The following is a 54,612-nucleotide window of genomic DNA, read 5'->3' as shown; positions in this document are numbered from 1 at the left end:
AAGGAGAAGCAACGAAACCAAAAACCCGTAAATGGTAGGGGACTGGGAAACGCTGGCTCCCACGAGCATGATCGTCGTAATGGGTCCCGAGGCTGTCGGCTGACGCCCAATCCCTCGACAGGCACCGCCTGCGGGAAATCCCGATCCAACCCCGGATCCCACTCCAGCCAGGCCCATAGACAGTCCCGCGGCCAGGTATGCCCAGCCGGCCAGGGTGGGCTGGCCCTCCCCCGAAGTGAACAACAAAACGACGGCAATCACCAGACCGAAGATACCTGACGTCTCGGCCACCGCTTGGCCCACAAGCATCGTCTTGAGGATATCTCCTGCCAGTTTCGGCCTATAGGAAACTGTCTGATTGGCAATGCCTGCAGCGTAGCCTTCCCCGATCGCCGATCCGATGGCTGCAAAGCCGACCGATACACCTGCACCGAGACCCGCAGCCGCCCTTATCCAATCCAACTGTTCCCATGCCATGGTTATTTCACCTGAACCGAGATGTAGACGAGGGTAAGCATCGTGAACACGAAGGCTTGCACCGTCCCCACAAACAGCCCAAAGAAAGCATTCAACGCGGGGGGCAAAATAAGGTTGTAAACGAGATGACTGACGACAAGGATTATGATCGATCCTCCCATGATGTTGCCATACAAACGGAAGGAGATCGAAACCACCTTCGCCAGCTCCCCAATCACATTGAGCGGCATCATAAAAAAGATCGGCTGAAAGTATTCCTTAAGGTACGTCCCCAGCCCCTTGTGCTTGATCCCTGCGTAGTGGGCGATAAAAAAGCCCATGACCCCGAGTCCCAATGTTGTATTGAGATCCTTCGTCGGTTCTTCCATGTGGGGAACCACCCCGATCCAATTGCACAGCAGGAGAAACATAAAGAGCGTACAAATGAGCGGGTGGTAGGTTTTGGCCATGTGCTCGTCCAAGGCGTCTCGGGTGAGATTCCAGAAGGTCCCCACGAAAAGTTCGGCAACCATCTGGCACGGATTGGGAACCAAACCCTTTTGCTTCGTCGCCAGCCAACCGAACAGGATCAAAAGTCCCCCGATGACCAGCGTCATGGTGATGGTCGTGGCATTCAACACCACACGATACCCCATGACTTGGAACGTCCACGTTGCGATGTGAGCCAAATTTTCCATATCCGCCTCGCCTCTTCACCCCCATCGCCGGGGCGGTCGAGTCACTTGCACCACAGGCTGCACTCGAATTTCCCTCTCAACCTAGGGCACCGCGCCTCTTCCCGGCCAAAGCAGCCACCACATTCCCGCACAAAATCCCTATCGGGACGGCAAACAACCCCACGACGACAGCCCAGAAGGAAAACATTTCGGATTTCCATCCCACCACCAGGGGTATGCACAAAAGGATCATACGTACCGCCATGGACCCCAGGGCGACCAATGTTGCCTTGCGCCGGTTGGTTCCACAGGCCAGTTGGAGCGGGAGTACCTGCCCCATAGCCATGAAATTGATGACGCTGAAAAGAGCTCCCAACGCCAGTCCTTTGGCTTCGGGCACGAGTCCAAGGAGATACGCCCCCACAGCGACCGCCACCGAGCCGTTGAAGATCCTTTTTGCCAGTCTGCGTTGAAACACGTAGTACTGTTGGTAGTCCGCACCGGATTCCATTCCGGCTCAATCCTTTGTCTGCCCGTCTTCCAGCTTGCGAATCTGGCGATACACGGTGACGGCCCCTCCGATGATCCCGAACAAGATGAACACGACCAGGAGGACACCTCCTGTTTTGAGCCATTTTTCCAGGGTATATCCAATGAACAAGCAAAACGCGATGCTCCCTGCCATGGTCAACCCCACCTGGGTGACCAAAGCCAGGTATTCAATCGTGTCCCGCTTTTTTTTGAAATCCTTCACGGTGTCGACTTTTCCCTTCTTCGGGCACGCTGCCCTTTCGCAGGCTTTTTGTTATCAGAAGGCGCGGCTTTTGTGAAATATTTTTTTTTCGACGGCAGCCCCTTTTTTTCTCTCAAGGTGTGGTTGTCTCTTGGCACAATGCCGTGGGATATGTCAAATAGGCCGGACCGGCCATCAATGCCGACCTTTTCACCACATTTGGACACAGGAGAACGTCTAAGGTGATCGCGGTATTTCGCTTCATTCCAACGTTTGTTGTTTCCGTAGGTCTCTTCTTGTGGACCCCGGCCATCATCCCTTCCTTAGCCGCATCCGAGGCCGCTGCCCAGGTGGCATCCGTCCAAGAGGCGCTGCGCCACCTTCTGTCCCAGCCCGGCGCAGAGGAGGACCTTTTTGTCGCCTGCCAAAGGCTCTATTCGGCTCAGGAAATTGCCAATTTCTATCGGGACCGATCCTACGCGCCGGCCTGGCTCGACGCGTCCGAGCCGTCCGCAGCGGCACGAGACTTGGTGCACTTTGTCCAACAAGAAGCCGCCAACCACGGCCTCAACCCCGAAGACTATCACCTGTCATGTTTGACGGCGCTTTTCCAGGTCATCGACACGGCCCGCAGGCAACAGCGCGACATCTCGGTAAATCTTTTGGCGAACCTCGATCTTGTCTTGACCGACGCTTTTTTCGTCCTTTTTTCACATTTGTCTACGGGCCGTGTGGACCCTTCAGCCCTAGACCCCCAATGGGTAGCCCACGCCCATGAGGCTGACCTGCGTGCCGGACTCGAGGAACTTCTGGCGCATCGGGACATTCGGCGCACGGTTCGGCATTTCGCCCCGCCCGATGAGGACTACTGGAGGCTGGTGGCCGCTGTCCCCGCGCAACGCAAAATTGCCGCTCAAGGTTCTTGGCCTGTTCTTCCCGAAGGACCAAGCCTCCATCCCGGCCAGAGGGACCCCAGAGTGTCCACCTTGCGATACCAGCTTTATCAACTAGGGGATTATCCGCACTTGCCGGCCAAAACCTCTGATCTTTATGACACCGACCTAGTGAAAGCGGTCCGCCGGTTTCAAGAACGTCACGGACTTGGAACTGACGGTGTTTTAGGCAAAAAGACCGTGGAAGCCCTCAATGTCCCGCCTCGAGACCGCCTTTTGCAAATGCTGGCAAACATTGAACGACGCCGGTGGCTTCCCCGCACCTGGGGCGAACGGTACCTGGTCGTCAACACGGCGGATTTTGCGTTGACCGCCTATGAACACGGCACGAGCGTGCTGAAGATGCGGGTCATTGTGGGGGGCAGCGCCACGTCCACCCCCGTTTTCAGCGAAGTCATGCGCTACGTGGAACTCAACCCTTACTGGAACGTGCCTAAAAGTATTGCCACGGAGGAGTTGCTGCCGAAAATCCGAAGAGACCCCAGCTATTTGGAACGCCATCACTACGAACTGCTGGTCAATGTCGATGACAAGATTGTCCGTCTCGACCCCGGTTCCATTGATTGGGAACAGGTGCGCCAAGGCAACTTTCCCGGACGGCTGCGCCAAGTTCCGGGGCCTTGGAACGCCTTAGGGCGCATTAAGTTCGTGCTTCCGAATCGCTTTAACGTGTATCTGCACGACACCCCCGAACGGCATCTGTTCCAGAGGCCGCACCGGGCTCTGAGCCACGGCTGTATTCGCTTGGAAAAACCACTGGACCTGGCCTTGTTCGTTCTTCAAGACGATCCCAAATGGACCCGTGAATCCTTGGAAAAACTGATCTCCACCGGCAAGCATCACATGATTTCCTTAAGGAAACCATGCACCGTGCACCTGCTCTACATCACCGCATGGGTCAGCGAAGACGGCACCGTCCATTTTCGGCAGGACATTTACGAGCGAGACAAGCTCTTGGTGGCGGCTCTGAAGCTGGAAAGGTTCGCTTTCAACGTTACCAGTAACGAACGGGACCGACATCCAGGTGGATGAAATCGTTGTAGGTTCCCACGCCCCCGGCTCTAAAGGCAGCGGCGGCCGATCTCAAGGCATCCAGGGAAACCCCCTCGATGACCACGTCGGCCGCCATCGCCTTGACGTGATAACTCTTTTCCGCCACGGAATGTCCCTGTTGCCGGAGGTATTCGTTGTAGGCCGGAGATCGATATCCGGAAAAAAGGAGATACGGCCGCCCGCCTGCCCTCAACCGCTGTCGCACTGCGTCCAAAAGGATATAAACATGACGGTCTATGGCCCGGACGGTGTTGGTAAAATGGCACCTGAAGAGGTAGTCCAAGCGGCGTAAGGCTCGAAGGTCAAAACGGCCATTCCGGTTGATATAGCGCACGGTCAGAAATTCGTCCGTATGCAGGTTATAGAAACTGAGCACCCCGGAGCACACCCTGGCATAGGGTGCGGCCAAAGCAACGTTGCCGGCCAGAAGGGTTATTCCCGAACCAAGACCAGTTCCCACCAGTCCTTTGAAGAACTCACGCCGCGTCATTTTCCCCTCTCATGCAAGCCGACTTTACTGACCAACGCTTTTTCCCGGGTATGTCTGGTGCAAGGCCGCTTGGGTTCCCAGGCCTGCGTAACAGATGACCGGCGCTCTGTCAATCCGCAGAAAGCGAGGTCCAAAGAGTGCGTGAGCGCAGATTCGGCTTCTTGGTCAGGGGCCTTGGCGGGTGCAACAAAAGTGAATCAGGCTCTGAGCCGTGTATTCCGCCACATCGGCCAAAGCGTCCAGAGGCATAAAGGAGGTACAGTCGGCACCAAAAAGGCAGGTCACCGCGGCGGGAAACTCATCGTCCGCCTCATGGATTATGTAGTACAGTGGGACTCGTGGGAGCGGATACAAAGTGAAGGAAAAATCCCCCGACGGGGCATCGGTGTTTCGGTGGCCGGAAAAGGTCGAGAGAATGCTCTCCATATGTTTTCGAATCTGGCCGACGTAAGGCACGAGCGCCTGTTCTGCATGCACGGCAAAAGCGGCCTGGTATGGGCCGCTGTTGGGAATTTCTTTAAATGCTTTGAGGGGGTGCAGCGGGGTTGTGCGTTCCGGCACCATCGCGAGGTAAATGGCCGCAAGGACGGCTCTGGGTCCGTGATCTAAGTTCCCATCGAACAACACCCTGTCGCGGTGAACGACACAGCGAAGCCCAAAAGCCGGAAAGGCCAATGCGCCGGCCGCGTCAAAAACACCGGGGGCGGCTTTTTGCAGAACCGTTTCGGAGCGAGCCCATGCCTTGTCTAAATATCCTCGGATGATTGCTTCATAGCCGCTCATGCTCTGTGCTCTCCCTTCTATGCCATTGTGAGTGATCTCCTCGAGCCGCCCGTCTTGAGACACAGCGTCCTGAACCGATGCCTCAACAGCGCTTTCCCCCTTGACGGCTGCGGACGAAAAGTTTATACGATGAGCGTGGCAAAGTGAAGAAAGGTATGGGTTTTGCCTTCTTGCCAAGACGCCTACCTCGCGAACGGGGGCGAAATGGGTTCGACGGAGGTCGTGAAGCTTAAGAAGCATGCCGGGGGTCCTGGCCGCCCGTATTCCGGTCGGGGTTAAAGCAAACGCAGACGACTATGCGTACGCTGCAGCCGCCTAAGCCGGCTGCCGTTCCTTCGGCCTAAGCCCGTACGGCCGAAAGGGGCGTCGACTCCTCGGGCTGGTTTCCAAGGCTTTGCCCAGAGCCGCGGAAACGAGAAATCTCAGGGCTAGCTTCCAGTGGATCCGGCTCACGGGGAGCCCGCGGAAGCAAAATGAAAAACCGTGGCTAAGCATGTAGAAGCTTAAGCGGAAGGCTTTCGGACGCGGGTTCGATTCCCGCCGCCTCCACCATGAGTTTGAAGTTCTCGACCACGAAGCGAAGGACTTGACGGCCCACCCGTGGGACATTTAAGTAGGTATGGTTCATGAAAACACAACGGCATTGTGTAGCCACACTGAAGTGTGGAGGTTTTGCCATGGAGCAAAAGCGACTGACATTCCCAGACTATATCCGGCTCCAATTGCAGGAGATCCAGAAACACAAATGGATCGAAAGCGAAAAAGTCGGGAGAGACCTTGGGCAGGAGGCGGTCTTCGATTGGATTGAAAGATACGCGGAAGCTTTTCGTCGTCATTACGAGCCCATGCTTAAAGACGATTGAAGCTCCTCCATAAGATCCTCGCTGGTTCTCAGAACCGGGGCGCCGGTTCCACTCTCCTGTTCGAGGATAGCGATTCAGAGACCCCATCGCCTTCCAGCCCACAGTTTCCACGCCCACCAGCCTGAGCCAAGATTTTGACGCCGTTGGCCAAATGCCTCGGTGAAGATGACGTTTCAGCCAGGCTCTTTTGGGGGCGTCGGCCAGGGACGCTGTTTTTCTTCACCTCGTCCGTTGACACAGATCCTAAGAGACATAATGTTTTGGAATAAATTGGTTGGTTCTTGGATCGCCGACGAAAAAGGTGCATCAAATCGCAAAGGAGGGACTGAGATCATGGCCGGACCTGCGGATTGTTATCGCTGCGGAGGACCCACGTGCGGATACGTCTACGACCCCGACCGCGGGGACAAGAAAGGTAAGGTTGCCAAAGGCACACCCTTTGACGAACTTCCCGATGACTGGAAATGTCCAGTCTGTGGGGCGACAAAAAGAAGTTTTTGTTGTGTGGCAGAGACAGAAGCGGCCCGATAAGTTTTGCAGTGAAATTCTGAGAGCCGAGACAAGGAGCAGTCCATGGCAGTGTTTCAATGCACCAAATGTGGTTTTGAAAAAGACAGTCGGTGTAAGCCCCAGAAATGTCCTCAGTGTGGGGAAAAGAAAACCTTTGAGAAAAAATCAGACGGAGGGAAGGCTTGATGAGAGTGCTTATCGCTTACGTGAGTCGGACCGGACACACGGAAAAAATGGCCAACTATATTGCCGAAGGCGTGCGCTTTGCGGGCCATGAACCCGTGCTCAAAAAGATTTCGGAAATCAAAAATGCCGAGGAGATCAAGGGCTATGATGCTTATATCTTTGGGTCTCCCACATACCATCGAGACATGACCCAAAGCATGAAAACCTTTCTCTTCATGGCCCAAGAAGCCGGTTTGGAAGGCAAGGTGGGTGGCGCTTTCGGATCCTACACGCACAGCGGTGACGCTCCCAAGTACATTTACGACACCATGGAACACGTCTTCAAGATGCGCATGACAAGTTTGGGTTCGTTTAATTTGTTGGAACACAAAGTCGGCACCCCCGAAGGCATGAGGGCATGTCAGGACTACGGTCGGGTCCTTGCCGAAATGCTTAATGTTTAGTGTCGCCTTGCCTTCCGACACGCTCATGCAAAAGGGGGTTGACACGGCGAGGTGCGGCTGCTATACGAACGCCCACATGCCGCTGGGGCTGTAGCTCAGTTGGGAGAGCGCTTGAATGGCATTCAAGAGGTCAGGGGTTCGACTCCCCTCAGCTCCACCAGGAAATCGAAGGGTTAGCCGAGCGGGCTAACCTTTTGTTTTGGAAGCGGCCGCGGGATCCGACCCGTGGCGGCACATGACAGCCGAGCACTTTTTCCGTGGCGAAGGTCGAACAGGGGAGAATGCCATGCCGTCCAACACGCACAAAACGCGTCTCATTCGCAAAAAGAAAGACAAACCCAACAAGGAAAACCGCAAGGCCGACCTAAAGCGGATGCTCAAGAATTTGGAAATCCTTGCGAAAGCCGCTCAGGCCTCAGAACACTGATAGGGCTTTTCTTTGGGCTTTTCCGCCATGGAGTGTGTTTGAAAAAGGCGCGTTTCCTTGACAGGAAGGATTCGGCGCCTTTTTTGTGCCCCTCCCTGTGCCGGCGTCATGAATCTTTTTCATTCCTTCGATCCGCCGCACCTGCCGAACGCAAGACTTTCAGAGTTCGATGACTTTGACCATGTTGGTGGTGCCGCTTGTGCCCACGGGCACCCCGGCCGTAAGCACGAGTTTGTCGCCGGAGCGGGCAAGCCCTTGATCCAGGGACCATCGCCGGGCCATCGCGAACAAGGTGTCCGTTTCCGCACACCGGGGAACCAAGACAGGATAAACGCCCCAGGACAGTGACAGTTGACGGACGGTGGCTTGGGAGTGGGTGAAGCCCACAATGGGACTTTTCGGCCGGAGCCGACTGACCAGGCGGGCTGTCTCTCCAGAGGCCGTGGAAGCGATGACGGCGGCAGCTTGGAGATCGTCGGCCAACCCGATGACCGCTTGACTGATGGCTGCAGCCGTCCCGGGAAGGAAGGCCGAGGAGAAACCCATGTGGTGTAGCGTATCGAACATATACTTCTCCGCCGCCACGGCGATGCGATCCAACATGAGCACGGACTCCACCGGATAGGACCCCATAGCGGTTTCCTCCGAGAGCATGACCGCGTCGGTCCCATCGAGAACCGCATTGGCCACGTCGGTGGTTTCCGCTCGCGTGGGTCGTGGACTGGACACCATGGAGCGGAGCATCTGCGTCGCCGTAATCACCGGCTTGGCCCGGTCACGAGCCGCTTGGATGATCCTTTTCTGAATGACGGGCACCTCGTGGAGAGGCGTTTCCACGCCCAGATCTCCTCGTGCCACCATGACACCGTCCACGGCATCCAGAATAGCTTCCAGGCGTTCCAGCGCCTGAGGCTTTTCGATCTTGGCGATGACCATGGGTCTGGGATCGACGGTCTTGAGGATCTCCAGAACGGGGGTCACATCCCTTTCATGTCTGACAAAAGACAACCCGACAAAATCCACGCCGTGCTCGAGACCGAACAGCAAATCCTGCCTATCCTTTTCCGTAAAGGCGGGAATGCGCAGGCTGCTGGATGGGAGGTTGACCCCTTTATGGGAATGGATCACCCCTCCCACCATGACTTCACATCGAAGGCCATTGGCTGTTTTGTCGGCGACCAGCAGCTCCACCAATCCATCCGCCAGGAGAATGCGATCCCCGGGGGAAACGTCTTCAAGCAGGTAGGGATAATTCACTGGAAGGGCGTCCCCTTCAGCGATTTGCCCGGGAAAGAGCCGAACCCTCTCCCCGACAGCCAATACCCGCTCCCCTTGGGGGAGTTCCCCGAGGCGGATCTTCGGTCCGCCCAGATCCTGGAGAATCCCCACTTCTCTGCCTTCTTCGGCGGCCACGCGGCGCAGCGTGTGAATTGTGCGCGCGTGCGTCTGGTGATCCCCGTGGGACAGGTTCAGCCGGGCCACATCCATGCCGGCGCGCAGGAGATCGCGCAGCATGCCCTCGTCCTGGCTTGCCGGGCCGATGGTACACACGATTTTCGTCCGTCGTTGTCTGATCATTCGATGACCACCCCAATAAAGTCCATGACGTTGGTTCGTGTAGGGCCTGTGACCACGAGGTCCCCAAGAACTTCAAAAAAGGGATAAGCATTGTGGCCATCCAAAAACATGTGGGCGTCCATACCCAAGCGTCGGGATCGGCTCATGGTCCCCCCGTCCGCAAAGGCGCCGGCGGCATCCGTCGGCCCATCGGTGCCGTCCGTACCTGCACAAAGCACCGTGATGCGGTCCCACCCGTCCAAAGATACGGCGCAGGCCAAAGCCATTTCTAGATTCCGACCGCCCTTTCCCGGGGACGGCCCAAGGGTGACCGTGGTTTCCCCACCGAAAAGGAGGCAGGCGGGCGGCTCAACGGGCCTGCCCGAAGCGGCCGCTTCCTTGGCCATGGCCACGATGGCTTTGGCCGTTTCCCGGGCTTCGCCTTCCAGACGGGAAGTCAAGATCAAAGGCCGGTACCCCCTTCGGGCCGCCTCTTGCTCCGCCGCCGTCAAGGCGGCCATGTTGTTTGCCACAATGGTATGGAAAACGCGTCGGAACAAGGGATCTCCAGGTTTCGGGGTTTCGGGACGCCTTCCGTCAATCCCCTCCTGAAGCACCTGAAAGACGGCTTTGGGAATCTTGTCCTCCAGACCGTAGCGCCGGATGACTCGCACGGCGTCCTCAAAGGTTGACGAATCGGGCACGGTCGGCCCTGAGGCGATGACGTCCACGGGATCTCCGATGACGTCTGAGACGATCAGCGTCATCAGCGTTGCGGGCGCCGCTGCGCGAGCCAAACCTCCCCCCTTGAACCGCGACAGATGCTTGCGCACCGCGTTGATTTCGTGAATGGTTGCCCCGGCCGACAGAAGGAGTTCCGTCGTGCGCTGCTTGTGCTCCAAAGTCAAGGGTGGCACAGGGGCCGGTGTCAATGCACTGCCACCCCCGGAAAGTGCTGCAAACACCAGATCCGTCTCGCCAGCTTGTCGTGCCAAATCCAGAATCACCTCGGTTGCCTTCACCCCGGCTTCATCCGGCACAGGATGAGCGGCCTCACAGACCCTAACGCGCTGAAGCGGCATTCCGTGCCCGTATTTGACCACAATCACCCCGTCCGTCAGGGACGCCTCGAAGAGATCCTCCAAGGCTTTGGCCATGGGGGCTGTGCCTTTTCCGGCCCCCACCAGGAAAATCCTTTCGAAATGCCGCAGGTCTAACTCCCGTTCCCCAACGCGAAGGTGCATTCCCACACGATGGACATGAGCACGCACGGCTGATTCAGGATCTACCGCCGTCAGCGCGGCGCGATAAATGCCCATGAGGTCTTCGCGAGCTTTTGTGCACATCGCTTTTTCCTTTTCCCTTACATCGGCGCCCTATCGGAAGCCCATGCTTCCCCCGCCGGCCGACCTCGGCTCTTGCCACCCAAGTGAAAACTGATTAGGAAAAGACCTTGTCAGCGGACGATCCGAGGATGACCATGTTTTGTTCGCGCTCAAGGAGAAACCCCATGGAAATCCCTCCTGAGATGTTTAAGCGCTTTTTTCCACTCCCTGTCACGGTGATCACGACGGTGGACAACAACGGGATACCCAATGCCGCCCCATACAGCTGCGTCATGCCTATCCTGAGACCCTTGCCTTTGATTGCCGTCGCTTCGGCCCTCCCTCGAGACACACTGCGCAACATTCGACTCACGCGCCAGTTTATCGTCAATGTGATCGGCCGTCCCCAATTTCGGGAAGCCATGCGCACGGCCCGGGCTTATCCGCCTGGGGTCAACGAACTGGAAAAAGTCGGCCTGGAGACCGTGCCCGCTAAGCATGTGGCCGCGCCCCGCATTGCAGCGGCCATAGGGTGGATCGAAGCCACCTTGGAACGGGAACTGACCGAGGATCAATACTCGCTTGTCGTCGGACGCGTCGTGTGTTCAGAAATTAACGACCGTTACCTGGAAAACGGAAAGCTCGCAGAATTGCCCCTGGCACTGCTCATGCCTTACTTCCGTTCCCTAGGTGATGTGGTGCTCAGCCGTGACGCTTTGGAAGAGGATCTGAACCTTTCATGACAACCGTCACTTTCAAACCCATCGGCGTGGTTCGCACGGATGCTGCGGTGGTCCCTCGTCACTGGACCGTCTCCGACGTGGTCGGAACGCTCGTCATCGACGAAACCTACCAGGACGGTCTGAAAGACATCCGGCCGGGCCACAAAATCATTGTCCTGTTCCACTTTCACAAAAGTCAACCGTTTTCGCTTCAGGACCTCATTCAGAAGCCGCCGCATCGAAACGAGTTCTTGGGGGTCTTCAGCACATGTTCCCCCCGAAGGCCAAATCCCCTCGGGCTTTCAGTCGTCGAAGTCCTGGACGTCCACGGATCGACCCTTCGGGTCAAAGGGATCGACATGATCGACGGCACCCCCATCCTGGACCTGAAGCCATGGATAACCGAAAATTCTTGAGGCCGGCATCATGAAGGAGAAATCCGTCGGAATCAGCTTAGCCGTGGGACCGTTGCTCGACGGCGTCCCCATGCTCCCGGACACGGCCTTCAGCGTTATGGAGATGATGCACAAACCCGACACGGACCCCAAAGTCTTGGCCAAAGTCGTCGCTCAAGATCCTGGGCTGACAGTGCAAACCCTGCATCTGTGCAACTCCCCCTTCTATTCGCTCCCCGTGGAAGTCGCCTCTGTCGAGCATGCCGTGCGATTGCTGGGTTTGCCCACCGTGTGCGGGATAGTCATGGCGGCGTATGTGCATGGGTTTATCGCGCGTTTTTCCGGAGAAGGAGCCCGCATATGGCTCGCCGGAGCCCGGCGTCACGTGTTGCGGGTCGCCGACTGCGCCCAGTCCTTGGCCTCCCGATGTCCCTTAGGGATTTCCAAAAGCGAAGCGTTCACCCTTGGCCTCCTGCACGACATCGGGAAGCTTGTTTTCGCTCAATTGGATGAAGCCACCGCCCGAACCGTGGAACGAAGCGTCGGCGAAGTCCATAGCTCCATGATCGACGCCGAATGGGAAATTTTAGGGTTGGATCATGCCGAGGCGGGGTTCCTTCTCGCTCAACGCTGGGGACTCCCGGAATTGATCGCCCATGTGGTCCGATGGCATCACCGGCCTGAAAAAAGCGAAGAACCTTTGGCGATGCTCGCTTTCGTCGCCAATGAACTGGCCCACGTCCTTGAAGCTCAAGTCGCTTTGGAAGCCTTTCTGGACCGAGAACCGGTGCTGTCGCTCGTGGAGGACCGCCTTGGGCTGAGCCCTGAGGACTTTTCGGATTTCAGCCGCGCTTGGCTTGAGGGCGCCAAAGAACGTTGAAAATCTTCAAGTGATGCACTATGAGCTTGTCCGAGAAGGGTGTGGCCCCGGGACGGCGGTCGTTCCCTCCCGGCAGACGGGGCAGGAACAAAACCACGGTGTGGGCGGCTCGAAGCAGGTGTCTGGATGCCGAGCCGGCCAGTCGCAAAAAGCCGACCCAGGCGAATCGCCGTGCGGCGGATCTTGTGCCAAACCCCTCGTGATCTCAAGCTCCCGTATCCTTTTCCCCTGAAGGATAAAAGACCATGGCCAAAAGCGAACAATCGTCCAAGAAACGAAAACCACAGTCGGTTCAGGCATCACCCTCAGAACCGGATGTTGTCCAAAAAATGGGTGTGGAAAGCGAGACAGGGACCGAGCCGGTCGCGGAAGAGCAAGAAAAGCCGAAGCGGTCGTTTGAAATCGCCATTTTCACAGGCTGGTGCAAGGGATGCGGCATATGCGCCGCGTTTTGTCCGAGGGAATGCATTGCCATGGGTGAGGACGGCAGCCCGGTAGTGAAAGATGAACAACGATGCACGGGATGTGGATTTTGCGAAATTCACTGTCCTGATTTCGCCATCAGCGTGCGGCCTCGGAAGAAGGCGTCGGCCACCGAAGACTAGGGGGATAGGCATCGTGAGCGGTCCAAGTATTTCGGGAAAACAGGTGCTGCTGCAGGGCAATGAAGCGATGGTGGAAGGAGCGCTCGCGGCCGGGTGCACCTTTTTTGCGGGTTACCCCATTACGCCGGCGACGGAAATCAGCGAAGTCATGTCGGTAAAACTTCCGGCCGTGGGCGGGACGTTCATCCAAATGGAAGACGAAATCGCGAGCATGGGCGCCATCATCGGGGCGTCCCTGGCCGGCGCCAAGTCCATGACGGCCACAAGCGGCCCGGGATTTTCGTTAATGCAGGAAAACCTGGGATTCGCCTGCGTCGCCGAAGTGCCCTGTGTCATTGTGAATGTCATGCGTGGAGGGCCCAGCACGGGCCTTCCCACCAACGTGGCCCAAGGCGACGTTATGCAAGCCCGGTGGGGTACCCATGGGGATCATCCCATCATCGTCCTGGCAGTTTCGACAACCAAAGACTGTTTTGACATTACCGTCAAGGCGTTCAACCTGGCCGAGAAATATCGAACGCCGGTCATCGTTCTCTCTGATGAAGTCGTCGGTCACACCCGAGAAAAGATTCGGATCCCCCACCCTGAGGAGATCGAGGTGGTCGATCGAATCCGGCCGAACATGCCCCCGGAGTGGTACATTCCTTATGAAGACAACAGCCGAGGGGTGCCGCCCATGGGCATTTTCGGGGACGGCTACCGCTATCACGTGACGGGCCTCATTCACGATGTCCGCGGCTTCCCCACCCAAAGGGCCGACGAAATCGTACCGTTCCTTCATCGCATCCATCGGAAGATATCCCAGAATTTCTTCGACATCCTCATGGTGGAAACCGAGCAGACCGAGGATGCCGAGGTGCTGGTCATCGCCTATGGATCCGTGGCCCGGTCGGCGCGCCGGGCGGTGAAGGAAGCCCGCACCCGGGGGGTTCGAGCCGGATTGTTGCAGCTGATCACCCTATGGCCCTTTCCGCGTCAGATCCTGGAGCCTTACTTGAAGCGGGTGAAGGCCGTCTTGGTGCCAGAACTGAACATGGGCCAAATCTCCCGCGAAGTGAAGAGGGTGAACCAAGGGATGACCCGAGTGGAGACCCTGAACCGCATCGACGGCAACCTCATCACCCCCGATGAGATCCTCGTGAAACTGCTGAAGATCTGAATCCTTTGAGACGATAGGACGATAATCCACACAGCGAGGCTATCCATGGCTGAGGTGACGAAACTGATTCACAAATATCTTCGCCACGACAAGAAATTCCCCCACGTGTGGTGCCCGGGTTGCGGCAACGGGATTCTCCTGGGAGCGCTCATTCGGGCCATCGATCGCACGGGGTACGAAAAAGACGACATCGTCCTGGTTTCGGGTATCGGCTGTGCCGGAAGGCTGCCGGTGTACGTGGATTTCAATACCCTCCACACAACCCACGGTCGAGCCCTGACCTTCGCCACGGGCATCAAGCTCGCCAACCCTCGGCTCCAGGTGATCGTCATCATGGGGGATGGGGATGCCACAGCCATCGGAGGCAACCATTTCATTCACGCAGCCCGTCGCAATCTGAATCTCACGGCCATCATCGTCAATAACAACATTTACGGCATGACCGGCGGGCAGTACTCCCCGACGACGCCGTACGGTGCCCTGGCCACGACGGCTGTTTACAGAAATGTCGAGCAGGCCTTTTCCATTGCGGAACTGGCTGTCACGGCCGGGGCGAGTCTGGTGGCGCGCGGAACAGTTTACCACGCCACCCTGCTGGACCGATTGATCGAACAGGCTATCCGCAAGCGTGGTTTCTCCGTGGTCGAAGTGATCAGCCACTGTCATACCCAGTATGGACGTCGCAATAAAATGGGCGATGCCGTGGACATGCTCAGGTGGCAAAAGGAAAACGCCATCCGCGTGGAAAAGGCCGCCGAGTTGAGCGAAGAGGAAAAGGCGGGGAAATTCACCATCGGCATTTTGGTGGATCGAGATCTCCCGATCTACACCGAAGAATACCGAAAAATCCGTGAAGCGGCCCGGGCCAGGCTCGGCGCCGCGAAGTAGAACGACCGGGCGGCAGGCAACGCCGCAATAAGGGGAGCACGGATGGGTTACCGATATGAAGTGCGGTTGAGCGGCTCCGGTGGGCAAGGCATCATCATGGCCGGGATCATCTTGGCGGAAGCCGCCGGAATCTACGACGGGAAGTTCGTTTGCCAAACGCAAAGCTATGGTCCGGAAGCCCGCGGGGGGGCCAGCAAATCCGAAGTTGTCATCAGCGATGAAGAAATCGATTATCCCAAAGCCATCAAACCCGACGTCCTTTTGGCCATGAACCAAAAATCATGCGATGCTTACTTCTTTGACCTCAAGCCCGACGGAATGCTCATCGTCGACAGCACCCTCGTGAAACAAGTGCCGACAACCCGCGTCGTGGCCATCCCCTTTACCCACATCGCCCGATCGGAACTCAAAAAGGAGATGACCGCCAACATTGTGGCCCTGGGGGCCTTGGCCCTGTTGACCCGGTCGGTGTCCCTGAGCGCGCTGGAAGCCGCGGTCTTGGCCCGGGTGCCGCCGGGAACCGAGGAACTGAACAAGAAAGCCCTGGAGGCTGGCATCACCGCGGCCAAAAATTACGGGAAAGGAACTTAGAAAACCTATGCGAATCCTCCTGACCAACGATGACGGTATTTTCGCCAAAGGGATCGAAGCCCTCCACGAAGCCTTGAGCCGCGATCACGACGTGTATGTCATCGCCCCTGAAACGGAGCGCAGCGCTGTCGGCCATGCGATCACCTTTCTTGATCCTTTGCTGGTCAAGCCGGTGAAGCGCAATGGAGCTTTTTTCGGCTACGCGTGCACTGGAACGCCGGCCGACTGTGTCAAACTGGGCATTTGCGAACTCATGCGTCCACTTCCCGACGTGGTGATTTCCGGCATTAACCTGGGAGCCAACGTGGGAATCAACGTGCTTTATTCAGGCACCGTTTCTGCGGCCACAGAAGGAGCGATTTTGGGGTTTCCCGCCGTAGCCGTTTCCATTGACGCCTTTGAACCGCAAGACTTTTCCGGAGCCACCTCGGCGGTGCGGCATCTTTTGAGTGTTATAGAAAAACGGGGACTTCCCCAGGGTGTTTGCCTCAATGTGAATGTCCCCAACCTGCCGTCCAAGGAAATCCGCGGCATGCGCATCACCCACCAAGGCCGCTTGACCTATCGGGAAAACTACGAACGCCGCATCGACCCTCGAAACCGCGTCTATTACTGGCTTACCGGATCGATTCGCGAGGCCGAAAACAGCCCGGATGCGGACGTTCAAGCCTTGGCCGACGGCTATATCTCCATCACCCCCATTCACCATGATCTCACCCATTATGCCATGCTGGAGGAACTGAAACGCTGGGGCCTGGACGCCCCCCCAAGCCGGCTGCATGTGGCGGCATCCCGAAGATGAGATCGGGATTTTTCCCTTGCTCCGCAAAACCCAAAGTGGTATGAAGCCGACGTTTCCGCGCACGTGCGCCCGTAGCTCAGCTGGATAGAGTGCCGGACTACGAATCCGTAGGTCGCAGGTTCGAATCCTGCCGGGCGCACCAGGAAAATGAAAGGGCCAGGGGCTGTTCCCCTGGCTCTTTTTTTTTGCGCGCAAACGAAACGCCCCGCTTCCACGCCCGGCTTCACTTGTCGGGACGTCGCCTTTTCCTTGTGGGCATTGTCACCCAGCAGATGGTGACAGTGGAAGAACTCATGGAGAGTCATGACTCGCCCGGCGCGGATGGAGAACAAACGGCATCTAAGAGATATACGATACGTGGACGGCAGGGGCCGCCGAAACGCATTTTTCGAGCAGGATGGTCAGGGCTGCATGCAAAAGCCCAGTCTGCCAGGGCCGCAGCTGAAGTTGTCGGTGGGTCTGAAGTCGTTTTCGGCACAGGTGCTGGTAGACCAGCAGGAACGAAAGGTCTCCATGAAGCCGGAGACGACTTCAGGTTTTCCGGTCAAGAAAACCTCGCCGGGGTCAGACGAGAGCTTCTTTTCCCCGAAGAGCGATTTGTGGCATGGAAATAGAGTTCGCTTCCCCGATGTGCTTTTTTTCTCCAAAAGGAGCCTTTGTCGGCGGGATCGCCGGCGGCGCGCACCGGGCCCTACTGCACGCTGGAATGAGCGAGCCCGCCTTGAAGTCGATCATTCCGCCAATTCATATTCGATCTCAAGGATTCGCCCGCGCCAATACGTCTTCTCCCCTTCAGGAAGCAGCCAGGACACCTCGCCTTCAAGGGGCACCAGCATTCCCCCACGCTCCTGGTAATTCCAGAAACGCCCTTGCCACGGTGTGGGAATCACCTGTTGGCCCACGGTGCGCCCTCGTGCCTCGGCCTTTACCGTTTCAATGCCACCGAAGTTGCTGAATGTGAACAGCATCGTGATGCTTACGGGCCCGTCGGTGAGTGTCGCGCGGGCAGACCGCGCATCATGCGCGTCCCATCGCACGCCTTGGCTGGGCAAGAGGGCGGTCGGATACCATGCCGCTTCGGCCAAAAAGCGCATAAGCTCCCCTCGGGCGATATCACCGACCCCACGAAGGTCAACGAGAGGGATCAGGCCGAGTAAAGCGGCATGGAGGACGCCTTCGCCCGCAACATACGCATCGTGCACACGGACTGTCAGGCCCGGCATCATTGTCACGCGGCCATCCCAATCAAAACCTGGGCGTCGAGTCACCACCCATTGATCGGAACTGAACGGCCGCCACCGGTCGGTCGTCTCTCCCATGTTAAAAGTGCCTTGATGCCGCACCCGCACTCCGGTCACCATTGGGTTCCCTTCCCGAAGCACCGTGCGGAAATAGCGCTGGACCGGCTCCGGCAGCCCGTCAATCTCGCGGAAGTCGACAATCAGAGGGGCCATCGGCACACGGGCATTCACAATGCGGGCTCGCAACTGCCGGGTGCCGTCGGCCCAACTTCGTGCGCCCCACACAACGGCACCGGCTACGGCCGAAAAGGCCAGCAGTCCCCCAACGATGAAAATCTTGAACATACCTAGACCCTCTCCACCACATCTTCTATCGGGCGCCGCGGAGAAGCCGATGGCTGCTCCTTGGAGTAACCCAGCCGAAGCAGGATCTGTGGGAATCCGCCGCCCACGAGGTTTTGGAGCTTCGGACGCAGTTCGGCCACCTGGATCGGCTGATTCAGATACGACGCGTGCAGGCCGCTTTGGCATCCAACCAGGAGCAGGCGCTGGAGGGCCTGTCCGGCCAGTATCCAGTCGTGTTTGGTATCCCCGTCTGTCCCGAGCACCGCAAGCAAGGGGGAGGTTTCCGCGAGCTGCCGGTTTTTGCCCCGACGAAGTCACCCATGTTAAAGCTGCGAACGATGAACCGGGCAAGCATCGCAAACAAAGCCGGGACGATCAAGCCGTCACCGTGGCGGCGCCGACGCATCCAAACAGCCAGCTCACGCCGCCAGCTCGGATTCCGCCACTGAACCGCGTCGCCCAGGGCCACGAGTCGTGCCGCCTGTTGTCTTGCCTCTTTGGTCACCAGGGGACGCAGCCAGGCTCCCTCTATGCTGGAAGCTTCCAACAAATGACCGACCGTTACCGAATCCACATCCCGAGATGCAAAACTTTTGCGGTCGGTCCGACGCTTGTCGATGAATTCCAAAAGAACACTTTCGGGGACATTCACACTCGACGCCGGCATGATCGTCACCCGCGCCAATAAATCCGATGCGTTCCCGTCGGGCAAAAGGTTGATCTGCACATCAAACCCGGCCCCTGCCGCAGCAACACGCAGGTTCATCAGGGCGCAGCCGCAACTTATGGTCAGTTCCCGATCGTGCGGATCATTCACCGGCAGCGCGCGCCTCCGGTCTGCAAAGACATCAATGGTTTTGTTCGAGACGCGAAAGAACCACGGCTGGGTGTTATGGCTCGATGGAGCCCGGACCGTTTTGCGGATCAGAGCCGGTATACTATCGTTTGCGTCTAAGACTTCAGTCATTTCGGTACCTTGTTTTTTTGATTTTGACATTGAATCCACTAAAAGGCAGTAGCGCCAACCATTCACACCCATCCCCGTTCTGAGCCCACTCTCCTTACGGCTCCCCGAGAATTACAAAGTAAGGGTCGTCCCTACACGCGTTTGGGTCGCCCGAGGTCAAGTCCCACATTTCCACAACCCGCAACGGACCCACGGATTCACTCCCGGCCGGGCCAAATCCTGTGGGGTTGTCCCTTCCTCGAGGGTAATTTCCTTGATAACTCGCACGTATTTTTCATCATTGTCCTGATGCTCCACCATCCACTGGAGAAGTTTGACTCGATCGGCCAACGTTCGCCGTTTTTCCTCAGGGGCAAGGCCTGCGTCCCTTTCGAGTTTCTTCCAATCGAAACCCAGCACCAGTCCCGTCGCCATCTTAGTGTTCTGGTCCCACCGGAAGAACAAGCCAACAGCATCTCTGGCGTGCTCGAGCAGACATTCCTTATCCTGCGCATTCATGGGAATCGCTGCCAAGGAACGTTTCCCAGGGGTAACATTGAGAAGGGTTTGAATCGCGTCATCTTTGCAATACATTGGTGTCGAAAGGACCGAATAGCTTTGGCCGGAGCCCAGGGGCAAATGTCGGCGAAGATAACGGCTCACATAGTAGCCGCTGACGACCCCAGGACACAGATGATCGTGGAAGAGTGCCGCTGTGCGTATTTCTGGGTTTGCGTTTTGACTCCACAGCCAGCTAAAAAGGACGAGCCGCATGCCCTGGCCTCCGAAAAAGCTTTCGTTCATTCGGGACTCGAGAAGCGTTGGGTCTTTGAGATAGGAGGCAAAATCCCGCTGGAACGTTTCTTCATAAGCATTTTGAGCGCCCAATGGCGTCGTTCCACCCGTTGCATCTTTTCTCCGTTCCAGGTACAGCGCCGCGCCTGAACGGGCGTGGTAGAAGAAAACAAACAGAGGCTTGTCAGAGGCCTCATGAACCAGGAGCAAGTTTCCCCTTCCGAGACTTGCCCCGGCTTTGTCTGTCAACGCATCAATAACTGGTGCACTATCTTTACCGTCAATTTGGACGTAACCGGCATTGGTCACCGCCAAGACGGAGCCTTTTTTCCAATCGGAAAATCTTTGACTGGCCGCTTTGCAAGCCTGTGCCCCAAGGCCGTAGACTAATGTGTAAGGGTCTGTCATGCCATGTGTTTGAGCGCACAGTGTGTCCACAAAAACTCCGGACGTGTATAGCCCACCCAGAAGGATCAATACGCATAGGGCTCTCTTGTCCATCGTCTCCCCCCTTTTTCCAAAACCGATAGCCATGGTCGCTTCGCCGCTTCGCACCTTTGCTCAGGTGCTGACAGTGTCGGGCCTTTGGATTTTCCAAGGTGTTCTCGAGATTCTCTCAGAAGTCCGCCCCAGGTTGACTTTAAAATTTATAGGTCATCTGAGCTGTCACAAAGACTCCCGGAGCCTCATCGTCGGCGGTTTCCATGTATTTTTGATCCAGCAGGTTTTCGACGTGGAGAGAAAAAACAAGATTCTTGCCCCATTCCTTCCAGATCTTAGCGTCTACTGTGAAGTAGGGATCCACCTTGTCGACGGTCTGTTTCATCTCGTTCGTGTACACATATTGACTACCCTTGTAGAGAGCCAATACACTTACATTGACATACGGATTCACATAGGTAATACCGCCCTTGATTTGATGGTTTGGTGTGCGCGTCAGTTCTTGATCTTCAGCCAGAGGGTTTTCTTCGAATTTATCGATTTTACCCATGCTATAAGTATAGTTAAGAAATGAGTAAATACTAGGATTCCATATGTATCTGGATTCCAGCTCCAAGCCGTAGGAGAAAACCGTATCAATGTTTTCTCTTCGATAGATCGGTCGATTGTCTAAGGATTTTCCTGTGGGGACGTAGTAGAGAAAATCCTTTCCTATGGAATAATAGGCAGATCCATGAAAACTGAGCTTTTCTTGGGGGCGATAATCAAAACCCACTTCAAAGGAATCGAGGGTTTCCGGGTCCAGGTGGGGATTGGCCACTTTGTAGATCCCCCACATGATACCGGACCGGCATAAATCGTCCAAAATGGAGGCGCGAAACCCTCTCCCGTATGAGGCGTAGGTGGCGAGCGCCGGCGTCCATCTGTAGCGCGCCGAAAGCTTTGGGGAGATGGCGCTCCAGCTATTTTCTTCCAACTCGCCGTTCAACTGATTAAACGGTGATAAGGTCGAATAAAACTCACCGCCGAAAAACTCCGCGCGATCCCACCTCAAAGCCCCCACAATGGACAGGCGCTCCTTGAAGAAAAACAATTCGTCCTGAATCCAAAGCCCCCCGATTCTCAATCGACCTTTGTTATTCGCGCGGTCGGGCGACGTCTTGTAAATGTCGGAAGCGTCCACTCTGCCTTCCCGGACATCGGCACCAAATGTGAGCAACTGAGTGTCTCCCAAGGATATGGAATAGCTTCCGTCAATCCCCATATCCGTGCGATCTGAGTCCACAAAGAATTGCGTGTATTGTGTACCGCGGAGGGATTCGCTGATTCGTTGATAATTTTCATTCTGCCAGAAAACCGCCGTATGCCATCTCCCAGACCCAGCACTGCCTCGGTATCGGAGGGAACCCGCAGTTGTGTCGAAATCCCGACTCACACCGTCTTTGGCTTGAATCTTGGTCCCTTCTCCCCGATGGTCATTAAAGTAGTTGATCTTAAAATCGAAGCCGGTGTCTCGGTCCATATCGTAACCCATTTGAAAAGAACCGATTTCTTCATCTACAAACCTCTTTACAGTATATGGCGCTCTTTTCTCCTCGGGCGTCGATACGTAGCCGTCACTTTTCAGGTATTGGCCAGAGGCACGTGCCCATAACCCGGAATCCCCATGAGAGGCTCGAGCCGAAAGAATCCCTTCAGCCCCAGAGCTCTCATGACTGCCGTAGAAAGTGTTGAAGGATCCGTGAGGTCCCGGATCAGGTTTTTTTGTCAGAATATTGATGACGCCTCCCATGGCATTGTTGCCGTAAATCGAGGACGCTGGACCTTTAAAGATCTCGATGCGTTCCACATCATCGAGATTGATCCGATTAAAGTTGACTTCCCCGGTGTCGCTTTTGTTGATGGGAACACCGTCGACGAGCACCAGTGTTCGAGCGCCTTCATTGGAAAGTCCTCTGAGCGTGGCACTGACCCCTAGGCTGTAAATGCCATTTCCTCTGACCACGGTCAGTCCGGAGATATATTTCAGAAGGTCGTCGACTTTTGTCAGGCTACCACTGTAATTTTGGATCTGTTCCTTGGTGATGATCTCTACCCTGCCGGGGACATCATCCATGGATTTAAGGGTCTTGGTGCCAGTGACCACAATTTCCTCCAGTTTGGCCGATGTCGAGGGCTGTTGTCCCCACCCTGGAACCGCCACCGAGCACAAAGTGGTGGCGATGGCGCACCCGATCAAAACCCACCTTTTCATTTTCCTCCTCCCGCCGATTCTTGAGGTTTTCTTTGGCCCTGCGTCTTCCTTGTTGCCGCGTCCCAATCCCGCAGAGTGTTTCCATCCCCATTGGCGCGAAACGGCCCTTGGGCAACGGCCCAATTCTCCGCCTCCATAGCGTCCAATGATGCGATGCGCGTGTGATGAGCCTTCAGGCCGGATTGTGGGTTCACGAGTCCGCACGCGGGCCGAAATGCAAGACTCTTTGGACTCTTGCGGCCCTCAGAACGAGGTCGTTAAGTTTTCCCTTCGAGGAATTGGAGCCCGGCTTCGTGGCGGGATGAATAGACCGTGCAGACGGCTGCCACCGCAAGCCCCCCGGTGGCAACGGAGTCAGGGTCGGTCCCTAGGTTCTCAGAGGCAGGATCGCTGAAAATGTCCTGCGTATAAGCATGCTCTCCATGAGCACGCTTTCCCTATCTCACAGAGAGAGCGAATGTCAAGCGTCGACCAGACTGCTTCCCCGAATCCGCCTCGGCTCAAGAACGGGGAGTCGCCACCCCTGAGTCTCCTTTATGGATGGCGATGTTCAAGTGTCGCCCTCTCAGAGAGACTCCGGCCCCACGCAATCATCTTCGGCGATCGAAACGGAACGGGGTCTGCGCGTTCTGCGGGGTCATCGGAGCTCGGATCAATCACACGACTCTCAGGAAAAGCCCACGGAGGCAGCGGGGCCCGCATTTTCATGGCATCTTCTCAGTGGATCTTGCCGCTGACCCGAAAACGCCTTTCCAACCAGGACGAGAGCCAGGAGATGACACCCGTACACACAAAATAAAGGGCCCCGACGGCCAAGTAGACTTCAAAGGCTCGAAAGGTTCTCGTGTAAACCAGCTGACTCATTCGAGTCAGTTCCGTAATGGCCAAAACCGACACCAAAGATGATTCTTTGAGTAGGGAGGAAAAGGAATTGACCAAAGGGGGTAAAGCAACCCGCAGAGCCTGGGGAACGATCACGTGAACCATGGCCTGAACCCAGGTGAAGCCGAGGGCCCGTGCCGCATCCATCTGCCCTTGCTCGATGGAGCGCAAAGCTCCACGAATCGTCTCCGAAATGTAGGCTCCCCCATTGAGTCCTAGACCCAACACCGCGGCTGTCGGCGCGCTCATTTTGATTCCTACGGTTGGAAGGCCGTAGTAGAGAAAAAAGAGTTGGATGAGAAGAGGTGTCCCTCGGAAGAGCTCCACATAAGGCGCAAATATCCAGCGCGCGCTCTTAAATCTCGACCGCAGCACCCCCACCGCCAGGCCCAGGGCACACGCGAAGGCGAAAGAAGTCAAAGACACGGCGAGGGTGACGGTCAACCCTTCAACAAGGAGAGGGGCAGCGCCCAGGAGGATATCCAGCCGAAATACGTCCACCGGATGTCGCCCCGATCCCTGAAACACCTCACTCAATCTTCAGCCATTTGTCGTGGATCTGTTGATAGGTCCCGTCTTGCCGAAGCTCTCCCAAGGCGCTGTTAAGCTTTGCCGTGAGTTCGTCCGCACCCTTACGCAGGACCATCACGATTTCGGCTTCTGCGAGAGGTTCTCCCACCACCTTATAGGTAGGGTCCACTTTGATCTGATTCACGGCGTAGGCGTAGCCGACAATGACCGCATCAATGCGACCGAACTTGAGATCGGTGAAGGCTTCCGGATTATAGTTATATCTTTTGATCTCCTTAAAAGTATCTTTCATTTGATCGGCCAACTGCTCACTTGCGGAACCCAATTGAACGCCCACAATCTTTCCTTGAAGATCTGCCTTACCACGAATGCCTTGATTATCCTTCGAGACAACAATGACATCTGGTAACCGATAGTAGACATCACTGAAATTCACATTTTCTCCTCGAGTCTCCGATTTCGACATGCAGGTAATGAGCACATCATAGTCCCCTTTTTTCAGCCCACCCAACAATCCCTGCCATTCGGCATCCACAATCTTCGCGGAGACACCAAGCTTCTGGGCCAAAGCTCTGGCCAAATCGATATCGAATCCCTCCAGTTCTTTCGTCTTCTCGTTTTTGGACTCGAACGGCGGGTACTGGGCGCACAATCCGACGATCATCTCCTTGCGCTCTTGAACTTTTTTCCAAGAGTCATCCGCGTGCGCGAGGGTCGCACAGAGGCATGTTCCGAGAAGAAAAATCCAGGCAAGCTGACGAATTTTCATTGCATGACTCCTTGTCCCAAAGGATTGCTGTCGTATCCCCTTCCGATTCTTTTAAAGCCCCAAAAGGCAAGCACAGCCCAGTTTTTCGAAGAGCTTCGTCCAAGATCTCAAAAAAGACCCCCTTGCCTGGAATCCACGTGAGATTCTCTATCTGGGCAAGCACGCTTCTATGGTCCAATTCCCCCCCTTGATACCCCGAGCAGGTGAAGTTCACTCCGCAATTGGGGCTGCCATCCATCCCGACAACCCCAAGGACCTGGATGCCCCCAGCGGCCATGGCCTGAAGCTGATGGACCACAGGCCGCAGAATCGTTCCACAGTGGGCCCGGAAGTTTGGGTGGTCGTACTGTTCTCGTGTCATTCCCCAACGGTTAAGCCCGAGGTAGCTGAGCTCAGGGCACGGCAGTTGGACAAACCCTACGCCCTGGCGAAGATAGGGATCCAGAACTTCCTGATACACCCCGGGGACCAGCGCCAAGGGGAAAACCTTGGCGTTGGCATTGAGCAAACAATGACAGAGGACGAGAACGCGCCGTGATCTTCTCATCGGGAGCTCTCCGCCATGGACGCGGCGTCCAACCCCACAAGCGCGGCACCCAAAGCCCCGATGACATCCGGGTTTTCGGCAACCACAAGCCCATCGCCCAGAGCCTCATGGAGAAGCCGGCAGATACAAGGGTTATGCGCCACACCCCCTGCAAAAACGACGGGTTTTTCCAGACCTACCCGCCGAATCATCCCCAACACCCTTTGGACGATAGCCAGGTGAAGGCCCATGGCAATGTTTTGGGGCGGCTCACCCCGAGCCATCAAAGAAGTGGCCTCCGATTCGGCAAAGACGGTGCACATGCTATGGATCTGTACCCTGCGGTCCGCCTCCAGAGCAAAATCGCCAAAGGATTCAATGGGAATCTGCAGCGCCGTGGCCATGAACTCCAAGAACTTCCCGGTCCCTGCCGCACACCGGTCATTCATCTCAAACTTGACCACCCGTCCCGTCCCGGGGGCCAAGGCGATGACCTTCGTGTCCTGCCCCCCAATGTCAAGCACCGTCCGCGCATGGGGGTACAGATAATGGACTCCTCGCGCGTAGGCCTGAATCTCCGTCAGGGTCTGGACCCGCAGATGGGGAAAATTTTCCTCCACTAAACGCCGGCCGTAGCCTGTGGCCACTACGGGCGTGTTATCGACATCTGCCAGCAGCCGTCGACACTGCCCTAGGGGATCATAGGTCGTGGGCAGTTTCTCCCAACTCCACGTTCTCCCGGAACCCTCAAAGACCACCCTTTCAATGGAGCGGCTGCCAATATCTATTCCGATCACACGCATGGAAGGCCGCGACCCAATGACGGTTATCGGATCATTTCCACAAACGCTTCGACCCGCGTTTTCAGTTGTTCCACATCTTCCATGCTGTAATCGGTTTCGATGGCCAGCATGGGAATCCCGGCTTTCGCGAGGGTCTTTTCTACTTTGAAGCTCTCGATGGCATAGGGATGGCAAAAGGAAAGACCATAGTGGATCACACCCTTCACGTGGAGACCACGGGCCATTTCCACGATGTGTTCGAGGCGTTCCTGATTGGGAGTGAAACACGCGCAGTCGATCCGCATGTAGCGATCCACAAGGGCGTCGATCAACTCATTCAGTGTCTCACCGCCCTCGTCCACCAAATCCCGCGTATTTCTGGTGCCGACACAGGACTCCTCACCGACGACGATCGCCCCGGAAGATTCGATAATATACGGGAGCTTCCAGTTGGGAATGGCCATGGGGCACCCGGAGAGCATGACCCGCACCGCACCGTCGGCGACACCTTCCTTCCGTTGGATCTTGTGTTCCAATTCATCGCACAATTCACCGATTTTCTGGGTAAAACGTGCGGGATCATCGTAGAAACTCACCTGGTTGACTAAGAGCACATCCCGACCAGAGATGGGTAAGGGCTCCGCGGCCCGCAACTGGTTCAGGCGCTGGAGCACCCGACGCCGGGCATTGATAAGCTTAATGGCCTCTTTCAGCCTGTCCGCCGTAATCTCCCGACCCGTCAAATTCTCCACCGCAGACTTGAACCGAAGGACTTCCGCTTTCCACAGGTCTCGATCGCAGGACTGTTTCATCTGGGGGATTTCCATGACGTAGATCGGCGCATATTCAGAAAAAACTTCATAGGCTTTCTTTTTTCCGTCACAGGTGGTCTCCCCGACAATCAGGTCGCACGATTCGAAAAACGGGCATAACCGTGCAAGCTTAAAACCGACGAAAGACTTGATCAGGGCACATGTGTTGCGTGGAAGAATCTTTTCGGCCGCTTCCGTCCCGGCTTCCGCTCCCGCGCACAAACCCACTTGAATGGCATCGGCGGCCCATACGATCTCTTCCGGGACAAAGACACAGAAGGTCCCAACGACCTTTCTGCCCTGACTTTTAGCCTCCTGCAGCTCTCGGATTCGAAGTCCGTGGATCTCTGAAAGGACGAAATCCAGATATTCCATTCCTTTCAGGCGCCCCTGTTGGGAGAGATAGATGTCCCCGTAGAATTTACCCAAGACCTGAAGCAGCGAGCTGTGCGCATCCAGGTCTAAGTGAAGTTTTTCCCACATCGCCTCATAGTTTGCCGTCATGCTTTTCTCCCCTGACTCCAGAGCCGAATACGTCATTTGTTGGGTCTATGCCGCCTCCGTGAACCCCCTGAGCCGATCGCCGTCTGCGAAGCCCCCGGATAGCTCCTTCTAAGAAAAGTGGGGATAGACGGCAAATAGGAAATCCTCGAGGAAAAGTTGAAAAAGTATAGACTTCCCCAATCGTTGAAAAGCGCCGGAGGTCGCGTCACGGAAAAGGCTTGAGCTTCCTTAGCTCTTTCCTGTCAGGAGTTTCTCTTCACCCCCAGAGCCTTACAGACCTGCTGAATAGGTGGTGTTTCTCGGCGCAATGTGCGGGTCAGGGCTGCCGTGAAAGGAGGAACTCCAACCGGCAAGGTGTTCCACCGGCGCTTTCGTCCGGTCCGGACATCCAAGGGCACAACGCGGGTGTGGTCAGGTTGTGGCGTTCTCCGCACGATCTCCTTGTTCCTGAATCTCGCAGGACTGGATGAGAGGATGGCCCGTGGAGGCCAGGGATTATCCTCGGATGGCGTGGCCGCCCGCGTGTTCGCCAATACGACCCAAGCTTCTCGGGGCGGGTCCCGTTCACGAGCTGTCTTTGACGAAGCTGTAGGCCACCATGGCGGCACCGACGCCGAGAGCGCAGAGCACAAAGAGCATGTGATAGTCTGGATGTCCCGCAGGGTTTCGAGCCCAGCCGTGATCAAGCATCCAACCCAGGCCCTGGAGCAAGGCCGCGCCTCCGAGCATGGTAAACAGATTGATGCCCGTCAAGGCGGAGCCCGTCATATGGGCGGGCATGAGTTCCTTGATGTGGGCGTACATGACGATGCCAAAAGAGCCGAACAAACCGAAACTGAAGAGCAATCCTCCGAGAATCCAGAGGCTTTTTCCCGCCCACCCCAAGGCTAATCCGAATAGATCCACAGCCATCATGCTCAATCCCAAAAGGACGACTTTCTTGCGGGAGCGCAGCGCTCGATCGGAAAGCCATCCCCCCAGTGGTGAGCCCAAGACCAGGCCGATGTTGAGGGCGCAGAGGAGGTTCCCCGCCGTGATGGGGGACAGCCCCAACTGCTGGATCATGTATGGGCCGATCCACAGTCCTTGAATGGCCACCAAGGTTCCGTATCGAAAGAAGGTCGCAGCGGATATGATCCAATAGTTTCGGCTGGCATAAAGGGTTCGCAGGCCGGGCCAGAACCCCGCCCCTGTAGGGGGCGCCGGCGGAACCTGTGCCCCTGAGGGGTGTTCTTCCACGCAGAAGAAAAACACGGCTGCGAGCAGAAATGTCACGGTGCCGGCAATCACGAAAGACCCTCTCCAACCGATGGCTTCATTGGCCACCGCCAAGGGTGTTGCCGCAAGAATGTTGCCCAGAGTGCCCAAGGCCAGCATCATGCCCGAGAGAGTGGCAAACTCCCGAGGGGAAAACCACTGGCTGAAAAGCTTCATCGAACCCATAAGGTTCCCCGCCATCCCGAACCCAAGCAGACCGCGCCCGAGCAACGCAACGGGAAAAGACGTGGCACCGGCAAAAATCAACGCCCCTCCCGCCCCTCCTGCCGTAAGCACCGCCATGGTTAATCGACCCCCGAATCGGTCGATGGCCATGCCCAAAGGAATCTGCACGAAAGCAAATGCATAGAAAAACACGGCGCTTAGCAGCCCCAACTGCTGTGCCGTAAGCGCCAAGTCCCGCTGCAGGCTTGGGGCGATCACGGCATTGGCTACACGGTAAAATTGCGACAGGACAAAAAGAAGAGATGCCAGTGAAAAAACAACCCACCGCTTTCTCATCGAAAAATTCCTCAGAACACCCCGACTCACAGGAACCACACCACGCCGTTGAACCTCAGCCTCCGTCTTATCCAGGACGCACCCATGACTCACCCGCCAAAACGTAGCTCGAAAGCCCAGCCTTTCCGCTCTATTGTCCTCGTCCTTTCGATCGCCGGGCTTCCACTATCTTCAGGCACACGGAGCTCGGGTCAAAAAAGCCGCCGTCCTCTTTTCCAACTTCCCTTAGTCCGTGAAATTGTGTTTGCGCATAAAACCGCCTTACCGGAGATAGGATTTCGAACTGACGTGTCTTTTGTGCTCCAGGGTTTTCCATCACATTTTCACCTGGCGTCCGATGTCGGAAGGTCAGTCCACGCCGTCTCGTTTCACGGACTCACGTGGTTCGTCATGCCAAACCCCATCCACTGCACGGTTGTCCTCGTCAGGGTCCCCGGAGTCGCCCCGATACCGGGCTGCGGCCTCACTGAGAGGAGCGCACCCATTCAGGGCAGCCACGGAGGCCGTCCCTACGGGATCGTCGCCCGAGGCCGGCATCGATTCCACGTCATGACCCCAAAACAATAGCGCGATGACGCGGATCGCCCGCGTTCGAGCGCTTGTTGAAATCATCCCGAAGAAGTCGCCCTCTCGGATCGGACGCCCCTCGCCTTCCGCACCGCGAACTTCGCCATCCGGCCCCAACGGAGGCCGACGAGATGTTCAACTCCAATGTGGCTGAATCTTTAGTATTTCTTATCTTTATCCGGCTTTGCCGACTTTTTTTGCTGGCCTGGAGGATATTTTTTCTGCACCTCCTTATGATGTATGTAAGGTTTATCGACATCCATTTCCAGGATCACGTAGCGTCCGGCATCTATGGAAACATTGCGTGGTAGTGTCGCCCCCGCAGTCCATCGCCCATTTTCGACATAGAAGTACAGCCCTCGCCCTACATCCAAATAGACAGCCGCATCGGGATAATAGCGGTATTGATACTTGGCTCGATAACCATGAGCAGGGGCCCACGGTGGAGGTCCCCCACCGGGATGAGTCGTGAGTCCACCCTCCCCCGTCCCGAGGCTGACATGAGTCCAACATCCTTGGGCCGCCAGGAGCAACCACCCGATGATCAGAAATACTGAGAGGTATCTCATGCGTTCCCCTTGTTCTCTTCAAGGCGTTGGAGGTGGCCTCGAAGAATCGTAGAACTTTTGCTCAGCGAAAGAGGACCGAAACGCCTCCAGCCGTTCCAGAACCTGGTCCTCCTCTAAATCGCACCACGCCTGGTAGGCATCCGCGACGGCAAAACGCCGAAAGCGCCCGATGTGCGGGCATATCACACGGTCGGCTTTGGATTCAAGGCGCCGGACAGCCTCCATGGACGCCGTGGGCACGGCAACCAGCACCGCACGGGGACGTCGAGAGCGGATGCCGGCGACGGCGGCCTCCATGGTCAATCCCGAGGCCAGCCCGTCGTCCACGATGATGACCGAAGCGTCCTGCAGCGGTGGAAGGTCCGTCCACAAGGTCCCAAAGCGCGCCTGCCGAAGGCGCAGGCTGGCCAATGCCTTTTCCTTTTGACGTTCCACCACGGACGACGAAATCCCGAAGCGGTTCACGAGGTCATGATTGAGGAACAAAAATCCCTCAACAGTCACCGCGCCGAAACCCGCCTCGGGGTTTTCCGGAAACTGGAGTTTTCTCACAAGAAGGAGTCTCAAAGGTGCCGGCAGCGCGCGAGCGATGGCAATCCCCACAGGGACACCCCCGTTGGGTATGGCACAGACCCAGGGGTTGGGAAGGTCCAACCCTTTGAGCCTTTCGGCCAGGACCTGCCCGGCATGGTCTCTGTCCCTATAGAGCTCATCGGATTCATCCAAGGCCATGACTTCTCCACTCCTCGCCGTGCCCGCTTTTACTCATGAAATTCTGTCAAGAAAGTCCAGAGGTGGAAGCTCTCCTCGATGAGGGGAACAGATGCTCTAATCCGTGAGATTGCGTCTATGCAACAAACTGTCTTACAGAAGATATACTTTTGACCCTATCCTCGTTTACGCTATAATGTTTTCCATAGAAATTTCACCTGGCAGGGCCGGCAATTCCGATGCCTGAAGGTCGGCCCAGGCTGTTTCGTCCCTCGGATTCACGTTTATCGTCATGCCAAACCCCATCCCCGGCACGGTTGTCTTCGTCGGGGCGCTCCCCGTAGTCGCCTCGATACCGGGCTGCGCCTTCATCCAGAGGAGCGCAACCGTTCACGGCGGGCGCGGGGGCCGCCCCTGCGGAGTCGTTGCCAGGGGCCGGCATCGGTCCCACATCATGATCCCAAAACAATAGAGCAAGGGCAGGGATCGCTCGGATTCAGGAGATTGACAAATATCGGTGTTCATCGGACATTAGAGGACGCAACGCATAGCTCAAGGGGATAAGTCAATGATCCGAATGTCCCAAAGCCTTTTTCCCTCGCTTCATGGAGAAAATCTCGTCCTCGTCATCTGTCAACCTCAAGGAGCAAAGGTGTCGCCATGCTGCAATGGATATCCTGGACCGAAACGGCACGCTTTCACAACCCCCTTCGAAACGGCGATTTGGACGAACAGATCATCGAAGTCCGCCGGGACCCTTTGACAGGACATCAGAGCATATACAATGCCGCCTTAGAGGGGAAAACCGCCATCCTTTTCCCATCAACCGACGAAACGTACTTGGAAGAGCGAGCCGCCGCCTCCATGTCCACGTGCTTCCTCTGCGACGGGAAATGGAGGACCATGACGCCCAGTTACCCGGACACCCTTATCCCAGGGGGACGGTTGGTTCGAGGGGAAGCCGTTCTCTTTCCCAATCTCTTTCCTCTGTCCGCTCACCACGCCGTGGTCATGGTGGGCAACCGTCATCATCGGCGTCTGAACGATTTCCCTGAGGACCTGTTGATCGACGCTCTAACGGTCGCCGTGGATTTCGTCCGAGCCTGCGCGGAAAAAACGCCCGAGGTCGGTTTTTTCACTATCAACGCGAACTACCTCTTTCCTGCCGGGGCCAGTGTGACCCATCCCCACTTGCAGATTCTCGGCGGAGTCCAGCCCACAACACACCACCGGCTCCTTCTGGACGCGTCCCGTGCCTATCGGGACCGAACAGGCACACGCTACTGGGATGATCTCGTGGCCGCTGAGCGCACGGAAGGCCATCGCTACATCGCACAGATCAACGACACGCATTGGATTGCCGCCTATTCCCCCATGGGGGTGAATGAAGTCGTCGGTGTCTACCCCAACGCCCCGACTTTTTTGGATTGGACGGAGGCTCACATCCGCGCCACAGGCCGGGCGTTGAGTCGCGTGCTTATCGGCTACCATGCCTTGGGTTTTTCCACGTTCAATTTTTCCTGCTTCAGCGGCCCTGTGCAAGGGAACGACGGCACCTTCGCGTGCGTTCTACGGATCGTCAATCGGCAAAACGTGACGCCCCATTACCGGACGGACGACTATTATTTTCAGAAACTGCTCAAGAACGAAATTATGATCCTGCGCCCGGAAAAGCTTGCCGAACATCTGCGCGGCTTTTTTTAGGAGCTGCTCGACGGCGACGCGTGGACCATCGCGGTAGGACGGCCAGTTACCCAGCCTCCCCCGCACAGAACCCGGCGTGCAGTTTTCCCGCACCGGGTTCTTCTGGAATACTCGCTTGCGCAATCCGGCCCTAAGCCCCCAAAGCAGCCCTTCTCGCCTTCGGCCGCCCCACGATGCGCGGCCGTTCTACTTGGAATTGTTCCAATAGTTCACGAAAGCCTGCCCAATTGTAACTCCGCCGCTGACCGCGGCGGTTCAGCCACTTGAACAGGATGCGCATCGCCGCTCGGAAAAACCGGTTCAGACCGGTATCATTGCCGATGACGCCATAGTAGTTGCAGTATCCCCGTAACTTGGCGTTCAACTCCCTGAACAAGTCCTTCAACCGGTAGCGGCACTTGACCTTGCACCATTCGGTGAACCGCTTCAGCGAGTCCCGCAGCCTCTTGCGTGACGTACGTCCCTTGAGATGGGGTCTCCCTTTCGGGTCCATCCCCCAGCGGAACTCAAAGCCCAGAAAGTCGAAACTGGTCCTGCCCAGGTCGTGATGTGGACTGAACGGGATGACCCGCGTCTTCTCCCCCGACAATTCCAGTCCGAACTTGCCAAGCCTTTCTCCCACTTCCCGGTAGAACCTCTCGGCGTCCTCCTGATACTGAAACGCGCACACGAAATTATCCGGGCAGCGCATCAGACACGCTTCTCCACGACAGTGTGGCCTCACCACCCTGTGAAACCAGAGGTGCAGCACATAGAGCAGGTACACATTCGCCAGGATAGGCGATACGATACCGCCTTGCGGCGTCCCCGTCACCGGATGGAGCACCTGGCCGTCTGTGTCCAGCACCCCCGCCTTCAGCCACTTACGGATAAGCCGCAAAAACCTTTTGTCCTCAATGCGTTGCTCCAACATCCTCATCAACCAGTCATGGTCTATGGTGTCGAAGAACGCCTGGATGTCCGCTTCCACCACGTGGTTTTACCGCCCAAACCGGAGCATGATGGTCAGTTTACCGCATCTACTGCCCCACGTTCGGACGATAGCCATAACCCTGAATCAGTGAAGTGTGATTGGGTGGACTGACGAGCATGGATTCGGAACCCATTTTGGGGCTCACCGATGCCCTGATTCAGCCACTTTTTCGGGTCATCGCCTTTTCAAGGCCTGAAAAGCCCTCATGGCGATGCCATTTCAGACATTTTCGGACACACCTCACCCCCTTATGGCCAAAGGAGCTTTCAGGCTTTTGCGGCGGCGATCCCTATGCTGGGCAAAATTTGAGATAAACACTCCGAAAAGCGTGAAAAGCGGGACAATGCCGACCAAACTGGAGCTTCAGCCGACGAGCGCTTCGGATCACGCGCGCTGCCAGATAGATCAGCTCCTGGATCACGGTCTTTATACGACGCCGCTTCGCCCGATGCCGTACGGGCGAAAAATGGGCCAGGAGGCCGTTTTGCCCCAGGATGCGCAAAATGTTGTAAGCCAGTCCGCCCAGGGTCAACACCAGCGCATTGGTGGCAAATTTTCCAGACGGCAACCGCTCCAAGTCCAGGTCGGACTTGATCTCACTGTGAAACTGCTCGCTCAGACCCCGCTTCTCGTACAACCCGATGACTTCCTCTTCAGGGACGGAAAGCGACGTCCACCAGCCCTCCAGCTTGATATCCGGCCGGATCAAGATTTGCCCCTCGCTATCCGATATCCTCTCGGTGACCCGGATCACCAGCCGAAACCGATAGGTTCTCTCTTCATGGTGTCGCGTCACCCACGTGCTGAAGACCGCCACTTTCTGGCCGGGGCGGGGCTCACTCACACGGCCTTCACTGAAGGCCCGATCACGCCAGGAAAGGACGTCGGCCCGGCGCGGATTCCATTGGATGATAAAGCTCACCTTGGGGTGTCGGCGAAGCTCCACAAGCGTTTCCAGGGCGTCGTGAGCCGAGTCCGTTCGCACCAAAAGGGGCTTGCAGGTCACCTTGCGCGCATGCACCAACATCTTGCGCAAAAAGTCAACAAATCCGCTCTGAGAATGCTGAGAACCAGGGCGAAGCTCCAGGCCCAGACACCATCCCTCCTGCCCAAGGTAGGCCCCGATCGGCGCGTATCCGTCATAGTCCCGGTACGTGCGCGACACCCCTTCTTTCTTTGTGTCGGAATTGTCCAGGCAGAAAACATCCAGGTCCAAAGGCACGTGCCCCGTGGAAAGCGCCGTCACGGGAACCTGAGTCCTCTCAAGCAGTTCTACGCTACTTGCGCCGGCAACACGTTCGAAAACTCTCGCGTGCTTGTCCAAACGTTGCCGCAAAGTTTCTTGCGAAGGAACCTTCTGAATGTCCAGAGCCTCTTTGAACCAGTCATCGCCGGCGACCTCTGCAGCGGCTTCAAAGTCACTCTTGCCCAGACACAGAAGCCCCAAGTAGGTCTTGACCACATCCGCGTGCGAGATCATTGGTCGCCCTGGAACTTCCTTTTCCAACTGCTCGCACAGGCTCGTGTAGCCGTTGATCAGATTCCCCACAAGGGCCAAGCCTGCCTGCCCGCTGTAGAAGGCCTTCGAAGATTGTTCGATCTCAATTTTCTTCATGAGTGCACCTGCCGGGTGAAAATGTGACAGGAGACCCTATAGCACAAAAAGGGATTAAATTCAACAGGATGTCTTCAGTAACATAATTTTATGTATAGACGCACCCTCACGGATTAAGGATAACTACAACGCAGGAAATCCTGCTCGTAGATGGCTTGTCGTATCCGCGTAACCGCCAGTTGCAGCCGCTTGTCCTCGACGGCGGGTATCCCTAACGGACGCCATTTTCCGTCGCCCTTGGGGGTTATATTGCCTTCTGACGAGTTTGGCTCGGTATCGCTTCTGTTTGAGCCGCTCCACTAAGTCAAAGATATTCTCATCGAGGTTGCACTCATATTCTTCGGCGCTTATCCGGTCAACACCGTAAGCGGCGTCTTTCCGAATATCCCGCCAACACTCTTGGAGAAACTCCTCGTTGAGCAACTCGTACAGATTGCCAAACCGATGCTTCGGTTGCTCTCGGGCCTTCTTCACTATCCCCTGCAAGAAGGTTAACACTGTTTGCCCTGCCCTCCCTGTCGGGTCAATGTGCCCTATGCAGGCTACGTATCCCCGTCAGCCCCTTCCCCTTGTGACCGGCCCTACCGTCTCCGAGTCCTATGGGCTGATCGGACTCCCCGGCGTCTTCAGTCCCCGACTCCTGCTTTCGGTCGGCTTACCTGCCCCTGGCGGGGAGTCTCTCCACACCCCAGGTCAGGAACAACCAGGGTCTCGCAAGTCCCTGATGCTTCTCTCCACGCATCCCGCGCTCTTCGTGAACCCCGGCAGACCCTCGCAGCACTCACCCTATCGTGCTCTCTGTGTGGGCTTCCCGTCCGTTGTCACGGTCGCCGTCTGCTTCAATGCTCGCTAACGGGGCTGTATCAACCTTCAGGGAGTGCGGTCTCCCTTACGGGCTGCGTGGTTCCCTGTGTACGCTTCAACGATGCCGTTCGGCAGGCTGATTCCAGAACTCTGTGTCGCTGCTCTCCGGGCGCGTAAGGGTCGCTGGTCCCCCCCTTGCGCCGAGGTATTCCTTCGGTAACTCCTCAAACCGACCTTAGCCTCCTCCATCGCTGCAACACTCGGTACAGGTGGGTGGTTACCGCTTGCCCGATGGGGACTTGCACCCCATAAGAAGCACCAATTTGGCTTGACGCACCAACGGATAACGCTTCACCTGCGACGCGAAAGCGGCGTCAGGTGGAAGCGCGGATTAGGCGCATTCCCTATAAGAAAGTTTGCCGATCACCTGTATTTCAAGAACTCTTCCAGGGAAAGTCCAAGATCTTTGGCTATCTGCCGTAGCAGAATAGGTGAGATGTCTCGTCCTTGGTGAAAAGGGACAGTTGTACTCCGACCCTCTGGATGCCGATACTGCTTGTGTGAGCCTCTTTGGCGCACTTCAACAAAGCCAAGTTTTTCCAAGATTGCCACTACTTCGTGCGGCTTGAGAACCGGATATTTGCCCATCGTCAGGCAACCACCACCATTTGTGTACCGACAAACTCGGTTTCAAGTGTTGGCTCGCCATCCTCAAGCAGCATTTCAATAACCTCGCGAAGGTTTCTTAATAATTCATCGAGTGTTTCTGCTTGTGTGTGAGCACCTGGAAATCCTGGCACATAGCCAACGTACAAACCAGTATCGGGACATTTTTCAACAATCGCTGGAAAAGCTCTCATGGTATTTACCTCCATTGCAATTCTATACCGCGACACGCTTTGCGCCTAACGCTCAGCATCAGCGGCGGCGCCCAGCGACGTCAGGTTACGGTCCACGCTGAACTTGGACCCCAGGGTTGTGGGCTTCGAATGAACATGGTAGAGGCGCTGCTCTACCTCCTGCCAAATGAAATTCTGGATCTTCCAGTCGATGTGAATACTGATCGCGGACTCCACCAACGGGGCGACTTGGCGCTTCAGTTGCGGCCGGAGATGAAAGTACCGGGAGAGGAATACGCCGTCCATGGGTTCCACCATGTCGCAGAGCTGGACTCCTGGAATGCGTTGCTGGACTATAACCGGAGCTGTGTGTAGGCCGAAAAGCCAGCGGGGCCATGCCGGAACAACGAAACGGCTATCGGGAAGGCCGACCACTTCCACCTCACGAAGTCGGGCACGCTGAAAACGGTGAACTAGAAGGAAATGAGGGCACTGCTCACCGAACGACTCCCGTGTCGCCTTGAACTCGGGGAAGCGCTCTGTGGTTCTCTCCAGATTCTGAAAGCGCTCCAACTTCTCGTTGCGGCGGATATCTTGAGGGTCCGTGAGTCCCCTCCTGACGTACTTGTCGATGTCGGTCCTTCCGCGATCGGCTGGCACCTTCAGAACGAGATCCCAAAGGGAGCCTAGATGTAGGCTGCCGGACGATTGCATAGACGCCAAACGTCGTGCACTCGTAATGGGTCGTGAAGCGATCCGCGACCTGATTGAGGAACTCTGGCGCCAACCCCTATGAACATTCGTCAGCACAAGAATGCCAAAACCACGCCGGCATGGTGCGCCTATATCCAATTCTCGCCTTTGTCGGTGGCGGCTCTGGCGGCGGAGTTGGCTGTATCGGGAGACACCATCCGACGCTGGAAGTCTCGTGACACCGCGGAAGACCGACCGCATACCGCTCATCGCTTGGGGACCACGCTGACACCGGCTCAGGAGGTCGTCGTCCTCGCCCTGCGCAAAACGCTCTGGCTGCCCCTGGACGATGTGCCGGTGGTCACCCGGAAGTTCATCAACGAGAAGGTCTCCCGCTCGGGGCTGCAGCGGTTGCTCAAGCGCAATGGCGTGTCCCGGTTGCCCCGCGACTCCAAGGATGCGGCCGGCCACAAGCCGTTCAAGGCCTTTGAGTCTGGGTTCTTGCACCACGACGTCAAATACCTGCCCCAGACGGCCAACGAGACGTCTCGCCGATATCTCTTCGTGGCCATCGACCGCGCCACCCGCTGGGTCTTCATCCAGATCAGGTCGAACAAGACCGCGGCCGCTGCCCGGGCCTTCCTGGCCGCTTTGCACAAGGCCTGCCCGATCAAGATCACCAAGGTGCTGACTGACAATGGCAAGGAGTTCACTGATCGCCTGACCAAGCCACGAAGCCCGCAAACCAATGGCATGGTCGAGCGCTTCAATGAAATTCTCGCTACCCATCGTTTTGACAGCGCCCAAGACCTGGAGACCACTCTGCGGCGCTACGTGTGGCTGCACAATTATCATCTTCCCCAGAACGCTCCCGGCCACACCACGCCCTTCGAGGCCATGAAAAACTGGTACGCTAAAAAACCTGATTTATTCATTTCAAAGCCAAGCAATCGTCCGGGACCCGACAGATAGTCAAAACTACAACGCAGAAAATCCTGCTCGTAGATGGCTTGTCGTATCCGCGTAACCGCCAGTTGCAGCCGCTTGTCCTCGACGGCGGGTATCCCTAACGGACGCCATTTCCCGTCGCCCTTTGGGATTATATTGCCTTCTGACGAGTTTGGCCCGGTATCGGTTCTGTTTGATCCGCTCTACAAGGTCGTGCGTGTTCTCATCGAGGTTGTGTTCATATTCTTCGGCGCTTACCCGGTCAACGCCATACGCAGCGTCTTTCCGGATATCCCGCCGGCATTCTTTGAGATACCCCTCGTTGAGCAACTCGTACAGATTACCAAAACGATGCTTGGGTTGCTCTCGGGCCTTCTTCACTATCCCCTGCAAGAAGGTTAACACTGTTTAACCGGCCCTCCTTGTCCGGTCAATGGTTCTTGTGCAGGCTACGTACCCCTGTCAGCCCCTTCCCCTTGTGACCGGCCCTACCGCCTCCGAGTCCTATGGGCTGATCCGACTCCCGGGCGTCTTCAGCTCCCCCTACTCCTGCTTTCGGTCGGCTTACCTGCCCCTGGCGGGGAGTCTTTCCACACCCCAGGTCAGGAACAACCAGTGCCTCCCAAGTCCCTGATGCTTCTCTCCACGCATCCCGCGCTCTTCGTGAACCCCGGCAGACCCTCGCAGCACTCACCCTATCGCGCTCTCTGTGTGGGCTTCCCGTCCGTTGTCACGGTCGCCGTCTGCTTCAATGCTCGCTAACGGGGCTGTATCAACCATCAGGGAATGCGGTCTTCCTTACGGGCTGCGTGGTTCCCTTTGTGCGCTTCAACGATGTCGTTGGGCTCCCCTACCAGGGAAAGAGACCGATAGGCGGTTCGGCCAGGTTTCCCTCTCGCACTCGTGGGTATCGTGCGGTGTGTCCTCTGAACCTCCTCTCCTATCCGTCTCTCCCTCTTCCACTTCCTTCATCGCTGCAACACCCGGTACGGGTGGGTGGTTGGCCCTTAACCGATGGGGACTTGCACCCCATAAGAAGCACCAATTTGGCTTGGCGCACCAACGGCGAGCGGCTTTAACCACTGTCGTGATCCAGCCTGTCCCTTGAACGGGCGGTCGTCCCTCCACCCCTCATGGGATAACCCCATACGGAGGACTGACCGTCCATGACGCATTGCGCACGCCGCCCCGTGTCGCTGGTGTGCCCCCAGGCGATGCTCGAAGAGGTCTCGGCACGGCTGCCGACGCCCAGGTCCTTATCCCGGTTGTCGGGGCCGGCGATCTTTTGCCCGGCCCATATCGGGGGAGCGGAAAAACGGCTCGGCCACGGCGATGTTGACCGACGGGTTCCACGGCGATGAGGCGCGCCAGGCGTTCCAGGTGTCCCATAGTATGGCAAGGCATAAGCACATCGCACATAGGTCGGTAGACATTTATGACCGAATCGCCCGTATCCCATAAGGGTTCAGGCTCAGGGTTCAGCCAGACCAGGCGTCGCACTCTGTCCCGAATGCGGCGGAACGCCCCTTCGGCGGGGTCGTCATGGTTGTTACGCGCATCGCCGAGCACAACCATTGTCGTCCTGCGGGAAATGCTCTTCAGGTATCGGGCGGCAAAATCTTCAAAGGTCTTTCCGTAGTCGGTCAGGCCCATGATCACGGCCAGGCCCTGGCCCGTTTCGATGCGGGCCAAGGCTCGTTCCAGCGGCTCCCGGCGGAAAATGTCCGTCACCTCCACGAGGTTGGAACAGAAGACGAAACTGCGGATTTTTGAAACCAGCCGATTCAGATTGTAGAGGAAAAAAAGAAAAAACCGCGTCACATGCCGTACGGAACGGCTCACATCACAAAGCACCACAACTTCGGGACGATCCGGTCGGGGTCTTTTCCATTGCGGATCAAAAATGAGACCTTGTGTGCCGAGACTCCGGCGAATGCTGTCTTTGAAGTCCAAACGGCCGAGACGTTCCCTGGTTCTCCTTCTGCCGTATCTCGCCTGAATCCTTCGGATCATGGCGGCCGTCAGCCGATGCATCTCGTCCACATCCCGCCGCTCTCCATGCGAAAGGCGCACCCGGTCCCACTCAGTCCTGTCCAAGTTTGGAGACGCCGAGGGTTCATGGTGAAGACGCAATCGCACATCCACGTAGGACCGCACCATGGTCACCAGGGCTTCCCGGGCCTCCTCGAGATACTGGCTCTTGGCCGCAGCCCCGCCCGAGCTGCGGAGGAAATCTACGTCCTGGTTCAAAAGATCCACATTGAGGCGACGCAAGATCGCCTGCACATACAGCCCCCTCTGAAACATGGACACGGCCCCTTGAAGCCCGACACTTTGCGCGGCATCCGCCACAGCCGCCGCCAAATGCCCCTGGTCCCCCGAAAGCAGCACGGAGGCCAGAGAAGAAAGACCATCCCCCGTCACTCCCCCAATCCCTTTGACGTGGGACCATCCGACAAAAAAAGGCTGCACCGAAAAGAACGCGTCGAAGCATTTATCAAAAATTTTTTGTGCCGACGGAGACTTGGCGAGGCAAGCCGCCAGGGCGGCCTTCAGGACGGCTCTGTCGGCACAGCCTGTCGTCGCCGCGGCCTCCAAAGCATCCATATGTTCCGCTGGGGACACCCCGACGCCTGCTTGCCTGAGGATCCCCACAAACTCGGCGATCGCTCGATGCATCAATTGACCTCGGTGCGGGTGGCCACAAGGAGTTCAGGAATCAGGGAGCCGAGATGTCGAAGATCCTCCTCGTGTTTCAGAATAACATTTAGGGTTTGCGCTACGAATTCTCGGGTGAGCGTACCCACATTCAGCACCAAGAGCACTTTGGCCCAATCGAGGGTTTCGCTGACCGAGGGCACCTTGCGCAGCTCCAGCTTGCGCACCTTTTGGATGAAGGCAACGAGTTGGGCGGCAAGGTGCGGGGGGAGGTCCGGCACGCGGGCCTGAAGGATCTCTTGTTCCAATTCCGGGGTCGGGAACTCCAGGTAAAGGTAAAGGCACCGCCGTTTTAAGGCTTCACCCAATTCCCGCGTGCTGTTGCTGGTCATCACCACGAAAGGACGGCGAAGCGCACGGATGGTGCCTAGTTCGGGAATGGACACTTGAAAATCCGAGAGCACCTCCAACAGGAACGCTTCGAACTCTTCATCTGCCTTGTCCACTTCATCGATAAGGAGTACGGTGCCCCGTTCTTCGCGAAGGGCTTTGAGAAGTGGGCGCGGTTCCAGGAAATGCTCGGAAAAGAAAAGGTCTTTGACTTCATGCAACCGAGCCATGGATTCGTGCATGTTGCGGGATCCTTGAAGCACAGTGTCCATGCGGTCTTTGAGGATCTGGGAATACAGCAGCTGCTTGCCGTATTGCCATTCGTAAAGCGCTTTGGACTCATCCAACCCGTCGTAGCATTGAAGCCGAATAAGAGGTCGGCCGAGCACACGGGCCGCCGTTTTCGCGATTTCGGTCTTGCCGACCCCGGCCGGTCCTTCCACCAAGAGCGGTTTTTCCAGACGGTGAGCCAAGAAGAGGGTTGTCGCCACCTCGCCCGAACAGACGTAACCTTCCCTGAGAAAGGCTTGTCGCACTGCATCTCCTGAAGTAAAGTCGCGCTCGTTCATTTGCCCTCGCCACTGTGCGTTGTCATTCTTTGGAAAGACGGCTCGGACCGCCGATGTCTCAACACGGCGGACCATGCCATAATCTCAGCACGCCGCGCAATGGAAATGGGCCAATCCCACAGAAAGGAACGACCATGCAGAGAAAGCAATGCGAAGTGACTGATTCGGAAGCCATTCGTACCCTGTTGGAATCTTGCACCATTGGACGGCTGGCGACGACCGACGTCCATGGGTATCCCTATGTCACCCCGGTAAACTATGTCTTTTGGAACAACCGAATTTATTTTCATTCGGCACCGGAAGGAGAAAAGATCGAAAATATCCGAAGGGATAACCGCGTCTGTTTTCAGGTCGACATCCCTCTGGCCTATGTGGACCTAAAATTTCGCTCCGGCCAAGAGCCGTGCCGGCTTCACCAATTATATCAGAGCGTGATCATCCGTGGGCGGGCCCGATTCGTGGAGAATGTGCAAGAAAAGACCGCTGCACTGAACGCGTTGGTGGCGGCCCATGAAAAAGGGCACCCTGTGCCCCTTGTGGATGAAAGCGCTCCCGCCGTGCAGGCGTGCTGCGTCATCAAAATCACGCCTGAAAAAACCTCAGCCAAATTCGACCTGTGGCAAAGAAAATCTCCCGAAGAGAGGAAAGCCCTTGCCGTCTACCTCTTGCAAAGAAACCGCCCGGGAGACCGAGAGACGGTGACCGCCTTGGAAACCTCCGTCTTGTGAACAAGGTTTCATCCCACAAGTGCGTCGAAGTTTGCCCCGAATGTGGACGATTCTCGCTCAATTTCACTGACTTTTTCTTTTGTCGAAGCATAAGCGATTGTCTGTTGACACACCGCAGCTTTCCATTTAAGTATAAACAAATTCACATGCACCCTTGGCTGACGCGCAATAGTGGCCGGGTACGCCGGAGACAAGGCGGTCGAGGGTCGCCGAGATGAGACCCCTCGCAGGAGGGCACGTTCATGAAGCGTTGGGTGAAAGCCTCTCTGTGGATCGTTGTCGGGGTCGTGTTGGCTTTCCCTTTGTTTTCCATGACCTACTATACCATGGTCCGCACCTCCACGCCCCAGTTCTGCGCCACCTGCCATGAGATCCGTTTTGCTTACAACACGTGGAAGACGTCGACCCACACCAACAATGCCCAGGGCTTCGTTGCCGACTGCATGGACTGTCATCTCCCCGCCCCTCACGATACGGTCGAGTTTTTCTATGCCAAGACCATGCACGGCATTAAAGACATATACATCCATTTCCGTGACGGACCTCAAGCCTATGATCACGCCAAAGCCCGTGAGGCAACCTACGCGTCCATGAAAAACGACCAATGCCAAAAATGCCATCGCAACATCCTCTACATGCCGGAGAAAAGAGGGGCCATGCTGGCGCACCGTTCGGTGCTCTATGCCAGGCCGGGCTATGAAAAACGCTGTGTGGACTGCCACCGCAATCTGGTGCACATCGCGCGGGATCGCTACGGGTACAAACAACTGGAGGCCAATTACAGGGGTCTAGGCCTATGACGTCAGGCACTCAAACACCGAAAGGGGGACGCTATGGGGCAGCGAGACCGGCTCGCAAAATCTCTGGGTTATGGAATCCTCATGGTCATCACCCTTGTCGCTGTGGCCATCGCCCAGACGACAACCAACACGCCGAAGGCCAAGGAGTTTCGTATCGAACGCAGCCTACCCAAGGAAGCTGTGGCATGCATTGAATGCCACCGTCGTGAGAGCCCCGGGGTCTTCGCCGATTGGGCCAACAGTCGGCACGCCAGTGCCAACATTACGTGCCTGGACTGCCATCAGGCCGAAGCGTTTGACCCCGACGTCAGCCGCGAGCATGACAAACAGTACGAGCGAAGCAGCGCCCCTTACGGCACCAAGGAATATCGAGTGCCCATAGCCGCGGTGGTGACCCCGAAGGATTGTTCACGCTGCCATCCAGATGAGGCCAAGCAGTACAGCCGGAGCAAACATGCCAACACCGTGGAGATTATTTGGAAAATCGACCCATGGCTAAAACTCGGGATGAACAGCGACACAGAACGCGAAGCTGGTTGTTTTCATTGTCACGGGACGGTCCTTCGAGTCAAGGACGGAAAACTCGATCCGGCGACGTGGCCCAATGTGGGCGTTGGGCGGGTCAACCTGGACGGCAGTAAAGGCAGTTGCACCAGCTGCCACACTCGGCACCGTTTCTCCGTCATGGAGGCGCGCAAACCGGAAGCGTGCGGCCAATGCCATCTGGGACCGGATCACCCGCAGATCGAAATCTATATGGAATCGAAGCATGGAGACATCTACACGGCTTTTGGGGATGAATACAATTGGAACGCCGCTCCAGGAACATGGACACCCGGTGTGGACTTTCGGGGCCCGACCTGTGCTTCCTGTCATATCTCAGGAGCAGGCACGGTGCTTACCTCCCACGATGTCACCGAACGCCTGTCTTGGGAAACCCAGGCGCCTCTCACCGTAAGACCGTCTGAGTTTGCGGCTTTCCCCGCCCAGACGAATTGGCAGGTGGAGCGGGAGAAGATGCAAGCGATCTGCATGCAGTGCCACGGCAAGACCTGGGTGACCGATCATTACCTCAAACTCGACAAGGTGATCCACGAGTACAACGAAGTCTACTTTAAGCCCGCCAAGGCCATGTTGGATGAACTTTACGGTAAGGGACTGCTGGATCAAACGAAATACTTCGATGAGCGTTTAGAAGTGGAATACTACGAGCTCTGGCACCACGAGGGACGAAGAGCTCGAATGGGAGCGGCCATGATGGCGCCGGACTATTCCTGGTGGCACGGGTTTTATGAGTGTAAGAAGCGATACAATAATTTTATGGAAGAAGCGCGCCATCTTGTTCATTCCAACCAGAAAGCCTACAGAGCCACGGATTTTCCCAATGCCACGGGCAGTACAGAACGTCCAAAGGAGGTCTTCGGCCAATAAAATCTCAACCCGCCGTGGGAGGCGCGCGGAGCACTACCGGTTCCGCGCGCCTCTGGTCCTTTATAGGGCCCGCCCTCCTATAGGCCGGATGCCTTTCCGGTATGTCCATTCGACCTTGGGGATTCGGCCGTGACGGCTTCCAAGTGTCTACTGTGCTTTCTCTCCGTTGTTCGCTTCCCGAACCCACGAAACGACATCACGTGGACACAATTTCAGGTATCCCAACCGATGCCCCTGAACATCTAAGAGCATCCTGAATCCGTGCGATCCCCGCCCGTGATCAACCGTTTTGGGGCTATGGTGCGGAATCGATGCCGGGCTCGGCCAACGACACCATTGGGACAGACCCTCATGTCTGCTGTAAAACGCTGCCGTCCATTGGATGAGGGCCGCGCCCGGGCTCGCGCCAACCACGGCGGCGCGCCGATGACGACAACCGGCCCGGAGTTCGGCTTTGGCATAACGATCCATAAACGTTAATCCGTGGTGCAAGACGGCGCGGACTGACCTTCAGGTACCAAGCGATTCCCGTCAGGGCTAAAAGTTTGATGGAAACCCCTATGCTATAAAAGAGACGTAAATTCATCATGATGTCTTCGTTAAGGGAGTTTTGTGCCTAGACGCAATCTCAAGCATCAAGGTGGATATCATCCAACTGTCCCATAGGTCGTCACCCCGGCCTCGAGATTTCATAAAGCGGCTCCATGAGCTGGGTAAAGTCTGATAAAAGATCAAGACGCGGTCCCTTTGGGGGACACGCCTCGCTCGTCCACTAGGGCATACTTGTCCACCCTTCTCACCTTAGGATCGGACATGAAGCAAGGAAAGAAAGGCGGAAAAATCTACGGGACTGGTGGAAGAACGACTCAGGCCCTTTCGCGGGGAAGGCCGGGTCTGAAAAAGGGTCTCCTTGAGGTGGTCATCAAATCGGATACCGTAGGGACAGGCGAGGCCATTGAGGCGGCCGTGGAAAGTCTCAATCGAGGGGGGCCACGGGTCAAGATCGTTCATCGAGGCGTGGGGTCGATTTCCAAGTCCGATGTCTTGTTGGCGGCGACGGCAAGTCGCCTTCTGCTGGGGCTTGGGGTCGACTTGGCGCCGAAAGTTGCCGAGGCCGCACGGAATATGGGCGTCGAGATTCACCTCTTTGAACTCATCCAGGATCTCCTCAACGCCCTTGAAGTGCGGTCGGCTCCCCCTCCCAAAGGCGACGTCGCACCTGAAGCCGAGAGAATTGTCGGTCACGGGAAAATCATTGCCCTCTTTAAAAGCAGCCGCCGCGGAATTATCATCGGGTGCGAGATCACAGAGGGTGTTTTTCGCGAAGGCGGCCGCTTCCGTATCATTTCAGCCATGGGGCCTGTATACTCCGGTGTGATCCAGTCCATGCAGATCGATCGCAAGCCTGTCAAGGAAGCCTCCAGAGGCCGACAAGTGGGCATTAAGATCCCTGACTGGAAAGAAGCCAAAATAGGCGACCTGGTAGAGGTTTATGAGACCCCCTGAGTCTGCCCGCGACGAGTATGGGAAAATTGCCACATGCTATGATCGATTGGAGAGCTTTCTGAAACGGGCCCGGCAGGGGGTCACGCGAGCCGTTTTAATAGCGCAGTGTCGCCGGGTTTTGGATGTGTGTTGCGGCACGGGTACCCAAGTTTTTTTGCTGCGCGCTGCGGGCGTTCCCGCCTTTGGAATCGACCTCTCCTTCGAAATGCTCCGCCGGGCTGTCCGCAAGGCCGGCGGGCAAGCCGCTTTCGTCCGCGGAGATGCCCGCCGTCTCCCTTATCCTGCCGAGTCCTTCGACGGTGTGGTTATTTCTTTTGCGCTTCACGAAAAACCTTTTCCTCACCGTCGAATCATGCTTGCCGAAAGTCGCCGAGTCTTAACCCCCGGCGGCACGTTGTTCCTCATGGACTATGTCCGCCCAACTCATCTGCGCGCCCGGCTTTTCCTCGGTGCCGTGGCCCTCATCGAGCGCTCCGCGGGCTGGACACACTATCGGGCCTTCCGGGACCACCTGCGGCGGGGCGGGACGGACACCCTCTTGGCCGAGCTCGGGATCCAGATTCTTTCCCGCACGCTCTTCCTCCACGACACCGTCGGGTTGTACGTCGGACGTTGGTAATTTCAGCGTTTGTTTTCTTATTTCAGACCCAGTTTGCGTCGGTTTTTTTCGATATGCGCCAGCAGGGCGTTTGCCGCTTCTTCCGGATTGGGATTCACGTCAAGAAGCCCTCCCGTGACGTCCTTCAGTTCCTGGGTCAAAAGCTTCACCAGATTTGGAGCTCCCGTGACGTTGGGGACGGGATTCACATAGGTGTACAAACCGAAAGCGAGCGCAAAAATGGCGTCGATGGTGGCTTTCTGTTCCATGTATTCTGGAGCGCAGGCGACCACGGGAAGATCGGGAATGGCCACTCCGCCCAGCGCCGCCGACACCGCCCCCACCAAGTCGGCACAGCGCCCCGTGTCCGTACACGTGCCGTAGCTCAAAACGGGGGGCACCCCCAAAGCTTCACAAACGCCTCTGAGGCCCGGTCCGGCCAAGTCTTTGGCTTCCGGGAGACACAATCCGGCCACCTGTAGCGCCGCGTTGCCGCATCCCATGGAGAGCACCAGGATGTCCCTTTTGATGAGTTCTTTGGCCATGCGCACGCTGTGCACATCCTGTCCCGTATCCCTCAGGGTGGTGCACGAGACGAACCCCGCCACACCACGAATCGCCCCGTCCTTGATGGCGTTCAACAGAGGATCCAATGAACCACCCAAAGCCTCCACAATGCTCTCGTTGGAAAAACCGACCACAGCCTCACCCAAACGTAAGCCCGAAACAGGTTCCACGATTTTTCGCCGTTTCGGAAAATTCTCAATGGCCATCTCCAGTAGGGCCGCCGCCTGTTCGGCCGCCTTTTCCGGAACGTAATCCAGCCTGTCTGAAATCCCTTCGAAGGCCACGAGATCGCTCACCGGGATGAGTTTGAAGTGATACTTTTCCGCGTAGAGCGGATCAATGGGCATGGAGCAGTTCATGTCGCAGGCGAAAAGATCCACACACCCGCTGGCCAGAACGGCTTCCTGCATGATCCAGTTCCCCGTGAAGCCGAAAAAGACGTCGTCCATGGTCCAGCGTTGGATCATTTCTTGTCCCGTTTCGATGGACGCAATGACCCGCAGACCTTTTGCGCCCACCGCGGTGGCCTTTTGCTGCCACTGAGGCGTTCGGGCAAGCTGGACAAGGGCAAAACCCAGAAAAGGTTCGTGCCCATTGGGAAGCACATTCACGTAATCCGGGTCCAACACCCCTAAGTCCACCCGCATCCTGTGCGGTCGAGGGATGCCGTAAAGCACGTCCTGGCAGTATTCATTGACGATCTGGCTCTGGTAGGCCATAGCCACCGCCATGCGCATGGCCTTGAGAGCCAGGCTGACGTAGTAGCCGTCCACATTGGTCAGGCAAGAACTCGTGGCCCGGAGCATTTCCCCGTAGACGCCGCCGGGAAAGACATCCAATTTTTTCCACAGCGCCTGGCGATCTGGTGGGGCGAGCCGGGTGACGATCTCACTGGGTTCGTGGGCCGGCTTGTGAAAATCCTTCTGCGCAAAATCGCACAGCCGCACAGCCGTTTCTTCGGTCGAGCCCGCCGTGTCGATACCGAGCCGCTCGGCGAAGGTCTTTAATTTTTCCGGCTCGGTGATCCGAAAGGGTGTTTTTCCCTGAGCTGTGGCGCGCAGAGTGCGTAGGGTTTGTTCCGTGTGATAATGGTAAGTGGAGGTTCCCATAACATTGCGGAGAAGCATCATCCGCATGGCCATGCCGTCGGCCTTAATGCCACAGACCCCCCGCTTGTCCTTTTCAGCATCGGCCCGGCATGGCCCGTTGGAACAAAAATCGCACCTCACCCCGCCCATACAGAAGGGGCATCGCTTATCCGGATCGTTGCCGAGACCTTGGGCCGCATACCGATCCCAAATGTTTGTCATCCCGTCGCGGCGGATACGCTCCACCATTGCCTGCACCGATCCATGGTAGGACAATCGCTCCTTCTCCATTGCTTTCCTCCGTGCTAAGAGAGTCCTTGTTGTGACGTCATGGCCTCGCCGGCCCCTCAGGGAAGTGAAAAAATTTTCACTCATTAGAGCTTTCGGGGATGAATCCGTCAAGGGGGGTATAGGCTGTGGGCAGAGCGGCTTTTTCCCGCGCATCCATGCAGATGAAGACATGACCGTTTCACCGGTGACGGCAGAAGACCGGAAAATGAAGCCGGAAGGGTCTCGGTCACGGCCTCCAACTTATAGGCGCTCGAGGTGGGTTCGATGAAAGTGAAAAACGATTCTCCCCAACGACAGCACAGAAAAGCTACGGTTCTCAGCGGACGGAAAGCTGAAATCGTTGAAACCGCCTTAAGGCTGGTGAATCAAGAGGGAATGAAGCGATTGAGCGTCATTCGGCTTGCCGAAAAGTTAGGGGTGGTCCCTTCCGCCCTGTATCGCCATTATCCGAACAAAGATGCGATCTTGGATGCCGTCCTCGAGCTGGTGGGGGAACGTTTGGCGCAACATGTGGAAAAGGTCCGCCGGGAGCACTTCTCGGCTCTGTCCCGATTGGACGCCTTGCTGGCCCAGCACGTCTATTTCATCACATCCAATCAAGCCATTCCTAGAATTCTGTTTTCGGAAGAGATCATCGGCGATGCGGACCGACGGCGGGCTCGGCTGGGGGAAATCATCCATAGCCACGTGATGCGGATTGCCGACATCGTCCGCGAAGGGCAGCAGGAGGGAGAGATTCGTTCCGATGTGCCGGCGGAAGCCGCCGCCGTCATGTTTCTCGGCATTGTTCAACCGGCGGCGATTTTGTGGCATGTGAGCGGTGGTCAATTCGATTTTTCCCAACACGCCCGAACAGCGTGGAAACTCTACCGTCAATGCCTCACGCCTTGAAACGAGACCGCCGTCTTCACGGCGGTCCCTTCGTCATAATCTATTGAACCCTGGCTAATCCTCGTCGACGATGCTCTCTTTAAGGGCCCGAAGGTGGGGGACGGGTACCGGCAAAAGCACGTCTCGGTCCGGATTGTACATCATCCGGTAGGAGAAGCCTCGGTTCCCCTGGGCTTCCATAACGCTCCACCCCCGAAGGAGATACGGACAGGCGTCATTGAAACAAATGTACATAAACTCGTTATCCCATTCGGTGAAGGGAGTCTGCGGGATCTTCCACTTTTTCATGCGTTCCCCGCAATAGGGACACTGGAGGGTCCGACTCACCCGGCGTTTCCGCTCCTCGAGCTCCTCGGGAGACACGGGCTCGCCGGCGCTTAAAGCCACCACGGGTCGCTGTCGGCGGCCTTTAGGCATCCCCTTCTTTTCCGCCCAGACGGCATAGATCGGGTCGCTGGGAATCCCAAGATGGGCGTATTTGTCGTCCGCGGGACGAGGCTTACCCTTAGCGACAATCACGTGGGTGTCCCCGAAGTCCGCTACACTGGAGAAAAAATCCTCCACGAGAATGATCCGCTCTTCCTCACTGCTTTCCCGCCAAACCTTCACGGCCTTTTGGGGGAACATGCGGTTGGAAAAAATGACCAAAAACATTCCTCCCGGCTTCAGAATCCGGGCCACCTCCGCAAACACCTGAAAAGGCCGAGTCATGTAGTCCACGGACACCGTATTCAAGACCACGTCGAAGGTGGCGTCCGCAAAAGGTAATACGGGATCTGCGTTGAGATCGTGGAGGACGTAACGGGTGAGCGCTTTGTTGGCCTTAAGTTCGTTCTCGTTGAGTCCAAGCCCGACCACTTCCGTCGCGCTGACGTTGCCTGGGATATGGGAGTCCCAGCCGGCCATGAGATCCAAAATCACCGGATGATCTTCGATGATCAAAGTCCCGATGATTTGTTCTACGGTCTCCAACGCCGTCCGGTCGAGGTGGGAAACGAACCGGTCTGTCTTGTAAAAGACCGCATCATCCGTGTCGTCCAGCCTCTGAAAAGCATCCTCGCTGTAAACCCACCGGTGAATCTTCTCTTGAATCGCGTTTTTTCCAGCCATGCCTTGCTCCTTTCGTGGGGTGGACAAAGACCTGTCGGGGGTTTGTCCGATGACAAAGGAAAGCATCCTCGACGGGCATGGCAAGGGGGGCATCTCCGAGAAGATTCCCGGAAACGTCATCAAGGCGTTTCTCTGTGGCTGGGAAAGATCGCCAATGCCCGAATGGGTTTCAAGAGCCGCGGTGTTATCCACACAAAAGGCTTCTTCGCAACCGGGCGGCATTTATGCCGTTCTCTGAGAAAATAATCCGCGATGTCCCTTTACCTACGCGGTTTTTCAGGAGTGCAGGTCGGCTACCTTTCTCAGCCCGATGTCACCGTGATATGGGTCGCCTTTTCCGGCCCTTCCAGAAGAAGCAAACCTTTGACCTTCACCGCAATGGTGGCCGAAAGAGGGTCTTCCAATAATCTGCGGATCTGAGGATGCCTCTCCCCAAGGCGTCGGCGCACCTCGTTGTCTTCGGCCGCGTCTTCTATAGGGCTGGCCAGTCCTTCCACGGTGACGGAACGGATGCGGGACCGCTCCCCCGGATTCTGCACTCGAGTGTCCACAAGGAGACTGACTCGGGGATTCACCATAAGATTTTGAAATTTTGTGGTATCTTTCCGAGTGGCCATATAGACGGTCAATCCGTCTTCATCCGTCACATAGGCCATCAAGGAACAGTGGGGCTTGTGGTCGCGGCAGGTGGCAAGAACGCACATGTCGTTGGATTTCAGCAGAGCCGTCACTTTCTCCAACATTGTCGACTCCTCTTTTCGCGGTGTTTGCCAAGGTGCTGTTCGTCCGAGCATAGCGAGCCGGCCGATGGAGTGCAAGAAAAGGCGCATCGCCAAAAGGCAAAGACGGTGTTGACATTCGGTCACGCTCAAGGCACCAATGATCACGGCATCCGTTCCGGCCCCAGGCGATGCCAAGGCTCTACGGGGGAACAGGATGAACCGGGCAGATCGGTGTTATCCCGCCAACACGACAAAAAAGGAGGCTCAACCATGAAAAAACACGCGGTGTGGGGGATCCTGGCAGTATTCGTCTTTTTATCTCTGGCGCCCATTGTGGGGATGGCTGGAACCTACAAAGACGAATACAAAATGAGCATCGTCGTGGGCCCTAAGGGACCGTGGGGCGAAGGGGCTCAGAAATTCGCCGATCTCGTGAACGAAAGGACCAAGGGGCGCATTAACATTAAGTGCTACTTCGCGGGTCAGCTTTTTGCGGGCAAACAAACCAATGAATTCATGCTCATGCGTCAAGGGGTCATCGATTTCGCCCTGGCTTCCACCATCAACTGGTCCCCTCAGGTGCCTTCACTGAATCTTTTTGCGCTTCCCTTCTTCTTTGAAACCTATGAACAGTTGGACGCCGTGAAAAACGGCGCACCCGGTCAGGAACTCTTCCGCCAGATTGAAGAACGTGGAGTCGTGCCCCTGGCGTGGGGTGAAAACGGATTCAGGGAGCTGACCAATCGTCTGCGGGCTGTGGATTCTCCTGACGCCCTCAAAGGTCTGAAAGTCCGCGTCGTGGGTTCCCCGATTTTCATTGACACCTTTCGTGCCTTGGAAGCCAACCCCATCAACATGAATTGGGGCGAAGCCCAAACGGCTTTCCAGCAGGGCACGGTGGACGGGCAGGAAAACCCGGTGAATGCGGTCATCATCCCTTATCAGCTCTGGCAGGTCCACAAGTACATCAGCCTCTGGCACTATGCCATTGATCCCTTGATCTTGGGGGCCAGTCAAGAAACATGGAAAACGTTCTCGCCCGAGGACCAAGCAATCCTCAAACAGGCCGCTTTAGATGCGTGCGCCTGGGAAGTCCAACAGGCCCGCCAGGGACTTCAGGGGGACATGGCCGCTTTGCAGACCCTGCGGCAAAACGGCATGGAAGTGACAGTCTTCACACCCCAGATGCGTGCCGCCTTCCGAGAGAAGACCCGCTCCGTCTACAATGATTGGAAGGAAAAGATCGGGGTGGATTTGGTCCAGCAGGCTGAAAAAATTCTCGGGCGTTAAACCCTTCACGGGAATCAAGGTTCAAGCTCATGAATCGGACGAGGCTGCTGTGGCTTCGGGATCATTTCGAGGAAGCCGCCTGCGCTTTCCTCCTGTTATTCATGGCCGTTGTGGCATTTGTCAATGTGGCCCTCCGGTACGGCACGAATTATTCTTTTGCTTTTGTGGAAGAGGTGGAAGTGAGCGCGCTGGTCTATCTCACCGTGTTCGGGAGCGCCTCGGCGTTCCGCCGAGGCCTTCACCTCGGGCTGCATTTTGTCTTTGTCCGATTTCCGCTTCCGGTTCGGCGTGGGGTGTTGATTTTCACTATGCTCTTGGTCGTCCTTGTGTTCGGCACCCTGACATATTATGCGATTCTCCAGATGCGCGATGAGGTAGAGTTGAACACCCTCTCCGAAGCCCTTCAAGTGCCCCAATGGACCTACACGCTGGCAGTCCCTTTAGGAAGCCTGCTGATCATTGTGAGAGCTTGGCAACGCACCCGGGTTCTGTGGCACGACCATGGCTAGAGAGTGAGTATGGATCCGGCTTTCTGGCTTTTTTTCGCCTTCTTGGTGTTGCTTTTCTTGGGCATTCCCATCGCGGTGGCCTTGGGTGGTGTGGCCATTTTCATGATTTGGTATTTCAACCTCGGCATCCCAGTGATTTCGTCTAATTTTTATGCCGGCATCGCCAAGTACCCTCTCTTGGCCATCCCGTTTTTCATCCTCGCGGGGATGATCCTGGAACGTTGTGGGGTCTCGCAAAGATTAGTTCACCTGGCAAGCCTTCTTGTCGGATCCCTCCCCGGGGGATTGGCCATTGTGGCCATTCTTGTTTGTGTGTTTTTCGGTGGGGTGAGCGGGTCCGGACCTGCCGATGCCGCCGCCATGGGCGCAGTCTTGATTCCCGCTATGGCCCGAAAGAATTACGCGAAAGATTTCAGCGCCGCTCTCATCGCCGCCGGGGGCTCCACCGCCATCGTTGTGCCTCCAAGCATCGCCTTCATCCTCTATGGCGTCATCACCACCACGTCTGTACCCGCTCTTTTCGCAGCAGGGGTTTTTCCCGGCATCCTCGCCGGTCTGTCCCTCATTCTCCCGGCCTACTGGATCTCAAAAAGCCGCGGGTACATGGGGGAACGACGCGGAAGTTTTAAGGAAACGGTCAAAGCCTTTCGGGAGGCCTTTTGGGGACTGGCCGCCCCTTTGGTCATTTTAGGAGGCATCTACGGGGGCATCTTCACCGCTACGGAAGCCGCCATCGTGGCCGTCTTTTACGGCGTGTTCCTTGGGTTCGTTGTCTACAGGACCCTAACCTTCAAAAGCTTTTATGAGATTCTTGTGGATGCCGCTGTTTCCTCTGCGGTCGTTCTCCTCATTGTCGCCTTGGCGGGTCTTTATAGCTGGGCGGGAGCAACCCTTGGGATCATGGAGAAAATCGCCCGATCTCTATTGAGCCTTTCA

The 54,612-nt window shown here is 56.6% G+C and carries 56 protein-coding genes, 2 tRNA genes and 1 other RNA gene (2 of these 59 cut by a window edge); 28 read left to right on the top strand and 31 right to left on the bottom strand.

Translation table 11 applies throughout. The annotated features are described in order from the left end of the window. The 4 genes from atpE to ACZ5K9_RS13660 all read right to left on the bottom strand — a co-directional run. Positions 1 to 477, bottom strand: partial view of an ATP synthase F0 subunit C gene (gene atpE / locus ACZ5K9_RS13675; RefSeq protein ID WP_464271881.1) — the 5' portion only. Its footprint begins 255 nt before the window's first position; the window shows 477 of its 732 coding nt (coding positions 1-477); the start codon lies at positions 475 to 477; its stop codon lies beyond the left edge, outside the window. Positions 478 to 479: 2 nt separating this feature from the next. After that, positions 480 to 1,154, bottom strand: a complete 675-nt coding sequence (gene atpB, locus ACZ5K9_RS13670) for a F0F1 ATP synthase subunit A (RefSeq protein ID WP_464271880.1) — start codon at positions 1,152 to 1,154, stop codon at positions 480 to 482. 76 nt (positions 1,155 to 1,230) lie between these two features. Continuing rightward, a complete protein-coding gene (locus ACZ5K9_RS13665) occupies positions 1,231 to 1,644 on the bottom strand; it encodes an ATP synthase subunit I (RefSeq protein WP_464271879.1) in 414 nt (137 codons plus the stop codon). 6 nt (positions 1,645 to 1,650) lie between these two features. Further along, positions 1,651 to 1,887, bottom strand: coding sequence for an AtpZ/AtpI family protein (locus ACZ5K9_RS13660; protein ID WP_464271878.1), 237 nt, complete (start codon positions 1,885 to 1,887; stop codon positions 1,651 to 1,653). Between the two features lie 221 nt (positions 1,888 to 2,108). Between ACZ5K9_RS13660 and ACZ5K9_RS13655 the strand changes: the two genes are divergently transcribed. After that, complete coding sequence (locus ACZ5K9_RS13655; protein ID WP_464271877.1) at positions 2,109 to 3,851, top strand: L,D-transpeptidase family protein; 1,743 nt, start codon at positions 2,109 to 2,111, stop codon at positions 3,849 to 3,851. Here ACZ5K9_RS13655 and ACZ5K9_RS13650 read toward each other — a convergent pair. Together ACZ5K9_RS13650 and ACZ5K9_RS13645 are read right to left on the bottom strand one after the other, a co-directional pair. After that, complete coding sequence (locus ACZ5K9_RS13650) at positions 3,814 to 4,362, bottom strand: YcbK family protein (protein ID WP_464271876.1); 549 nt, start codon at positions 4,360 to 4,362, stop codon at positions 3,814 to 3,816. The two genes, ACZ5K9_RS13655 and ACZ5K9_RS13650, sit on opposite strands and share 38 nt — an antisense overlap. Positions 4,363 to 4,527: 165 nt before the next feature. Beyond that, the gene (locus ACZ5K9_RS13645; RefSeq protein WP_464271875.1) at positions 4,528 to 5,145 is read right to left on the bottom strand and encodes a DUF3786 domain-containing protein; all 618 of its coding nucleotides are present in this window, start codon (positions 5,143 to 5,145) and stop codon (positions 4,528 to 4,530) included. Positions 5,146 to 5,340: 195 nt separating this feature from the next. Between ACZ5K9_RS13645 and ssrA the strand changes: the two genes are divergently transcribed. The 7 genes from ssrA to ACZ5K9_RS13610 all read left to right on the top strand — a co-directional run bounded on the left by ssrA (position 5,341) and on the right by ACZ5K9_RS13610 (position 7,574). After that, positions 5,341 to 5,697, top strand: a transfer-messenger RNA (tmRNA) gene (ssrA, locus tag ACZ5K9_RS13640). 125 nt (positions 5,698 to 5,822) lie between these two features. Continuing rightward, positions 5,823 to 6,008 (top strand): hypothetical protein, encoded by a 186-nt coding sequence (locus ACZ5K9_RS13635; protein WP_464271874.1) that lies wholly within the window; start codon positions 5,823 to 5,825, stop codon positions 6,006 to 6,008. A 333-nt stretch (positions 6,009 to 6,341) separates the two neighbouring features. Then, complete coding sequence (locus tag ACZ5K9_RS13630) at positions 6,342 to 6,539, top strand: rubredoxin (protein WP_464271873.1); 198 nt, start codon at positions 6,342 to 6,344, stop codon at positions 6,537 to 6,539. Positions 6,540 to 6,581: 42 nt separating this feature from the next. After that, positions 6,582 to 6,704, top strand: a complete 123-nt coding sequence (locus ACZ5K9_RS13625; RefSeq protein WP_464271872.1) for an RCKP-type rubredoxin-like domain-containing protein — start codon at positions 6,582 to 6,584, stop codon at positions 6,702 to 6,704. Further along, positions 6,704 to 7,147, top strand: a complete 444-nt coding sequence (locus ACZ5K9_RS13620) for a flavodoxin domain-containing protein (protein ID WP_464271871.1) — start codon at positions 6,704 to 6,706, stop codon at positions 7,145 to 7,147. Before ACZ5K9_RS13625 ends, ACZ5K9_RS13620 begins: the two co-directional genes overlap by 1 nt. Before the next feature lie 84 nt (positions 7,148 to 7,231). Further along, positions 7,232 to 7,307, top strand: a tRNA-Ala gene (locus ACZ5K9_RS13615). Positions 7,308 to 7,433: 126 nt separating this feature from the next. Then, a complete protein-coding gene (locus ACZ5K9_RS13610) occupies positions 7,434 to 7,574 on the top strand; it encodes a hypothetical protein (RefSeq protein WP_464271870.1) in 141 nt (46 codons plus the stop codon). Between the two features lie 159 nt (positions 7,575 to 7,733). On the opposite strand, the gene pyk is transcribed toward ACZ5K9_RS13610, so the two are convergent. After that, positions 7,734 to 9,152 carry a pyruvate kinase gene (gene pyk, locus ACZ5K9_RS13605; protein WP_464271869.1) on the bottom strand — a complete coding sequence of 473 codons (1,419 nt, stop codon included), beginning with the start codon at positions 9,150 to 9,152 and terminating at the stop codon, positions 7,734 to 7,736. Next, the gene (locus tag ACZ5K9_RS13600) at positions 9,149 to 10,477 is read right to left on the bottom strand and encodes a glycerate kinase type-2 family protein (protein WP_464271868.1); all 1,329 of its coding nucleotides are present in this window, start codon (positions 10,475 to 10,477) and stop codon (positions 9,149 to 9,151) included. The genes pyk and ACZ5K9_RS13600 overlap by 4 nt, the downstream gene beginning before the upstream one ends. Positions 10,478 to 10,641: 164 nt before the next feature. On the opposite strand from ACZ5K9_RS13600, the gene ACZ5K9_RS13595 reads away from it, so the two are divergent. From ACZ5K9_RS13595 to ACZ5K9_RS13555, 9 genes are all read left to right on the top strand, one after another. Next, positions 10,642 to 11,199: a flavin reductase family protein gene (locus tag ACZ5K9_RS13595; RefSeq protein ID WP_464271867.1), complete on the top strand. Its 558-nt coding sequence runs from the start codon at positions 10,642 to 10,644 to the stop codon at positions 11,197 to 11,199. Continuing rightward, positions 11,196 to 11,594: a tRNA (N6-threonylcarbamoyladenosine(37)-N6)-methyltransferase TrmO gene (gene tsaA / locus ACZ5K9_RS13590; RefSeq protein WP_464271866.1), complete on the top strand. Its 399-nt coding sequence runs from the start codon at positions 11,196 to 11,198 to the stop codon at positions 11,592 to 11,594. The genes ACZ5K9_RS13595 and tsaA overlap by 4 nt, the downstream gene beginning before the upstream one ends. Positions 11,595 to 11,604: 10 nt before the next feature. Then, the gene (locus tag ACZ5K9_RS13585; protein ID WP_464271865.1) at positions 11,605 to 12,453 is read left to right on the top strand and encodes an HDOD domain-containing protein; all 849 of its coding nucleotides are present in this window, start codon (positions 11,605 to 11,607) and stop codon (positions 12,451 to 12,453) included. A 245-nt stretch (positions 12,454 to 12,698) separates the two neighbouring features. Continuing rightward, positions 12,699 to 13,058 (top strand): 4Fe-4S dicluster domain-containing protein, encoded by a 360-nt coding sequence (locus ACZ5K9_RS13580; RefSeq protein ID WP_464271864.1) that lies wholly within the window; start codon positions 12,699 to 12,701, stop codon positions 13,056 to 13,058. 10 nt (positions 13,059 to 13,068) lie between these two features. Beyond that, a complete protein-coding gene (locus ACZ5K9_RS13575; protein ID WP_464273978.1) occupies positions 13,069 to 14,217 on the top strand; it encodes a 2-oxoacid:acceptor oxidoreductase subunit alpha in 1,149 nt (382 codons plus the stop codon). A 45-nt stretch (positions 14,218 to 14,262) separates the two neighbouring features. Beyond that, positions 14,263 to 15,105: a 2-oxoacid:ferredoxin oxidoreductase subunit beta gene (locus ACZ5K9_RS13570; RefSeq protein WP_464271863.1), complete on the top strand. Its 843-nt coding sequence runs from the start codon at positions 14,263 to 14,265 to the stop codon at positions 15,103 to 15,105. Positions 15,106 to 15,147: 42 nt separating this feature from the next. Beyond that, entirely contained in the window at positions 15,148 to 15,696 is a 549-nt protein-coding gene (locus ACZ5K9_RS13565) for a 2-oxoacid:acceptor oxidoreductase family protein (RefSeq protein ID WP_464271862.1), read from the top strand. Positions 15,697 to 15,703: 7 nt separating this feature from the next. After that, on the top strand, positions 15,704 to 16,498 hold the full coding sequence (surE, locus tag ACZ5K9_RS13560; protein WP_464271861.1) for a 5'/3'-nucleotidase SurE: 795 nt from the start codon (positions 15,704 to 15,706) through the stop codon (positions 16,496 to 16,498). 65 nt (positions 16,499 to 16,563) lie between these two features. Then, positions 16,564 to 16,640, top strand: a tRNA-Arg gene (locus ACZ5K9_RS13555). Between the two features lie 589 nt (positions 16,641 to 17,229). Here ACZ5K9_RS13555 and ACZ5K9_RS13550 read toward each other — a convergent pair. From ACZ5K9_RS13550 to ACZ5K9_RS13490, 13 genes are all read right to left on the bottom strand, one after another. Beyond that, entirely contained in the window at positions 17,230 to 18,084 is an 855-nt protein-coding gene (locus tag ACZ5K9_RS13550) for a DUF6920 family protein (RefSeq protein WP_464271860.1), read from the bottom strand. A 154-nt stretch (positions 18,085 to 18,238) separates the two neighbouring features. Next, positions 18,239 to 19,051, bottom strand: a complete 813-nt coding sequence (locus ACZ5K9_RS13545) for an Acg family FMN-binding oxidoreductase (protein WP_464271859.1) — start codon at positions 19,049 to 19,051, stop codon at positions 18,239 to 18,241. A 156-nt stretch (positions 19,052 to 19,207) separates the two neighbouring features. Further along, positions 19,208 to 20,326 (bottom strand): FmdE family protein, encoded by a 1,119-nt coding sequence (locus ACZ5K9_RS13540; RefSeq protein WP_464271858.1) that lies wholly within the window; start codon positions 20,324 to 20,326, stop codon positions 19,208 to 19,210. A 139-nt stretch (positions 20,327 to 20,465) separates the two neighbouring features. Beyond that, entirely contained in the window at positions 20,466 to 22,520 is a 2,055-nt protein-coding gene (locus ACZ5K9_RS13535) for a TonB-dependent receptor plug domain-containing protein (protein WP_464271857.1), read from the bottom strand. 717 nt (positions 22,521 to 23,237) lie between these two features. Further along, complete coding sequence (locus ACZ5K9_RS13530; RefSeq protein ID WP_464271856.1) at positions 23,238 to 23,930, bottom strand: amino acid ABC transporter permease; 693 nt, start codon at positions 23,928 to 23,930, stop codon at positions 23,238 to 23,240. A gap of 1 nt (position 23,931) precedes the next feature. Further along, a complete protein-coding gene (locus ACZ5K9_RS13525; protein WP_464271855.1) occupies positions 23,932 to 24,702 on the bottom strand; it encodes an ABC transporter substrate-binding protein in 771 nt (256 codons plus the stop codon). Next, positions 24,629 to 25,249, bottom strand: a complete 621-nt coding sequence (locus ACZ5K9_RS13520) for a CD3072 family TudS-related putative desulfidase (RefSeq protein WP_464271854.1) — start codon at positions 25,247 to 25,249, stop codon at positions 24,629 to 24,631. The genes ACZ5K9_RS13525 and ACZ5K9_RS13520 overlap by 74 nt, the downstream gene beginning before the upstream one ends. Further along, complete coding sequence (locus ACZ5K9_RS13515) at positions 25,246 to 26,031, bottom strand: acyl-CoA dehydratase activase (protein ID WP_464271853.1); 786 nt, start codon at positions 26,029 to 26,031, stop codon at positions 25,246 to 25,248. The genes ACZ5K9_RS13520 and ACZ5K9_RS13515 overlap by 4 nt, the downstream gene beginning before the upstream one ends. A gap of 23 nt (positions 26,032 to 26,054) precedes the next feature. After that, positions 26,055 to 27,326 (bottom strand): double-cubane-cluster-containing anaerobic reductase, encoded by a 1,272-nt coding sequence (locus ACZ5K9_RS13510; protein ID WP_464271852.1) that lies wholly within the window; start codon positions 27,324 to 27,326, stop codon positions 26,055 to 26,057. A 564-nt stretch (positions 27,327 to 27,890) separates the two neighbouring features. After that, positions 27,891 to 29,105, bottom strand: coding sequence for an MFS transporter (locus tag ACZ5K9_RS13505; RefSeq protein WP_464271851.1), 1,215 nt, complete (start codon positions 29,103 to 29,105; stop codon positions 27,891 to 27,893). Positions 29,106 to 29,453: 348 nt separating this feature from the next. Further along, on the bottom strand, positions 29,454 to 29,717 hold the full coding sequence (locus ACZ5K9_RS13500) for a hypothetical protein (RefSeq protein WP_464271850.1): 264 nt from the start codon (positions 29,715 to 29,717) through the stop codon (positions 29,454 to 29,456). A 113-nt stretch (positions 29,718 to 29,830) separates the two neighbouring features. After that, positions 29,831 to 30,241: a hypothetical protein gene (locus ACZ5K9_RS13495; RefSeq protein ID WP_464271849.1), complete on the bottom strand. Its 411-nt coding sequence runs from the start codon at positions 30,239 to 30,241 to the stop codon at positions 29,831 to 29,833. An 18-nt stretch (positions 30,242 to 30,259) separates the two neighbouring features. Beyond that, the gene (locus tag ACZ5K9_RS13490; RefSeq protein WP_464271848.1) at positions 30,260 to 30,973 is read right to left on the bottom strand and encodes a phosphoribosyltransferase; all 714 of its coding nucleotides are present in this window, start codon (positions 30,971 to 30,973) and stop codon (positions 30,260 to 30,262) included. Positions 30,974 to 31,612: 639 nt separating this feature from the next. Here ACZ5K9_RS13490 and ACZ5K9_RS13485 point away from each other — a divergent pair. After that, a complete protein-coding gene (locus tag ACZ5K9_RS13485) occupies positions 31,613 to 32,656 on the top strand; it encodes a hypothetical protein (RefSeq protein WP_464271847.1) in 1,044 nt (347 codons plus the stop codon). Positions 32,657 to 32,786: 130 nt separating this feature from the next. Here ACZ5K9_RS13485 and ACZ5K9_RS13480 read toward each other — a convergent pair whose 3' ends face one another. The 5 genes from ACZ5K9_RS13480 to ACZ5K9_RS13460 all read right to left on the bottom strand — a co-directional run bounded on the left by ACZ5K9_RS13480 (position 32,787) and on the right by ACZ5K9_RS13460 (position 37,547). Further along, positions 32,787 to 33,629 (bottom strand): reverse transcriptase domain-containing protein, encoded by an 843-nt coding sequence (locus ACZ5K9_RS13480; protein WP_464271846.1) that lies wholly within the window; start codon positions 33,627 to 33,629, stop codon positions 32,787 to 32,789. A 289-nt stretch (positions 33,630 to 33,918) separates the two neighbouring features. Beyond that, on the bottom strand, positions 33,919 to 35,244 hold the full coding sequence (locus tag ACZ5K9_RS13475) for an IS1380 family transposase (RefSeq protein ID WP_464270963.1): 1,326 nt from the start codon (positions 35,242 to 35,244) through the stop codon (positions 33,919 to 33,921). Between the two features lie 1,227 nt (positions 35,245 to 36,471). After that, positions 36,472 to 36,696, bottom strand: coding sequence for a type II toxin-antitoxin system HicA family toxin (locus ACZ5K9_RS13470; protein ID WP_464271845.1), 225 nt, complete (start codon positions 36,694 to 36,696; stop codon positions 36,472 to 36,474). A gap of 2 nt (positions 36,697 to 36,698) precedes the next feature. Beyond that, entirely contained in the window at positions 36,699 to 36,908 is a 210-nt protein-coding gene (locus ACZ5K9_RS13465) for a type II toxin-antitoxin system HicB family antitoxin (protein WP_464271844.1), read from the bottom strand. A 45-nt stretch (positions 36,909 to 36,953) separates the two neighbouring features. Beyond that, positions 36,954 to 37,547 (bottom strand): hypothetical protein, encoded by a 594-nt coding sequence (locus tag ACZ5K9_RS13460; protein ID WP_464271843.1) that lies wholly within the window; start codon positions 37,545 to 37,547, stop codon positions 36,954 to 36,956. Positions 37,548 to 37,679: 132 nt separating this feature from the next. Here ACZ5K9_RS13460 and ACZ5K9_RS13455 point away from each other — a divergent pair, with 132 nt between their 5' ends. Further along, complete coding sequence (locus ACZ5K9_RS13455; RefSeq protein WP_464271842.1) at positions 37,680 to 38,552, top strand: DDE-type integrase/transposase/recombinase; 873 nt, start codon at positions 37,680 to 37,682, stop codon at positions 38,550 to 38,552. A 1,107-nt stretch (positions 38,553 to 39,659) separates the two neighbouring features. On the opposite strand, the gene ACZ5K9_RS13450 is transcribed toward ACZ5K9_RS13455, so the two are convergent. Both ACZ5K9_RS13450 and ACZ5K9_RS13445 read right to left on the bottom strand, forming a co-directional pair. Then, on the bottom strand, positions 39,660 to 41,207 hold the full coding sequence (locus ACZ5K9_RS13450) for a VWA domain-containing protein (RefSeq protein WP_464271841.1): 1,548 nt from the start codon (positions 41,205 to 41,207) through the stop codon (positions 39,660 to 39,662). Further along, positions 41,207 to 42,145 carry an AAA family ATPase gene (locus tag ACZ5K9_RS13445; RefSeq protein ID WP_464271840.1) on the bottom strand — a complete coding sequence of 313 codons (939 nt, stop codon included), beginning with the start codon at positions 42,143 to 42,145 and terminating at the stop codon, positions 41,207 to 41,209. Before ACZ5K9_RS13445 ends, ACZ5K9_RS13450 begins: the two co-directional genes overlap by 1 nt. A 134-nt stretch (positions 42,146 to 42,279) precedes the next feature. Between ACZ5K9_RS13445 and ACZ5K9_RS13440 the strand changes: the two genes are divergently transcribed. The 5 genes from ACZ5K9_RS13440 (at position 42,280) to ACZ5K9_RS13420 (ending at position 47,229) form a co-directional block, all read left to right on the top strand. Then, entirely contained in the window at positions 42,280 to 42,873 is a 594-nt protein-coding gene (locus ACZ5K9_RS13440) for a pyridoxamine 5'-phosphate oxidase family protein (RefSeq protein ID WP_464271839.1), read from the top strand. A gap of 242 nt (positions 42,874 to 43,115) precedes the next feature. Then, positions 43,116 to 43,673 carry a NapC/NirT family cytochrome c gene (locus ACZ5K9_RS13435; protein ID WP_464271838.1) on the top strand — a complete coding sequence of 186 codons (558 nt, stop codon included), beginning with the start codon at positions 43,116 to 43,118 and terminating at the stop codon, positions 43,671 to 43,673. 81 nt (positions 43,674 to 43,754) lie between these two features. Further along, the gene (locus ACZ5K9_RS13430; protein WP_464273977.1) at positions 43,755 to 45,104 is read left to right on the top strand and encodes a multiheme c-type cytochrome; all 1,350 of its coding nucleotides are present in this window, start codon (positions 43,755 to 43,757) and stop codon (positions 45,102 to 45,104) included. Between the two features lie 813 nt (positions 45,105 to 45,917). Continuing rightward, positions 45,918 to 46,610 (top strand): translation initiation factor IF-2, encoded by a 693-nt coding sequence (locus ACZ5K9_RS13425; RefSeq protein ID WP_464271837.1) that lies wholly within the window; start codon positions 45,918 to 45,920, stop codon positions 46,608 to 46,610. Then, positions 46,597 to 47,229: a class I SAM-dependent methyltransferase gene (locus tag ACZ5K9_RS13420; RefSeq protein WP_464271836.1), complete on the top strand. Its 633-nt coding sequence runs from the start codon at positions 46,597 to 46,599 to the stop codon at positions 47,227 to 47,229. The genes ACZ5K9_RS13425 and ACZ5K9_RS13420 overlap by 14 nt, the downstream gene beginning before the upstream one ends. Positions 47,230 to 47,246: 17 nt before the next feature. Here ACZ5K9_RS13420 and cooS read toward each other — a convergent pair whose 3' ends face one another. After that, a complete protein-coding gene (gene cooS / locus ACZ5K9_RS13415) occupies positions 47,247 to 49,154 on the bottom strand; it encodes an anaerobic carbon-monoxide dehydrogenase catalytic subunit (RefSeq protein WP_464271835.1) in 1,908 nt (635 codons plus the stop codon). 264 nt (positions 49,155 to 49,418) lie between these two features. Here cooS and ACZ5K9_RS13410 point away from each other — a divergent pair, with 264 nt between their 5' ends. Next, positions 49,419 to 50,045, top strand: coding sequence for a TetR/AcrR family transcriptional regulator (locus ACZ5K9_RS13410; protein ID WP_464271834.1), 627 nt, complete (start codon positions 49,419 to 49,421; stop codon positions 50,043 to 50,045). Positions 50,046 to 50,099: 54 nt separating this feature from the next. Here the strand turns inward: ACZ5K9_RS13410 and ACZ5K9_RS13405 are convergent, their stop codons facing one another. Beyond that, on the bottom strand, positions 50,100 to 51,155 hold the full coding sequence (locus ACZ5K9_RS13405; protein ID WP_464271833.1) for a methyltransferase domain-containing protein: 1,056 nt from the start codon (positions 51,153 to 51,155) through the stop codon (positions 50,100 to 50,102). Positions 51,156 to 51,457: 302 nt separating this feature from the next. Beyond that, positions 51,458 to 51,898 carry a pyridoxamine 5'-phosphate oxidase family protein gene (locus tag ACZ5K9_RS13400; RefSeq protein ID WP_464271832.1) on the bottom strand — a complete coding sequence of 147 codons (441 nt, stop codon included), beginning with the start codon at positions 51,896 to 51,898 and terminating at the stop codon, positions 51,458 to 51,460. Positions 51,899 to 52,147: 249 nt separating this feature from the next. Between ACZ5K9_RS13400 and ACZ5K9_RS13395 the strand changes: the two genes are divergently transcribed. The 3 genes in view from ACZ5K9_RS13395 to ACZ5K9_RS13385 are tightly spaced (at most 29 nt apart) and all read left to right on the top strand, a layout consistent with a single transcriptional unit that may run on beyond the window. Further along, on the top strand, positions 52,148 to 53,167 hold the full coding sequence (locus ACZ5K9_RS13395) for a DctP family TRAP transporter solute-binding subunit (protein ID WP_464271831.1): 1,020 nt from the start codon (positions 52,148 to 52,150) through the stop codon (positions 53,165 to 53,167). 29 nt (positions 53,168 to 53,196) lie between these two features. Continuing rightward, on the top strand, positions 53,197 to 53,676 hold the full coding sequence (locus ACZ5K9_RS13390) for a TRAP transporter small permease (protein WP_464271830.1): 480 nt from the start codon (positions 53,197 to 53,199) through the stop codon (positions 53,674 to 53,676). Positions 53,677 to 53,685: 9 nt separating this feature from the next. Further along, positions 53,686 to 54,612, top strand: the 5' portion of a protein-coding gene (locus ACZ5K9_RS13385) for a TRAP transporter large permease (protein ID WP_464271829.1). 363 nt of this gene lie beyond the right edge of the window; only the first 927 of its 1,290 coding nucleotides appear in the window; the start codon lies at positions 53,686 to 53,688; its stop codon lies off the right edge, out of view.

The sequence above is a fragment of the Desulfosoma profundi genome (genome assembly GCF_055387865.1).
This window is presented reverse-complemented; position numbering and strand designations above follow the sequence as displayed.

What these genes read in the sequence shown, in the direction of transcription:
- atpB (WP_464271880.1), bottom strand. Translation starts at nt 1,154, where the DNA reads ATGGAAAATTTGGCTCACATCGCAACGTGGACGTTCCAAGTCATGGGG.
- ACZ5K9_RS13665 (WP_464271879.1), bottom strand. Translation starts at nt 1,644, where the DNA reads ATGGAATCCGGTGCGGACTACCAACAGTACTACGTGTTTCAACGCAGA.
- ACZ5K9_RS13650 (WP_464271876.1), bottom strand. Translation starts at nt 4,362, where the DNA reads ATGACGCGGCGTGAGTTCTTCAAAGGACTGGTGGGAACTGGTCTTGGT.
- ACZ5K9_RS13645 (WP_464271875.1), bottom strand. Translation starts at nt 5,145, where the DNA reads ATGAGCGGCTATGAAGCAATCATCCGAGGATATTTAGACAAGGCATGG.
- ACZ5K9_RS13635 (WP_464271874.1), top strand. Translation starts at nt 5,823, where the DNA reads ATGGAGCAAAAGCGACTGACATTCCCAGACTATATCCGGCTCCAATTG.
- ACZ5K9_RS13630 (WP_464271873.1), top strand. Translation starts at nt 6,342, where the DNA reads ATGGCCGGACCTGCGGATTGTTATCGCTGCGGAGGACCCACGTGCGGA.
- ACZ5K9_RS13625 (WP_464271872.1), top strand. Translation starts at nt 6,582, where the DNA reads ATGGCAGTGTTTCAATGCACCAAATGTGGTTTTGAAAAAGACAGTCGG.
- ACZ5K9_RS13620 (WP_464271871.1), top strand. Translation starts at nt 6,704, where the DNA reads ATGAGAGTGCTTATCGCTTACGTGAGTCGGACCGGACACACGGAAAAA.
- ACZ5K9_RS13610 (WP_464271870.1), top strand. Translation starts at nt 7,434, where the DNA reads ATGCCGTCCAACACGCACAAAACGCGTCTCATTCGCAAAAAGAAAGAC.
- pyk (WP_464271869.1), bottom strand. Translation starts at nt 9,152, where the DNA reads ATGATCAGACAACGACGGACGAAAATCGTGTGTACCATCGGCCCGGCA.
- ACZ5K9_RS13600 (WP_464271868.1), bottom strand. Translation starts at nt 10,477, where the DNA reads ATGTGCACAAAAGCTCGCGAAGACCTCATGGGCATTTATCGCGCCGCG.
- ACZ5K9_RS13595 (WP_464271867.1), top strand. Translation starts at nt 10,642, where the DNA reads ATGGAAATCCCTCCTGAGATGTTTAAGCGCTTTTTTCCACTCCCTGTC.
- tsaA (WP_464271866.1), top strand. Translation starts at nt 11,196, where the DNA reads ATGACAACCGTCACTTTCAAACCCATCGGCGTGGTTCGCACGGATGCT.
- ACZ5K9_RS13585 (WP_464271865.1), top strand. Translation starts at nt 11,605, where the DNA reads ATGAAGGAGAAATCCGTCGGAATCAGCTTAGCCGTGGGACCGTTGCTC.
- ACZ5K9_RS13580 (WP_464271864.1), top strand. Translation starts at nt 12,699, where the DNA reads ATGGCCAAAAGCGAACAATCGTCCAAGAAACGAAAACCACAGTCGGTT.
- ACZ5K9_RS13570 (WP_464271863.1), top strand. Translation starts at nt 14,263, where the DNA reads ATGGCTGAGGTGACGAAACTGATTCACAAATATCTTCGCCACGACAAG.
- ACZ5K9_RS13565 (WP_464271862.1), top strand. Translation starts at nt 15,148, where the DNA reads ATGGGTTACCGATATGAAGTGCGGTTGAGCGGCTCCGGTGGGCAAGGC.
- surE (WP_464271861.1), top strand. Translation starts at nt 15,704, where the DNA reads ATGCGAATCCTCCTGACCAACGATGACGGTATTTTCGCCAAAGGGATC.
- ACZ5K9_RS13550 (WP_464271860.1), bottom strand. Translation starts at nt 18,084, where the DNA reads ATGTTCAAGATTTTCATCGTTGGGGGACTGCTGGCCTTTTCGGCCGTA.
- ACZ5K9_RS13545 (WP_464271859.1), bottom strand. Translation starts at nt 19,051, where the DNA reads ATGACTGAAGTCTTAGACGCAAACGATAGTATACCGGCTCTGATCCGC.
- ACZ5K9_RS13540 (WP_464271858.1), bottom strand. Translation starts at nt 20,326, where the DNA reads ATGGACAAGAGAGCCCTATGCGTATTGATCCTTCTGGGTGGGCTATAC.
- ACZ5K9_RS13535 (WP_464271857.1), bottom strand. Translation starts at nt 22,520, where the DNA reads ATGAAAAGGTGGGTTTTGATCGGGTGCGCCATCGCCACCACTTTGTGC.
- ACZ5K9_RS13525 (WP_464271855.1), bottom strand. Translation starts at nt 24,702, where the DNA reads ATGAAAATTCGTCAGCTTGCCTGGATTTTTCTTCTCGGAACATGCCTC.
- ACZ5K9_RS13520 (WP_464271854.1), bottom strand. Translation starts at nt 25,249, where the DNA reads ATGAGAAGATCACGGCGCGTTCTCGTCCTCTGTCATTGTTTGCTCAAT.
- ACZ5K9_RS13515 (WP_464271853.1), bottom strand. Translation starts at nt 26,031, where the DNA reads ATGCGTGTGATCGGAATAGATATTGGCAGCCGCTCCATTGAAAGGGTG.
- ACZ5K9_RS13510 (WP_464271852.1), bottom strand. Translation starts at nt 27,326, where the DNA reads ATGACGGCAAACTATGAGGCGATGTGGGAAAAACTTCACTTAGACCTG.
- ACZ5K9_RS13505 (WP_464271851.1), bottom strand. Translation starts at nt 29,105, where the DNA reads ATGAGAAAGCGGTGGGTTGTTTTTTCACTGGCATCTCTTCTTTTTGTC.
- ACZ5K9_RS13500 (WP_464271850.1), bottom strand. Translation starts at nt 29,717, where the DNA reads ATGATTTCAACAAGCGCTCGAACGCGGGCGATCCGCGTCATCGCGCTA.
- ACZ5K9_RS13495 (WP_464271849.1), bottom strand. Translation starts at nt 30,241, where the DNA reads ATGAGATACCTCTCAGTATTTCTGATCATCGGGTGGTTGCTCCTGGCG.
- ACZ5K9_RS13490 (WP_464271848.1), bottom strand. Translation starts at nt 30,973, where the DNA reads ATGGCCTTGGATGAATCCGATGAGCTCTATAGGGACAGAGACCATGCC.
- ACZ5K9_RS13485 (WP_464271847.1), top strand. Translation starts at nt 31,613, where the DNA reads ATGCTGCAATGGATATCCTGGACCGAAACGGCACGCTTTCACAACCCC.
- ACZ5K9_RS13475 (WP_464270963.1), bottom strand. Translation starts at nt 35,244, where the DNA reads ATGAAGAAAATTGAGATCGAACAATCTTCGAAGGCCTTCTACAGCGGG.
- ACZ5K9_RS13470 (WP_464271845.1), bottom strand. Translation starts at nt 36,696, where the DNA reads ATGGGCAAATATCCGGTTCTCAAGCCGCACGAAGTAGTGGCAATCTTG.
- ACZ5K9_RS13465 (WP_464271844.1), bottom strand. Translation starts at nt 36,908, where the DNA reads ATGAGAGCTTTTCCAGCGATTGTTGAAAAATGTCCCGATACTGGTTTG.
- ACZ5K9_RS13455 (WP_464271842.1), top strand. Translation starts at nt 37,680, where the DNA reads ATGAACATTCGTCAGCACAAGAATGCCAAAACCACGCCGGCATGGTGC.
- ACZ5K9_RS13450 (WP_464271841.1), bottom strand. Translation starts at nt 41,207, where the DNA reads ATGCATCGAGCGATCGCCGAGTTTGTGGGGATCCTCAGGCAAGCAGGC.
- ACZ5K9_RS13445 (WP_464271840.1), bottom strand. Translation starts at nt 42,145, where the DNA reads ATGAACGAGCGCGACTTTACTTCAGGAGATGCAGTGCGACAAGCCTTT.
- ACZ5K9_RS13440 (WP_464271839.1), top strand. Translation starts at nt 42,280, where the DNA reads ATGCAGAGAAAGCAATGCGAAGTGACTGATTCGGAAGCCATTCGTACC.
- ACZ5K9_RS13435 (WP_464271838.1), top strand. Translation starts at nt 43,116, where the DNA reads ATGAAGCGTTGGGTGAAAGCCTCTCTGTGGATCGTTGTCGGGGTCGTG.
- ACZ5K9_RS13430 (WP_464273977.1), top strand. Translation starts at nt 43,755, where the DNA reads ATGGTCATCACCCTTGTCGCTGTGGCCATCGCCCAGACGACAACCAAC.
- ACZ5K9_RS13425 (WP_464271837.1), top strand. Translation starts at nt 45,918, where the DNA reads ATGAAGCAAGGAAAGAAAGGCGGAAAAATCTACGGGACTGGTGGAAGA.
- ACZ5K9_RS13420 (WP_464271836.1), top strand. Translation starts at nt 46,597, where the DNA reads ATGAGACCCCCTGAGTCTGCCCGCGACGAGTATGGGAAAATTGCCACA.
- cooS (WP_464271835.1), bottom strand. Translation starts at nt 49,154, where the DNA reads ATGGAGAAGGAGCGATTGTCCTACCATGGATCGGTGCAGGCAATGGTG.
- ACZ5K9_RS13410 (WP_464271834.1), top strand. Translation starts at nt 49,419, where the DNA reads ATGAAAGTGAAAAACGATTCTCCCCAACGACAGCACAGAAAAGCTACG.
- ACZ5K9_RS13405 (WP_464271833.1), bottom strand. Translation starts at nt 51,155, where the DNA reads ATGGCTGGAAAAAACGCGATTCAAGAGAAGATTCACCGGTGGGTTTAC.
- ACZ5K9_RS13400 (WP_464271832.1), bottom strand. Translation starts at nt 51,898, where the DNA reads ATGTTGGAGAAAGTGACGGCTCTGCTGAAATCCAACGACATGTGCGTT.
- ACZ5K9_RS13395 (WP_464271831.1), top strand. Translation starts at nt 52,148, where the DNA reads ATGAAAAAACACGCGGTGTGGGGGATCCTGGCAGTATTCGTCTTTTTA.
- ACZ5K9_RS13390 (WP_464271830.1), top strand. Translation starts at nt 53,197, where the DNA reads ATGAATCGGACGAGGCTGCTGTGGCTTCGGGATCATTTCGAGGAAGCC.